This window comes from Streptomyces sp. NPDC093149, from assembly GCF_044754145.1.
GTDB lineage: Bacteria > Actinomycetota > Actinomycetes > Streptomycetales > Streptomycetaceae > Streptomyces.
The window spans coordinates 328,484-380,355 of sequence record NZ_JBIVON010000004.1 but is presented as its reverse complement, the minus strand read 5'-3'; the positions used below and the strand labels follow the sequence as shown (position 1 = coordinate 380,355).

At 71.5% G+C, this 51,872-nt stretch carries 43 protein-coding genes and 3 pseudogenes (1 of these 46 cut by a window edge); 30 read left to right on the top strand and 16 right to left on the bottom strand.

Annotated features, from left to right (window positions below; all coding sequences use genetic code 11):
- A pseudogene (locus ACIQCZ_RS15300) lies at positions 1 to 254 on the top strand (peptidase S1); the annotation flags it as partial.
- Positions 255 to 664: 410 nt separating this feature from the next.
- Here the strand turns inward: ACIQCZ_RS15300 and ACIQCZ_RS15295 are convergent.
- Positions 665 to 871 (bottom strand): DUF5988 family protein, encoded by a 207-nt coding sequence (locus ACIQCZ_RS15295; RefSeq protein WP_402282621.1) that lies wholly within the window; start codon positions 869 to 871, stop codon positions 665 to 667.
- Between the two features lie 243 nt (positions 872 to 1,114).
- Between ACIQCZ_RS15295 and ACIQCZ_RS15290 the strand changes: the two genes are divergently transcribed.
- The 3 genes from ACIQCZ_RS15290 to ACIQCZ_RS15280 all read left to right on the top strand — a co-directional run bounded on the left by ACIQCZ_RS15290 (position 1,115) and on the right by ACIQCZ_RS15280 (position 3,516).
- Positions 1,115 to 1,774 carry a zinc ribbon domain-containing protein gene (locus ACIQCZ_RS15290; protein ID WP_402282619.1) on the top strand — a complete coding sequence of 220 codons (660 nt, stop codon included), beginning with the start codon at positions 1,115 to 1,117 and terminating at the stop codon, positions 1,772 to 1,774.
- Positions 1,775 to 2,142: 368 nt separating this feature from the next.
- Positions 2,143 to 2,967 (top strand): LLM class F420-dependent oxidoreductase, encoded by an 825-nt coding sequence (locus tag ACIQCZ_RS15285; RefSeq protein WP_402282617.1) that lies wholly within the window; start codon positions 2,143 to 2,145, stop codon positions 2,965 to 2,967.
- Between the two features lie 120 nt (positions 2,968 to 3,087).
- Entirely contained in the window at positions 3,088 to 3,516 is a 429-nt protein-coding gene (locus ACIQCZ_RS15280; RefSeq protein ID WP_402282616.1) for a TIGR03668 family PPOX class F420-dependent oxidoreductase, read from the top strand.
- A gap of 293 nt (positions 3,517 to 3,809) precedes the next feature.
- Here the strand turns inward: ACIQCZ_RS15280 and ACIQCZ_RS15275 are convergent.
- Positions 3,810 to 4,061 (bottom strand): annotated as a pseudogene (locus tag ACIQCZ_RS15275) (helix-turn-helix domain-containing protein); the annotation flags it as partial.
- A gap of 182 nt (positions 4,062 to 4,243) precedes the next feature.
- Here ACIQCZ_RS15275 and ACIQCZ_RS15270 point away from each other — a divergent pair.
- The 7 genes from ACIQCZ_RS15270 to ACIQCZ_RS15240 all read left to right on the top strand — a co-directional run bounded on the left by ACIQCZ_RS15270 (position 4,244) and on the right by ACIQCZ_RS15240 (position 13,086).
- Positions 4,244 to 5,152: an ABC transporter ATP-binding protein gene (locus ACIQCZ_RS15270; protein ID WP_402282614.1), complete on the top strand. Its 909-nt coding sequence runs from the start codon at positions 4,244 to 4,246 to the stop codon at positions 5,150 to 5,152.
- On the top strand, positions 5,149 to 6,030 hold the full coding sequence (locus tag ACIQCZ_RS15265) for an ABC transporter permease (RefSeq protein ID WP_402282613.1): 882 nt from the start codon (positions 5,149 to 5,151) through the stop codon (positions 6,028 to 6,030). Before ACIQCZ_RS15270 ends, ACIQCZ_RS15265 begins: the two co-directional genes overlap by 4 nt.
- A gap of 5 nt (positions 6,031 to 6,035) precedes the next feature.
- Positions 6,036 to 6,476, top strand: a complete 441-nt coding sequence (locus tag ACIQCZ_RS15260) for a hypothetical protein (RefSeq protein WP_402282611.1) — start codon at positions 6,036 to 6,038, stop codon at positions 6,474 to 6,476.
- Positions 6,477 to 6,633: 157 nt separating this feature from the next.
- Positions 6,634 to 9,456 (top strand): bifunctional YncE family protein/alkaline phosphatase family protein, encoded by a 2,823-nt coding sequence (locus tag ACIQCZ_RS15255; protein ID WP_402282609.1) that lies wholly within the window; start codon positions 6,634 to 6,636, stop codon positions 9,454 to 9,456.
- Positions 9,457 to 9,763: 307 nt separating this feature from the next.
- Complete coding sequence (gene tdh / locus ACIQCZ_RS15250) at positions 9,764 to 10,792, top strand: L-threonine 3-dehydrogenase (RefSeq protein WP_402282607.1); 1,029 nt, start codon at positions 9,764 to 9,766, stop codon at positions 10,790 to 10,792.
- A gap of 38 nt (positions 10,793 to 10,830) precedes the next feature.
- Positions 10,831 to 12,024 (top strand): glycine C-acetyltransferase, encoded by a 1,194-nt coding sequence (locus ACIQCZ_RS15245; RefSeq protein ID WP_376212315.1) that lies wholly within the window; start codon positions 10,831 to 10,833, stop codon positions 12,022 to 12,024.
- A gap of 129 nt (positions 12,025 to 12,153) precedes the next feature.
- Positions 12,154 to 13,086: a LysR family transcriptional regulator gene (locus tag ACIQCZ_RS15240; RefSeq protein ID WP_376281134.1), complete on the top strand. Its 933-nt coding sequence runs from the start codon at positions 12,154 to 12,156 to the stop codon at positions 13,084 to 13,086.
- Positions 13,087 to 13,260: 174 nt separating this feature from the next.
- On the opposite strand, the gene ACIQCZ_RS15235 is transcribed toward ACIQCZ_RS15240, so the two are convergent.
- Entirely contained in the window at positions 13,261 to 15,939 is a 2,679-nt protein-coding gene (locus ACIQCZ_RS15235; RefSeq protein ID WP_402282606.1) for an FtsX-like permease family protein, read from the bottom strand.
- The gene (locus ACIQCZ_RS15230; RefSeq protein ID WP_402282604.1) at positions 15,936 to 16,658 is read right to left on the bottom strand and encodes an ABC transporter ATP-binding protein; all 723 of its coding nucleotides are present in this window, start codon (positions 16,656 to 16,658) and stop codon (positions 15,936 to 15,938) included. The genes ACIQCZ_RS15235 and ACIQCZ_RS15230 overlap by 4 nt, the downstream gene beginning before the upstream one ends.
- A gap of 164 nt (positions 16,659 to 16,822) precedes the next feature.
- Between ACIQCZ_RS15230 and ACIQCZ_RS15225 the strand changes: the two genes are divergently transcribed.
- Both ACIQCZ_RS15225 and ACIQCZ_RS15220 read left to right on the top strand, forming a co-directional pair.
- Positions 16,823 to 18,052: a sensor domain-containing protein gene (locus ACIQCZ_RS15225; RefSeq protein ID WP_402282602.1), complete on the top strand. Its 1,230-nt coding sequence runs from the start codon at positions 16,823 to 16,825 to the stop codon at positions 18,050 to 18,052.
- The gene (locus ACIQCZ_RS15220; RefSeq protein WP_402282601.1) at positions 18,040 to 18,696 is read left to right on the top strand and encodes a LuxR C-terminal-related transcriptional regulator; all 657 of its coding nucleotides are present in this window, start codon (positions 18,040 to 18,042) and stop codon (positions 18,694 to 18,696) included. The genes ACIQCZ_RS15225 and ACIQCZ_RS15220 overlap by 13 nt, the downstream gene beginning before the upstream one ends.
- A 33-nt stretch (positions 18,697 to 18,729) precedes the next feature.
- Here the strand turns inward: ACIQCZ_RS15220 and ACIQCZ_RS15215 are convergent, their stop codons facing one another.
- On the bottom strand, positions 18,730 to 19,116 hold the full coding sequence (locus tag ACIQCZ_RS15215; protein ID WP_402282599.1) for a VOC family protein: 387 nt from the start codon (positions 19,114 to 19,116) through the stop codon (positions 18,730 to 18,732).
- A 260-nt stretch (positions 19,117 to 19,376) separates the two neighbouring features.
- Here ACIQCZ_RS15215 and ACIQCZ_RS15210 point away from each other — a divergent pair, with 260 nt between their 5' ends.
- Entirely contained in the window at positions 19,377 to 20,012 is a 636-nt protein-coding gene (locus ACIQCZ_RS15210; RefSeq protein WP_402282598.1) for a nucleoside/nucleotide kinase family protein, read from the top strand.
- A 71-nt stretch (positions 20,013 to 20,083) separates the two neighbouring features.
- Entirely contained in the window at positions 20,084 to 21,211 is a 1,128-nt protein-coding gene (locus ACIQCZ_RS15205) for a M24 family metallopeptidase (protein ID WP_402282597.1), read from the top strand.
- 65 nt (positions 21,212 to 21,276) lie between these two features.
- Here ACIQCZ_RS15205 and treZ read toward each other — a convergent pair whose 3' ends face one another.
- Entirely contained in the window at positions 21,277 to 23,058 is a 1,782-nt protein-coding gene (treZ, locus tag ACIQCZ_RS15200; RefSeq protein ID WP_402282596.1) for a malto-oligosyltrehalose trehalohydrolase, read from the bottom strand.
- Positions 23,059 to 23,227: 169 nt separating this feature from the next.
- Here treZ and ACIQCZ_RS15195 point away from each other — a divergent pair, with 169 nt between their 5' ends.
- A complete protein-coding gene (locus ACIQCZ_RS15195) occupies positions 23,228 to 24,625 on the top strand; it encodes a GH1 family beta-glucosidase (RefSeq protein WP_402282594.1) in 1,398 nt (465 codons plus the stop codon).
- Here the strand turns inward: ACIQCZ_RS15195 and ACIQCZ_RS15190 are convergent.
- Complete coding sequence (locus tag ACIQCZ_RS15190) at positions 24,614 to 25,843, bottom strand: MFS transporter (protein WP_402282592.1); 1,230 nt, start codon at positions 25,841 to 25,843, stop codon at positions 24,614 to 24,616. The genes ACIQCZ_RS15195 and ACIQCZ_RS15190 overlap by 12 nt on opposite strands.
- A 95-nt stretch (positions 25,844 to 25,938) precedes the next feature.
- Here ACIQCZ_RS15190 and ACIQCZ_RS15185 point away from each other — a divergent pair, with 95 nt between their 5' ends.
- A complete protein-coding gene (locus ACIQCZ_RS15185; RefSeq protein WP_402282590.1) occupies positions 25,939 to 27,069 on the top strand; it encodes an alpha-L-fucosidase in 1,131 nt (376 codons plus the stop codon).
- Here the strand turns inward: ACIQCZ_RS15185 and ACIQCZ_RS15180 are convergent.
- Both ACIQCZ_RS15180 and ACIQCZ_RS15175 read right to left on the bottom strand, forming a co-directional pair.
- Positions 27,041 to 27,952, bottom strand: coding sequence for a GNAT family N-acetyltransferase (locus tag ACIQCZ_RS15180; RefSeq protein ID WP_402282589.1), 912 nt, complete (start codon positions 27,950 to 27,952; stop codon positions 27,041 to 27,043). The two genes, ACIQCZ_RS15185 and ACIQCZ_RS15180, sit on opposite strands and share 29 nt — an antisense overlap.
- A 181-nt stretch (positions 27,953 to 28,133) precedes the next feature.
- A complete protein-coding gene (locus tag ACIQCZ_RS15175) occupies positions 28,134 to 29,087 on the bottom strand; it encodes a GNAT family N-acetyltransferase (protein ID WP_402282588.1) in 954 nt (317 codons plus the stop codon).
- A 220-nt stretch (positions 29,088 to 29,307) separates the two neighbouring features.
- On the opposite strand from ACIQCZ_RS15175, the gene ACIQCZ_RS15170 reads away from it, so the two are divergent.
- Positions 29,308 to 29,874, top strand: a complete 567-nt coding sequence (locus ACIQCZ_RS15170) for an FHA domain-containing protein (RefSeq protein ID WP_402282586.1) — start codon at positions 29,308 to 29,310, stop codon at positions 29,872 to 29,874.
- Positions 29,875 to 29,956: 82 nt separating this feature from the next.
- On the opposite strand, the gene lpdA is transcribed toward ACIQCZ_RS15170, so the two are convergent.
- Positions 29,957 to 31,360: a dihydrolipoyl dehydrogenase gene (lpdA, locus tag ACIQCZ_RS15165; RefSeq protein ID WP_402282585.1), complete on the bottom strand. Its 1,404-nt coding sequence runs from the start codon at positions 31,358 to 31,360 to the stop codon at positions 29,957 to 29,959.
- Positions 31,361 to 31,507: 147 nt separating this feature from the next.
- Between lpdA and ACIQCZ_RS15160 the strand changes: the two genes are divergently transcribed.
- Together ACIQCZ_RS15160 and ACIQCZ_RS15155 are read left to right on the top strand one after the other, a co-directional pair.
- Positions 31,508 to 32,467, top strand: a complete 960-nt coding sequence (locus ACIQCZ_RS15160; protein ID WP_402282583.1) for a LysR substrate-binding domain-containing protein — start codon at positions 31,508 to 31,510, stop codon at positions 32,465 to 32,467.
- Between the two features lie 70 nt (positions 32,468 to 32,537).
- Positions 32,538 to 33,742: pseudogene (locus ACIQCZ_RS15155) on the top strand (cytochrome P450).
- Here the strand turns inward: ACIQCZ_RS15155 and treY are convergent.
- A complete protein-coding gene (gene treY / locus ACIQCZ_RS15150; protein ID WP_402282582.1) occupies positions 33,702 to 36,098 on the bottom strand; it encodes a malto-oligosyltrehalose synthase in 2,397 nt (798 codons plus the stop codon). The pseudogene ACIQCZ_RS15155 and the gene treY overlap by 41 nt on opposite strands.
- A gap of 133 nt (positions 36,099 to 36,231) precedes the next feature.
- The gene (gene glgX, locus ACIQCZ_RS15145) at positions 36,232 to 38,397 is read right to left on the bottom strand and encodes a glycogen debranching protein GlgX (protein ID WP_402282580.1); all 2,166 of its coding nucleotides are present in this window, start codon (positions 38,395 to 38,397) and stop codon (positions 36,232 to 36,234) included.
- Positions 38,398 to 38,915: 518 nt separating this feature from the next.
- Between glgX and ACIQCZ_RS15140 the strand changes: the two genes are divergently transcribed.
- Positions 38,916 to 40,148, top strand: coding sequence for an SAV2148 family HEPN domain-containing protein (locus ACIQCZ_RS15140; protein WP_351073844.1), 1,233 nt, complete (start codon positions 38,916 to 38,918; stop codon positions 40,146 to 40,148).
- Between the two features lie 78 nt (positions 40,149 to 40,226).
- On the top strand, positions 40,227 to 40,955 hold the full coding sequence (locus ACIQCZ_RS15135; RefSeq protein WP_402282579.1) for a 3'-5' exonuclease: 729 nt from the start codon (positions 40,227 to 40,229) through the stop codon (positions 40,953 to 40,955).
- Between the two features lie 88 nt (positions 40,956 to 41,043).
- Here the strand turns inward: ACIQCZ_RS15135 and ACIQCZ_RS15130 are convergent, their stop codons facing one another.
- On the bottom strand, positions 41,044 to 41,910 hold the full coding sequence (locus ACIQCZ_RS15130; RefSeq protein WP_402282577.1) for a phosphotransferase enzyme family protein: 867 nt from the start codon (positions 41,908 to 41,910) through the stop codon (positions 41,044 to 41,046).
- Between the two features lie 125 nt (positions 41,911 to 42,035).
- On the opposite strand from ACIQCZ_RS15130, the gene ACIQCZ_RS15125 reads away from it, so the two are divergent.
- From ACIQCZ_RS15125 to ACIQCZ_RS15100, 6 genes are all read left to right on the top strand, one after another.
- Positions 42,036 to 42,986 (top strand): carbohydrate ABC transporter permease, encoded by a 951-nt coding sequence (locus ACIQCZ_RS15125; RefSeq protein WP_402282576.1) that lies wholly within the window; start codon positions 42,036 to 42,038, stop codon positions 42,984 to 42,986.
- Positions 42,983 to 43,822: a carbohydrate ABC transporter permease gene (locus ACIQCZ_RS15120; RefSeq protein ID WP_402282575.1), complete on the top strand. Its 840-nt coding sequence runs from the start codon at positions 42,983 to 42,985 to the stop codon at positions 43,820 to 43,822. Before ACIQCZ_RS15125 ends, ACIQCZ_RS15120 begins: the two co-directional genes overlap by 4 nt.
- Positions 43,822 to 45,120 (top strand): ABC transporter substrate-binding protein, encoded by a 1,299-nt coding sequence (locus ACIQCZ_RS15115; protein ID WP_402282574.1) that lies wholly within the window; start codon positions 43,822 to 43,824, stop codon positions 45,118 to 45,120. The genes ACIQCZ_RS15120 and ACIQCZ_RS15115 overlap by 1 nt, the downstream gene beginning before the upstream one ends.
- Before the next feature lie 452 nt (positions 45,121 to 45,572).
- Positions 45,573 to 46,775: a S8 family serine peptidase gene (locus ACIQCZ_RS15110; protein ID WP_402282573.1), complete on the top strand. Its 1,203-nt coding sequence runs from the start codon at positions 45,573 to 45,575 to the stop codon at positions 46,773 to 46,775.
- 122 nt (positions 46,776 to 46,897) lie between these two features.
- On the top strand, positions 46,898 to 47,473 hold the full coding sequence (locus ACIQCZ_RS15105) for a DUF1697 domain-containing protein (RefSeq protein WP_402282572.1): 576 nt from the start codon (positions 46,898 to 46,900) through the stop codon (positions 47,471 to 47,473).
- The gene (locus ACIQCZ_RS15100) at positions 47,470 to 47,865 is read left to right on the top strand and encodes a DUF4440 domain-containing protein (RefSeq protein ID WP_402282571.1); all 396 of its coding nucleotides are present in this window, start codon (positions 47,470 to 47,472) and stop codon (positions 47,863 to 47,865) included. The genes ACIQCZ_RS15105 and ACIQCZ_RS15100 overlap by 4 nt, the downstream gene beginning before the upstream one ends.
- 6 nt (positions 47,866 to 47,871) lie before the next feature.
- Here the strand turns inward: ACIQCZ_RS15100 and ACIQCZ_RS15095 are convergent, their stop codons facing one another.
- A complete protein-coding gene (locus tag ACIQCZ_RS15095) occupies positions 47,872 to 48,726 on the bottom strand; it encodes an ABC transporter ATP-binding protein (RefSeq protein ID WP_402282570.1) in 855 nt (284 codons plus the stop codon).
- Between the two features lie 13 nt (positions 48,727 to 48,739).
- Positions 48,740 to 49,609 (bottom strand): aldo/keto reductase, encoded by an 870-nt coding sequence (locus ACIQCZ_RS15090; RefSeq protein ID WP_402282569.1) that lies wholly within the window; start codon positions 49,607 to 49,609, stop codon positions 48,740 to 48,742.
- Between the two features lie 431 nt (positions 49,610 to 50,040).
- Between ACIQCZ_RS15090 and ACIQCZ_RS15085 the strand changes: the two genes are divergently transcribed.
- The gene (locus tag ACIQCZ_RS15085) at positions 50,041 to 50,625 is read left to right on the top strand and encodes a TIGR03086 family metal-binding protein (RefSeq protein WP_402282568.1); all 585 of its coding nucleotides are present in this window, start codon (positions 50,041 to 50,043) and stop codon (positions 50,623 to 50,625) included.
- A 68-nt stretch (positions 50,626 to 50,693) separates the two neighbouring features.
- Entirely contained in the window at positions 50,694 to 51,326 is a 633-nt protein-coding gene (locus tag ACIQCZ_RS15080) for a DsbA family protein (protein ID WP_376283619.1), read from the top strand.
- Between the two features lie 44 nt (positions 51,327 to 51,370).
- Here ACIQCZ_RS15080 and ACIQCZ_RS15075 read toward each other — a convergent pair whose 3' ends face one another.
- Positions 51,371 to 51,872, bottom strand: partial view of a sirohydrochlorin chelatase gene (locus tag ACIQCZ_RS15075; RefSeq protein WP_402282567.1) — the 3' portion only. It continues 251 nt past the right edge of the window; only the last 502 of its 753 coding nucleotides appear in the window; its start codon lies off the right edge, out of view; it ends in the stop codon at positions 51,371 to 51,373.

The following is a 51,872-nucleotide window of genomic DNA, read 5'->3' as shown; positions in this document are numbered from 1 at the left end:
CGGACGACGTCATCCAGCTCGAACTGTCGGGCAACCGCATCGGTGTCGTGAAGGACAGCGGTGACGCGTACGTGAAGGAGGGCGGGCTGAGCGCGACCTGGGTCCACGAGTACGAGCACACCATCCAGATCGCCCTGTCCGGCAAGCGCATCGGTGTCCTCAAGGGGGACGGCGACGCACGGGTCAAGGAGGGCGGCCTGAGCGCGACGTGGGTCCTGGAGGCCAACAACGTCACCGAGCTCGCGCTGTCCTGATGCCTGATGCCTGAAGGCTGACACCCGCCGTGCCGCGCAACGGAGTTGATCCGATGCGCGGCGCGGTGCCGTGTGCGTCCGGGCGGCCGTGGACGGCGTACGCGACGAGGCCGGTCCCGGCGACGGGCCGAGGCCGGGCCGAGGCCCTGCCCGGCCCTGGAGTCCCGGACGTGGACGGCGGTGGGTCGGTTGGTCGCCTCTACGGGCTCATGCCGGAGTCGCTGCCGGAGCTGGACCGGTACCTGGGCGGCGCCGGGTCGCGTACCGCCGGGGAGGACCGTCCACGCGGCACCGGATCCGCTGCAGCGACCCGCCGACCCGCCGACCCGCCGACCCGCCGACCCGCCGACCTGCCGGCCCGCTGGCCCACCGGGCCGGAGCACTGCCGCTCCGGCGTGCGGAAACACGCTTCACCCCGGTACTTCGGTCCGCTCCCACCACTCGTAGACGGGCAACTGGCCCTCGGCGGTCTCCTGGTGGCGTGTCGTCGGCCGGAAGTGCTCGTATCCACCACGGAACGGGATCTTGAGGTCGGCTCCCGGCGTGGTGAGGGAAACGATCCGCTCAGGAAGATCGTCGGGGCCGCCTTCAATGACTGCTTTCATCGCGTTGCTCATGGCGAAAGTCTCCCCGGAGGGTGGTCCGGCTTCTTCGTGACGCGCCGGAAGGCCGTGCCGGCTGTTGGGGCACCCGTGGGAGGCGAAGGAGAGGCGCCTGTCGTGCACGAATGCGACGGCCGCGGAGCCCCGTGTCCGACCTGCGGAGGTATTACCAAACAGTGACCGGACCGCCCCTGCCGGTGGGCCGATCGTTGCCATCATACGAAGGGGAAAACTGATCGAATGACGCGAGGACCAGACGTGGGCGACGAAATCTACTTCAGCAACAACTACAGCGACCTGTCGCAGCAGCACGGTACCGGTGCCGGTTTCCAGTTCGAGTTCAGGTGCTCGCGATGTTCGGACACCTGGCGCTCGCCGTTCGAGCCGTTCAGATCGGGGCAGGCGGCCAGTTGGATAGGCAAGGGGGCCAACGCCGCCTGGAGCCTGCTGGGCGGCAGTGCCGGCACCATCGGCAACGCGGCCGACGGGCTGGCGGGTGCCACCTGGGGCGGTGCGAGGGACACCGCGTTCCGACGCGCGATCGACAACGCAGAGGGACACTTCAACCGCTGCCCCCGCTGCACCTCGTACGTCTGCGGGCGGTGCTGGAACATCGAGCAGGGTCTCTGCCTGCAGTGCGCCCCCGACACCGCCGCCGAGGCGGAGGCGGCCCGTCGGCGCGGAATGAACGACTTCGTGGCGGACCGGGCCTACGCCGCCGGGCAGACCGCCGGGCAGGGCTACGACGCGAGCGCGCCCCGGCAGCTGGTCTGCCCGCAGTGCCGTACGGAGACCCATGGCGGCGCGTTCTGCCCGGGGTGCGGTCATCGCCTCGCCCAGAGCCCGCAGTGCGCTTCCTGCAGTGCGACCGTTCCGCAGGGAGCCGCGTTCTGCCCGGGGTGCGGTTCGAGGCAGTAGGAGCTCCGCCACCGGGCGTCGCACCGGACATGTGCGGCGCCCGGTCCGGTCGGCACGCGTCCGTTGCGGCTCCGGTCAGGGTTCCGGCGGGCCGCGAGGAAACAACTCTGCGGCTCCCCGGCGTGGGTGAGGAGACAACTCGGCCGATCTCGGGAGTGCTCGGCCCCGGCGGCGGCGCATGCGGGCCGTGCGACGGCAGAAGCCGGGGCCGGGTCGTGCCCACTGCCGCGGACGCGGACCGGGATCCCGGAACCGTGCTCCGTGATGGTTCACCCGGGTGGTCATCGGGGCGGGCGCGCTCGGGGCGGGTAGGCAGAAGGTCTGTGCCATCCCTCCGTATCCCGTATCCGTCCCTATGAGGAGCCGCAGTGAAATTCGGGGTCTCGACCTTCCTTACCGACCAGGGCATCGGGCCGGCCGCGCTCGGGACCGCCCTTGAGGAACGTGCGTTCGACTCGTTGTTCATCGCCGAGCACAGCCATGTACCGGCGAGCCGTCAGACGCCCTACCCGGGCGGTGGCGAGCTTCCGGAGATGTACTACCGCACCCTTGATCCCTTCGTCGCTCTGACCGCGGCCGGTGTCGTGACCGAGCGACTGCTGCTGGGCACCGGCATCGCACTGATCCCGCAGCGCGACCCGATCATCACGGCGAAGGAGGTGGCCTCGCTCGACCTGGTCTCCGGCGGCCGCGTGATCCTCGGCGTCGGTGTCGGCTGGAACCGTGAGGAGATGCGGAACCACGGCACCGATCCCGCCACCCGCGGCCGGCTCACCGACGAGCGGCTGCGGGCCATGCGGGAGCTGTGGACGGCCGAGAAGGCCGAGTTCCACGGTGAGTTCGTGGATTTCGATCCGGTCTACGCCTGGCCGAAGCCCGTGCAGCGTCCCCATCCGCCGATCTACGTCGGTGGCGGCGAGGGCGCGTTCCCCCGGGTCGCGCGGCTCGGGGACGCGTGGCTGGCCAACAGCATGCCGCCGCAGGAGCTCGGTCCCCGGATCGAGCGGCTGCGCGCCCTGGCCGACCGGGAGGTGCCGGTGACGGTGTACGCGGCGCCTGACGATCCCGCGCAGATCGACGGCTACCTCGCGCTGGGGGTGGAGCGGCTGCTGTTCTACGTACCGACGCTGCCCGAACGGGAGACGCTGGAGTACCTGGACGGGCTGGTCGCCGTAGCCGCCAGGTACCGCTGAGGTGCCGGAAGCAGGCGCGTCCCGGAACCGCGCGACCGGTCCGGAGATTTGTGCCCGCGGCGTCGTCCGTGTTCGTCGCCCCCACCGCGGGCGTCGTGAGGCGTGTCGGCAGGGGCCGCGATGCCCGCTCTGACGAGTACCGAGGCACGGGAGCGGTTCGCCGCCGCGCGCGTCGCCCATCTGGCGACGGTCGACACGGCGGCCCGCCCGCACCTGGTGCCGGTGGTGTTCGCCGTGGACGGCGACACGGTGGTGCTGGCCGTGGACCACAAACCGAAACGGACGACACGGCTGAAACGCCTGGCCAACATGGACGCCAACCCCTCGGTCTGCCTGCTCGCCGACCACTACGAGGAGGACTGGGGCCGACTGTGGTGGGTTCGGGTCGACGGCTGGGCCCGTCTCCTTCCGTCACCGGACCGGTCTCCGGAGGCAGTTCGCCGCATCGGCCTGCTCACGGCGAAGTACCACCAGTACGCCGACCGGCCCCCCGGTGGACCGGTGGTCGAGGTCACGGCCCTGCGCTGGAGCGGCTGGCGTGCGTCGTGACGCCATGAGGCCGCGCGCCCTCACCTGCGGCCCGGCGGCCGTTCCGCGACCCGAGGAATCGGCGGCGACGGCCCGTCGACGACGCTTCGCCGAACCCGGTGGGCACGGCGAGGTATTCCGCCTCGCGGACCTGCCGGGGGCACGGAGGCGGGACGGCTCGGACGGCCTGTGCACGGAAGCGGCACGGCTCACACGGCCTGTGCACGGAGGCAGGACGGCTCGGACGGCCGGTGCACGGAAGCGGCACGGCTCACACGGCCTGTGCTCGGAAGCGGCACGGCTCGGACGACCTGTGTACGGAAGCGGCGGCGGTAGGCCGCCGGGGTGGTGGCGAGCTGCCTCCTGAACGCCCGGTGCAGGGTCTCCACCGAACCGAGCCCGGCAGCTGCCGCGACCTGGTCGAGCGCGCGGTCGGTGGTCTCCAGCAGGCGCCGGGCCACTTCGATGCGGGCCGCTTCGACATAGGTGCCGGGACTGGCGCCGGTCTTCTGTTTGAAGACCCGGGCAAAGTGCCGTTCGCTGAGGCACATCCGGGCGGCCCGGACGCCGGGCGCTCGGTCCGCCCGGAGCGAATCGCGGGGGTCCTTCGCGATGCCCGACCGTGCGGTGTTCGTCTGAACGTCGTCCAAGTGTCGCTCATCATCCGTATGTTGCCGCGTGTGGGCAGCGGCGACGGATGGGGTGAGGGCGGTTGGACGGCTCGGACGCGGGTGCGGGACCGGGGGCCGTGGTTGCGCGCGGGGTGGGGAAGCGGTTCGGGGGGACGGTCGCTCTGGAGCGGGTCGATCTGACCGTCCGGGCCGGGGAAGTCCACGGGCTGCTCGGGCCCAACGGGGCCGGGAAGACGACGTTCCTGCGGATGGTGCTCGGGCTCGTTCGGCCCGACGAGGGTGAACTCGGTGTGCTGGGGAGCGAAGTGCGGCGGGCCGGGCGCGGGGGTGTCGAAGGGCTGGCCGGGTTCGTCGAGAGTCCGCGGTTCTATCCGTATCTGTCCGCCGAGCGGAACCTGACGCTGCTGGCCGCCTACGACGGCATCGGGGCCGACGAGGCCGCCCTGGACGGGGCGTTGGAACGCGTCGACCTGGGTGGTGCCGCACGGCGGAAGGTCGGTGGATTCTCGTTCGGAATGCGACAGCGGCTAGGGATCGCGGCCGCGTTGTTGCGCCGGCCCCGGCTTCTGGTGCTCGACGAACCCGCCAACGGGCTGGACCCGGCCGGGGCGCGCGACATGCGGGCCCTGGTGCGGGAGCTCGGCCGGGACGGGCTCACTGTGCTGCTGAGCAGCCACAACATGGCCGAGGTCGAGCAACTCTGCGACACCGTCACGATCATGAACCGTGGGCGGATCGTGTACACCGGGGGACTCGACGAACTCCGCGACCGTGCCCCGGACCCCGCGCACCGGCTGCTGACCGGCGACGACCGGGCAGCCGTGAAGGTCGCGGCGGACGTGGAAGGGCTTTCGGCCGAGGACGAGGGGGCCGCCGGGCTCGCCGTGCGGGCGCGGCGCGAAGCGCTCGACCGGTTCGTGCTCGAACTGGGGCGCGTCGGCATTCCCGTACGGGAACTGCGGCTGGAGACCACCTCCTTGGAACAGCAGTTCCTCCGTCTGACCGAGGAGGCCTCGGACCGATGAGTGATGTGACATATGACAGCCCGGCCGAAGCGACGGGAGCCGCGCGGACCGCAGCCCGCCCGCGGGGCGGAGCCCGTACCGTCTACCTCTGGGAGCTGGAGAAGCTCACCGCGCAGTGGCGGATCAGAGCGGTGCTCGTGCTCTGCCTGGCCGCGCCGTTCCTCTTCGCGCTGGGGCTCAGGGCCCAGGACACCCTGCCGTCGGACACGCTGTTCGGGCGGTGGGCGCACGACTCGGGGTTCGCCGTGCCGCTCGTCGTCCTCGGGTTCGCCGGGCAGTGGGCGCTGCCGCTGCTGGTCTGCCTGGTGGCCGGGGACATCTTCTCGTCCGAGGACCATCACGGCACCTGGAAGACCATCCTCACCCGCTCCCGCACCCGTGGGCAGGTCTTCGCCGGGAAGACCCTCGCGGCGATCACGTACTCAGCCGCGGTCGTGCTGTTGCTGGGTGCGGGAAGCCTGGCCGCCGGAGTGCTGGTCATCGGTCACCAACCGCTCGTCGGGCTGTCCGGACAGGAGATCGGGGCGGGCCGGGCGGCCGGGATCGTCGTGGAGAGCTGGCTGTACATGCTGCTGCCGTGTCTCGCCTTCACCGCGCTCGGTGTGTTCTTCTCGCTGGCCACCCGGCACAGCGCGGCCGGCATCGGCGCACCCGCCGTGCTCGGGCTGCTGTTGCAGCTGGTGTCGCTGGTGGACGGGCTCGGGCCGGTCCGGCGTCTCCTGCCGACGACCGCGTTCGACGCCTGGCACGGACTCACCACCGACCCGGCCTTCCACCGGCCACTGGTGACCGGGGCGTACGTCAGCGCGGGCTGCGCCGTCGTCTTCCTGGCGGCCGGTCATCTCCTCATGCTGCGACGCGACTTCACGAAGGGATGAACGCGATGATGCGAAGGATCGCCCTCACCGGCGGAGCCGTGGCCGCGGCGATCGTGACGATCGGCGGCTGCGCCGGCACCGACGTCACCGAACAGCGCCTCGAAGGCGCGGTCGGACCGGAGTTCAGCAATCTGTACCTGCTCCAGCAGCGCGCCCGGAACGGCAACGACCGGGCCGAGCGCCCGGACCGCTGGGCGGACTGCAAGCGCGGCACGAAGTCCTCACCGGACCGGGGCGCCGCCGACGACTGGACATGTGTGGTGCGGTGGCCGTCCCCCGGCGGGGTCACCCGGCCACTGACCTACGAGGTGCATGTGCTGCCCACCGGGTGTTTCACGGCGCAGGGGCCCGCCACCCAGGTGGGGCAGCAACTGATGACGGACATCGACGGGGTCGACGTTACGAATCCGCTCTATGAGTTCGACGGTTGCTTCGACGTCTCGTAGTGGGCAATTGCCTGCATTCAATGGGGTGTTGAGGGGCACACTGTTTGCCGAGTGGACGCCGCGGCGACACATGGACACGGCACGTACCGTTCACGGCCGGCTCCTAGCGTCGCCGTGGCATCCGATCCGGGTGCCACGGTTCTCGACAGGAGACAGGATGCTCGGCAAACCCTTCAGGAGAATGAGCGGTACGGCGATCACGGCCGTCGCCCTCGTGGCCGCGCTCGGCACCACGGCAGCCGCCACCGCCGTCGGTATCAACGGCGGACTCGGCGGCTTCGGCGACAGCAAGGTCGACGGGAAGACGACTGCCCGCGGCATACTGCTGCCCGGCAACCAGCGCGTAGCCCCGCTCGGTGACCGGCACCTGGTGAACGACGCGCGGATGCTGTCCAGCACACTCAGCCCCGACGGACGCACCCTCGCCGCCCTCACCTATCTGCACGGCACCGGCTATCTGACCCTCATGGACGTCACCACCGGCGCTGTCCTCCAGCGCGTCGGCACCGGGGCGAGCGGAGACAAGAAGATCGGCGACGGCAAGGCCGGCACCGACGGACCGCTCTACTCGTCCGACGGCAAGACCCTCTGGTTCCCGCAGTCCCACACCCTGCTGCGGTTCACGGTCAACGGCGACGGCACCGTCGTTCCCGCGCCCGTCGCCGCGATCACCCTCAAGGGCCCGCACGGCGACGCCCTGCCCGGTGGCATGGCCCTGTCCGACGACGGCACGAAGCTCTACGCCGCACTCAACGGCAGCAACACCCTCGGCGTCATCGACACCGCGACGAACACCCTGGTCAAGGAGATCCCGGTCGGCAACGCGCCGCGCCAGGTGGTCCTGACCGGCGGCGAGGCCTACGTGTCGAACGAAGGCGGACGTCCGGCGGAGGACGGCGACCACACCAACCTCTCCAACGGCACCGCGGTCGTTGCCGACACCGAGAACGGCGCCGTCACCAACGGCACCGTGTCGGTCGTCGACCTGGCCGCGGAGAAGGAGACGAAGACCGTACGCGTCGGCCTGGAGCCCAGCGCCCTGCTGCTTCACGGGCGTTCGCTGCTCGTCGCCAACTCCAACGACGACAGCGTCTCCGTCGTCGACGTGACGTCGAAGAAGGTCACCCAGACCTTCAATGCCAACCCGCTGCCCGGCTCCTCGGTCGGCAGCGCCCCCAACGCCTTGGCCTTCACCGACGACCACACCCTGCTCGTCAGCCTCGGCCGGGACAACGCCCTGGCCCAGTACCGCTGGAACGGCGGCATCGCCCCCGTCCGCTACGAAGGGCTGATCCCCACCGACTGGTACCCGAGCGGTGTCCAGGTGAGCCGGGCCACCGGCGACGTGGTCGTCACCAACGCCAAGGGCATCGGTACCCGCGGCACCCCCAGCCAGAACAGTCAGGGCCCGAGCGCCGGGCCCAACAACGGCGGCACGGCGACCGGGCACAACACGTACAACGACACCGCCTCCGTCACCACGTTCCCGATGCCGTCCAAGCGGCAGCTCGCAGGGCTCACCCATCGGGTCTTCGTCAACAACGACTGGGCGAAGCTGCTGAAGCAGAAGCAGACCTACGGCTCGGCGCGCGACCGCGAGCAGGTCGTCCCGGCGAAGCTCGGCAGTCCCTCCAAGATCAAGCACATCTTCCTGATCATCAAGGAGAACCGCACCTACGACCAGGTGCTCGGCGACATCGGCAAGGGCGACAGCGACCCCTCCCTGGCCCAGTTCGGCCGGACCGTCACCCCCAACCAGCACGCGCTGGCCGACGAGTTCGGCGTCAACGACAACTTCTACGACGTCGGTACGCTCTCCGCCGACGGACACAACTGGCTGACCCAGGCCGACAACAACGACTACATCGAGCACGAATTCGGTACCTGGTACCGCAGTTACCCCTCGCTCGGCAACGACGCCCTCGCCTACCAGCGCAGCGGATTCCTCTGGAACACCGTGGAACGGGCCGGCAAGACCGTCGACAACTTCAGCGAGTACGCGGGCAACATCGCCCTCCCGGCGACCGGCGCGCCGACCTGGGCGCAGTGGTACCACGACTCCCAGGTGCTGGAGGGCAAGGCGACCGGGGAACTCAACACCCCCATCGGGGCGTACCCGTCGACCTCCGACGTCCCCTCCGTCAACAGGATCAACCACCCGGAGTACCCGACCTTCGACACCGACATCCCCGACCAGTACCGGGTCGACATCTGGCAGCGGTACTTCAAGGACTACGAGAAGAAGGGCAAGCTGCCGAACTTCACCATGATGGCGCTGCCGCAGGACCACACCAACGGCACCAGTGGCATCGACCCGTACCCGACCGCCATGGTCGCCGACAACGACCTCGCCGTCGGCAGGGTCGTCGACACGATCTCGCACAGCAGGTTCTGGAAGGACACGGCGATCTTCGTCGTCCAGGACGACTCGCAGGCCGGTGTCGACCACGTCGACGGACACCGCGCGCCGCTCTGGGTGATCAGCCCCTACGCCAGGCGCGGAGCGGTCACCTCCACGTACTACACCCAGATCAACGTGGTGAAGACCATCGAACAGATGCTCGGTGCCCAGCCGATGAACCAGATCGACCGGGCCGCCGAGCCCATGCGCGACCTGTTCACCGAGAAGCCCGACTTCACCCCGTACAACAGCCTGCCCAACCTGATCCCGCTGGACTACGGCCTCAAGAAGCCCGCCTCGGCGGCTGCCGCGAAGGCGGCGGACAACGGTGCACGGCGTCCGCAGGTGCCCGCACATCTGCGGGAGGTCGCCGCGCAGTGGGAGGCCTGGAGCACGATCCAGGCGAGGAGCACGGGAGGTTCCCACCCCGTCGAGGACCAGGTGAACCCGGCGCAGCTGAACCGGATCACCTGGTACGCCTCCACCGGATGGACCAAGCCGTACCCGGGCGACAGCCGCGTCCTGGCGCCCAATGAGGTGCCGGGGCGCGACAACCCGCCGCAGGAGCTCGGCGACTGATCACGAGGAGGTGCGGGGGCCGGTCGCCCGTTCGGGGCGGCCGGCCCCCGAGGCCGTGCCGTGCCGAGAGGAACCCGTATGGGGGAACCGGGCATGAAGCACAGCTGCGGGCGCGCTTAAGAAAACCTCGATGGACCTGTGGCGCGGGGTGCGGCAGATTTCTCGGTGACGGCAGAGGATGGTGCGCGGCAGCCGATCGACGCGCGCTGCCATGCCGTCCCTTTCATTCCTCCCCGGGCCGCAGGCTTCCCCAAGGCTGCCCCCGGCCCGGGGTACACCACGCCGTACAGCGCAGGGAGCCGCAGCCGTGAAGGCACTCGTGAAGCAGAAGGCCGAGCCGGGACTCTGGCTGATGGACGTGCCCGAGCCGGAGATCGGCCCCTCCGACGTACTGATCAAGGTGCTCCGCACCGGCATCTGCGGCACCGATCTGCACATCCGGAACTACGACGGCTGGGCCCGGCAGGCGGTACGCACCCCGCTCGTCCTCGGGCACGAGTTCGTCGGCGAGGTCGCGGAGATCGGCGCCGACGTCGTCGACATCAACGTCGGCGACCTGGTCAGCGGCGAGGGACACCTGGTCTGCGGGAAGTGCCGCAACTGCCTGGCCGGACGCCGTCACCTGTGCCGTTCCACGCTCGGGCTCGGCGTCGGCCGGGACGGGGCGTTCGCCGAGTACGTCGCGCTGCCCGCGTCCAACGTCTGGGTGCACCGGGTCCCCGTCGACCTCGACGTCGCCGCGATCTTCGACCCGTTCGGCAACGCCGTGCACACCGCGCTGTCCTTCCCGCTGGTCGGCGAGGACGTACTGATCACCGGCGCCGGACCGATCGGCATCATGGCCGCCGCCGTCGCCCGGCACGCGGGCGCCCGCAACGTCGTCATCACCGACGTCAGCGAGGCCCGGCTGGAACTGGCCCGGAAGGTCGGCGTCAGCCTCGCTCTCAACGTCAGCGAGGAGACCATCTACGAAGGGCAGAAGCGCCTCGGACTGCGCGAGGGCTTCGACATCGGCCTGGAGATGTCCGGGCGGCCCGAGGCGATGCGCCACATGATCGAGAACATGACGCACGGCGGCCGGATCGCCATGCTCGGGCTTCCGTCCGAGGAGTTCCCCGTCGACTGGTCCCGCATCGTCACCTCGATGATCACCATCAAGGGCATCTACGGACGCGAGATGTACGAGACCTGGTACGCCATGTCGGTACTGCTGGAGGGCGGCCTCGACCTCGCGCCCGTGATCACCGGCCGGTACGGCTACCGCGACTTCGAAGCGGCCTTCGACGACGCGGCGAGCGGCCGCGGCGGCAAGGTCATCCTCGACTGGACCTCCTGACCTCCGACCGCCTCCGTACTCAGCTGGGAGACACCCTCATGTTCGAATCCGTACGCGACGACATGCGCACCACCCTCGACGAGATCCAGGCCGCCGGACTCCACAAGCCCGAGCGCGTGATCGGCACCCCGCAGTCCGCGAGCGTCGCCGTCACAGCGGGCGGCCGTCCCGGTGAGGTGCTCAACTTCTGCGCCAACAACTACCTGGGCCTCGCCGACCACCCCGAGGTGATCTCCGCCGCCCACGAGGCACTGGACCGCTGGGGCTACGGCATGGCCTCGGTCCGCTTCATCTGCGGCACCCAGGAGGTCCACAAGGAGCTGGAGCAGCGGCTCTCCACGTTCCTCGGACAGGAGGACACGATCCTCTACTCCTCCTGCTTCGACGCCAACGGCGGTGTCTTCGAGACCCTCCTCGGCCCCGAGGACGCGGTCATCTCCGACGCCCTCAACCACGCCTCCATCATCGACGGCATCCGCCTCTCCAAGGCCAAGCGCTTCCGCTACGCCAACCGCGACATGGCCGACCTGGAGACGCAGCTCAAGGAGGCGTCCGGGGCCCGGCGCCGGCTCGTCGTCACCGACGGCGTCTTCTCCATGGACGGCTACGTCGCCCCGCTGCGCGAGATCTGCGACCTGGCCGAGCGCTACGACGCCATGGTCATGGTCGACGACTCGCACGCCGTCGGCTTCGTCGGCCCCGGCGGACGCGGAACGCCCGAGCTGCACGACGTGATGGACCGCGTCGACATCATCACCGGCACCCTCGGCAAGGCGCTCGGCGGTGCGTCCGGCGGCTACGTGGCGGCCCGCGCCGAGATCGTCGCGCTGCTGCGCCAGCGCTCCCGCCCGTACCTCTTCTCCAACTCGCTCGCCCCGGTCATCGCGGCGGCCTCGCTCAAGGTCCTCGACCTGCTGGAGGCCGCGGGCGACCTGCGCGAGCAGCTCAATGCCAACACCGCGCTCTTCCGTACCCGGATGACCGAGGAAGGCTTCGACATCCTGCCCGGCGACCACGCCATCGCCCCCGTCATGATCGGGGACGCGGCGAAGGCAGGCCGGATGGCGGAGCTGCTCCTGGAGCGCGGTGTGTACGTGATCGGGTTCTCGTACCCGGTGGTTCCGCAGGGCGCGGCCCGGATCCGCGTCCAGCTCTCCGCCGCTCACTCCACGGCGGATGTGAACCGGGCCGTGGACGCGTTCGTCGACGCGCGGGCCGCGTTGGGCGAGTAGGGACATCGCGGGCGGGGCGCCGTACGGGGCCCCGCCCGCGCTCCTGTCCTCAGGCCTTGTCCCCGGTCCTTGTCCGGGAGCCTCACCCGGACGGCCGGGTTCCCTCCGTGACCTGGGACAATGGGGCACATGATCGATGCACGACGGCTGCGCATTCTCCGTGCGGTGGCTGACCACCGCACGGTGACCGCCGCAGCCGCCGCGCTGTATCTCACCCCCTCTGCGGTCTCCCAGCAGCTTGCCGCGCTGGAGCAGGAGACCGGGCACCGACTCGTCGAACGCAACGCGCGCGGCGCCCGGCTCACCCCCGCCGGGGAGATCCTGCTGACCCACACCAACGCGGTCCTCGCCCAGCTGGAACGGGCCGAGGCGGAACTCGCCGCGTACGACGCGGGGGATGCCGGAACGGTCACGGTCGCCGCGTTCGCCACCGGCATCGGCCTGGTGCTCGCCCCCGCGATCGCCGAACTGACACTCACCGCGCCCGGCATCCGGGTCCGTGTCCAGGACGCCGAGGGCGATGCGAGCGTGCCGATGGTCCTGGACCGGCAGGTCGATGTCGCGGTCGCCGTCGAGTACCGGGGTGCGCCGGGGGAGGACGACCGGCGGCTGACCCGGGTGCCGCTGTACTCGGAGCCGTTCGACGCGGTGCTGCCGGTGGGGCACCGGCTGGCGGATCAGGAGCAGGTGGCGATCGCCGACCTGGAGAAGGATCCGTGGATCGGCCCGTACCCCGGCAACCCGTGCCATGACGTGGTGGTCCTGTCCTGCGAGTTCGCCGGGTTCCAGCCGAGACTGGAGCACTCCTCGGACGACTTCCGCGCCGTGGTCGCACTGGCCGGGGCGGGTGCCGGGGTGGCGCTGGTGCCGCGGTCGGCGTTGCAGGGGATGGAGCTGACGGGGGTGGTGGTGCGCCCGGTGGAGGGCAGTGCCCCCACTCGCCGGGTCTTCGCCGCGGTGCGGCACGGGGCGGAGGGCCATCCGCTGATCGCACCGGTGCTGGACGCGCTGGCCGCGGCGGCGGTTCGGGAGGGCGCCCTGCTCCTGCCCGTTTCGCCGTGACGCGCGACGGCTGCCCGCCGTGATCCGTGGTCGATTCGCGAGGGATCCCGGCAGGCCGGCGACGGGCGGCGAGTCCGTTCTGCCCACCGCCCCAGCTCGCCCACCGACGCCCGGTCCCGAACGTGAACCGTTCAGGACCGGGCATCCGGCCGTGTCCGGCGACGCGGTACCTGCTCAATCCCGGCGGCCCAGGACGAACCGGCCGCCGGACGAGCCCGGCCACATCGTCCCCGCACCCGCCGCCAGCGTCACGGCCAGCACCAGCACCCCGTACCGTTCCGGCGGCAGATACGGCGTCGTACCGGCCGTCGACACCGCGAACGCCACCAGAGGGATCGCCGCCACCAGCGTGCCGATCGCCAGGCCCGTCAGCACCACCAGCCCCGTCTCCAGGACCAGCATCCGCCTCACCTGGCGGCGGCCCGCGCCGACCATCCGCAGCAGATGGAACTCGGGCCGGCGGCCCACCGTGATCAGGGACAGCGTGCTGATCACCGCAAGCAGCGCGAAGCCGCCGATCACCCCCGCACCGATGATGATCATGGCGTTGTCGGCGTCCGACGCCGGCGGGGCGATCCGTACGTCGTCGGCCGTGGCGGGGCGGACCCGCACACCCGTGTACGCGGCGAGCGCATGCCGTACCGCCGAGGCCGACGCCGCCCCGCCCTTCGCCGAGCGGATCAGGATCCGCTGGTCGTTCGGTGCCGACACATGCCCGGCCAGGGCCTCGCGCGGCAGCATGAACTCACCCAGCCCCAGGGATCGTTCGTAGAGCGCCACCACGCGGAGCCGGACGTCCGTACCGTCACCGAGACGGAGTTTCACGGTGTCCCCGGTGCCGAGGCCGAGATCGGCGGCCCGGTCCTTGCCGACCGCGACCGTGCCCCGGCCGGTGAGGTCGGTCAGATCACCGGCGGTGACGTGCGGATCGAGCGTGCCGGACAACTGATCCGCCGTCACCCCCAGCACGGGGAACCGGTCCAGCTTCGGATCACCCATCTCGCGATGGGCGAGGACGACGTCGGAGCGCAGCACACCGGTCGCCGTCGCCACCCCGGGAGCCTCGCGCACCGCCTGCGCGGCGCCGACCGGCAGTCCGGCGGCCGGACCGGTCACCACGAGGTCCGCCCGGAGCGCGGCGACGGCCTGCCGGTCGGCGGCCCGCTCCAGCGTCGAACCGGCCGCCAGCTGCACGCAGACGAACGCCACGACCAGCACGATCGGGGTGATCGCCGCGCCGAGGCGCCGATGGTGCGCGGCGGCGGACCTGGCGGCGAGGAACCCGGAGATCCGGCCCGCACGCCGTATCGGTGCACCGAGCACCCGCATGGCGATCCGGGCGATCCACGGACCGAGCAGCGCCACCGCGATGATCAGCGAGGCCGCCGCACCCGAGGCGGCCACCGCGGCGGCCTGCCCGCCCTGCGCCGTCGCCGCACCCGCCGAACCGACGCCCGCGAGGGCCAGCACCGCTCCGCAGAGCGTACGCAGTCGGCCCGGTTCGCCCGGCTCGGGCGCGCGGGCCGCTCCCAGCGCCGCGGCGGGCCGCAGCCTGGTGATCGACCGGGCCGCGAGCATCGACACCGGACGGGCCGCCGACGCGACGAGCAGCGCGCCCGTGGCACCCGCGGCGAACGGCAGCCACACCGGCACGGGCAGCGGCAGCGGGTCCGTGGTCAGCAGGGACCGCATCAGCAGCCCCAGCGGTACGGACCCGATCGCGCCCAGCACCGCGGCGGCGCCGGCCACCCGGCTCACCTCGCGGCCGACGGCCGAGCGGAGCTGCCGGGGAGTCGCCCCGACCGCGCGCAGCAGGGCCAGTTCGCCCGAGCGCTGGTGGACCGCCTGGGAGAGGGTGGTGGCGATCACCAGGAGCGCGACCATGAGGACCGTTGCCGCGACGGAGGCGAGCAGCGGCAGGAGATCGCCCCGGGTGCCGAGCGCGTCGATGTGTTCGGCCTGCCCGCGTTCCGCGCCGGTGAGGACCAGGACCTCGTGGTCGCCGCGCACATGGTCGGGCAGCGCGGCGTCCAGTGACGCCCGCAGTGCGTCGGCCGGGACGCCCTTCTCGGCGACGACGCCGATGGCGTCGACCGTTCCCGGGTGCCCGGCCAGGGCGGTCAGCCGCCGCTCCGTGAAGAAGACAGCCGGGGCGGCGCCCCGACGGCCGGTGTCCGCGACGCCGCTGACGGTGTACGGACGGGGTGTCCCGCCGACCTGCAATGTCACATGGCTACCGGGGGTGCCTCCGACGGCGGCCGCCAGCGCGCGGTCGACGACCACCTCGGTGGACGTGCGCGGCGCGTGCCCGGCCGTCAGCCGGTACGGGGTGAGCACGGCGGAATCCCAGGAACGGCCGACGGCCGAAGTCGTACCGTCCCCCGGCTCCCCGCCGGTCCCGCCGCCCACGGCCACCGGGACGGAATCGTCCGCGACGGCCTTCGCGACCCCGTCGGCGGCAGCCGCCTTCGCCACCGCGGAGCGGTCGAGACGGACCCGTTCCGGCAGATACGTCCTCGCGGTCCGCGGCTCGCTGCCCCACGGCTTCACCGTGTACGTCACCTGCTGATCGGCCGCCACCACCGCGTCGGCTCCGGCATGGCGCTCCACCGGCGGCTGCGCCAGCAGCAACGAACCGAGGACGAAGGCGAACGCGCCGATCAGCGCGGCCGCGGCCGTCATCGCGGCGAACACCGCGGTCCAGGCCCGGCGATGGGCCTTCAGCGAACGCCGGGCGAGGAACGCCGACGCCCGCCGCACCCCGGACCGCACATCCCTCCGGGACCCGCGCGCATCCGTGCCCGTGTCCGGTGCCGTGCCTGTGTCCGGTGCCGTGCTCGTGTCCGTGCTCATCGCAGCCGACCGCCGTCCATCGTCAGCACGGTGTCCGCCCAGCTCGCCGCGACCGGATCATGGGTGACCATGACGACCGTGCGGCCGTCGATCCGTACCGCGTCCCGCAGCAGACCGAGCACCAGCGACGCCGACTCCGGGTCCAGGGACGCCGTCGGTTCGTCCGCGAAGATCACATCGGGCTCGGTCACCAGGGCCCGTGCCACCGCGACCCGCTGCTGCTGGCCGCCGGAGAGCGTCGCGGGGCCCTGTCCGCCGCGGCCCGCCAGTCCGACCCGGGCCAGCAGATCCCGGCCGCGGGTCAGTACCCGCTCGTCCGACGGGTCGGCGCCCGCCAGCACCAGCGGCAGCACGACGTTCTCCTCGATGCTCAGCGAAGGCACCAGATTCAGGGCATGCGACTGGAAGACGAAACCGATCCGGTCCCGGCGCAGCCGCGTCAGCGCGGCCTCGGACAGCGAGCCGAGGTCGGTGCCGCCGACCCGTACGGTCCCCTCGGTCGGGCGGTCCAGGCCCGCCGCGCACTGCAGGAACGTGCTCTTCCCCGATCCCGAGGGGCCCACCACCGCGGTGAAGCTCCCGGCCGGGACGGCGCAGCTCACCGCGTCGAGCGCGACCGCCTCCCGACCGCCACCGCGCCGCCCGTAACGTCGGCTCACCGACTCCAGACTCAGCGCGGTCGCCCGCACCCCCGTGATCGTCTCCACCGTGGAACCCACCGTTCTTTCTCCGCCCCATACCTTCTGACCTGCATGAACAATAGGATCGTGGCAGTTTCGGGGCGAGGGTGAGCACTCCCGGACCGGGGGTTCAGCCAGCTCCACCACAGCCCGGGAGAGGGCACCACTCCTCGGACCGGAGCGCCCCCGTAACGTGAAGGGTCATGAGCACCCCTCCCGCCCCGCTGACGGTCGCCATCCGGCGTTCGTGGGATGCGTCGCGCTACCTGTTCATCGGTGTCCCGGTCGCGCTGCTCGCGTATATGGGCACGTTCCTGGTGGTGGCGGCTCTGATGTTCGCCGTCGTGCTCATCGGACTGCCGGCCCTGCCGGAGGCCGCCAAGGTGCTGCGCCGGTTCGCGGAGTTCGAGCGCCGCAGGGCGGCGGCGCGGCTCGGTGTTCCCTTCACGCCGACGTCGTACCTCCCCCTGGACGGCGGTGAGCTCTCCGAACGGGTCCGTTGCGTCCTCACCGACCCGACGGTCCGGCGCGACGCGCTCTGGCTGCCGATCCAGGCGCTCATGGGCAACGTCCTCGGCTACCTCGCCATGGTGCTGTGGCCGGTCGGACTGCTCGTGGACGGGGCCGCGCTGCCCGTGGCACATCTGCTGGACCGGCGGTCCGCCGACGAGTACGGCACACCGCCGCCCGTGCGCCAGGGATGGGTGCTGCGCTGGCACGCCGTGCTCGCCGATCTGTCGGCGACCTGGACCCGGTCCCTGCTCGCCCGGTCGCCGTCCACCGCCCTCGCCGACCGGATCACCCAGCTGACCGAGAGCCGGGCCGGGGCGGTCGAGGCGCACGGCGCCGAACTGCGCCGCATCGAACGGGATCTGCACGACGGAGCCCAGGCCAGGATCGTCGCCCTGTCGATGCGCATCGGCCTCGCCAAACAGCTCCTCGACCGGGACCCGGCCGCCGCCCGCATCCGCCTCGACGAGGCACAGGACGGTGCGGACGAGGCCCTCGCGGAGTTGCGGCACGTGGTGCGCGGCATTCATCCGCCCGTACTGACGGACCGCGGACTGGCCGGGGCGGTAAGGGCATTGGCCGCCGATGCCGGCGTGCCCGTCACCGCGCAACTCGACGGTGTCGAGGACGGGCGACGGCTGCCGGCCGCGATCGAGGCCGCCGCCTACTTCGTGATCGCCGAGGCCCTCACCAATATCAGCAAGCACAGCGGCGCCACGGCCGCCAGTGTGCGGATCGACCGGACCCCCGCCGCCCTGCGGGTGGTCATCGGCGACGATGGTCACGGCGGCGCGGACGAACGCGCCGGCAGCGGGCTGGTCGGAATCAGGCGGCGGATCGCCGCCCTCGACGGCACCACCCGCATCAACAGCCCCACCGGGGGGCCGACGAACATCGAAGTGGAGCTGCCGTGCGGATCGTGATCGCCGAGGACAACGCGCTGTTGCGCGAGGGCCTGATCCTGCTGCTCACCAGCTCGGGCCACGAGGTGGTGGCCGACGCGGCGACCGGGCCCGAGGTGCTGCCCGCCCTGCTGGAACACCGCCCGGACGCCGCCGTGCTCGACGTACGGCTCCCGCCCACCTTCCGCGACGAGGGGCTGCGTGCCGCACTCGCCGCCCGCGCGGAGCTGCCCGACCTGCCGATCCTGGTCCTCTCGCAGTACGTCGAGGAGACGTACGCCGCCGAGCTGCTCGCCCAGGGCGCCCAGGGCATCGGGTATCTGCTGAAGGACCGGGTGGGCCGGGTCGACCAGTTCCTCCAGGCGCTCGACCGGGTGGCGGGCGGCGGCACTGCGCTCGACCCCGAGGTCGTGACCCAGCTGCTGACCCGCAAGTCGTCGGCCCAGCCACTGCGGAGCCTCACTCCGCGCGAGCGCGAAGTCCTGGAGCTGATGGCCCAGGGCAAGGCGAACGGCACCATCGCCACCGAACTCGTGGTGACGGAACGGGCCGTGAGCAAGCACATCGGTTCGATCTTCGCCAAGCTCGGCCTGGAACCGGACGACGGCACGGTGCACCGGCGGGTGCTCGCGGTACTGGCGTACCTGGAGGGCAGCACCCGCTGAGCGCGCCGGGACCGCTGCCCCGCCCGGGCCTCCTCACTCCGGCTGGAGCAGATCCCAGCGGTTGCCGTACAGGTCCTCGAAGACCGCCACCGATCCGTACGGCTCGTGCCGCGGCTCCTCCAGGAACCGCACCCCGGCGGCCAGCATCCGGGCGTGGTCGCCCGCGAAGTCCTCCGTGTGCAGGAAGAAGCCGACCCGGCCGCCCGTCTGCGCACCGATGCTCGCCCGCTGCGCCTCGTCCTTGGCGCGGGCCAGGAGCAGCCCCGTCCCCTGCGCGCCGCGTGGACGCACGACCACCCAGCGCGAGCCGTCGCCCCGGTCGGTGTCCTCCACCAGTTCCAGGCCGAGGGCGTCCGTGTAGAAGGAGATGGCTTCGTCGTAGTCGCGGACGACCAGGGTGACCAGGGCGATGTGCGGCATGGGACTCCTCGGAGGGGAGCGGGCAACGGTGTGGCGATCCGGTTCGTTCGTTATACGTAACACTATCCTTCTCCGTGAAAGCCGCGGCGACCGCACCACGACGACACCCGCCATGTCATGGGTCGGGCGGCACCACGACGACACCCGCCATGACATGGGTCGGGCGGCACCACGACGACACCCGCCATGACACGGGTCGGGCGCACCACGACGACACCCGCCATGACATGGGTCGGGCGCGGGGCAAGGACAATGCCCGCATGGACATCAGCGACCTCACCGGGCCGACGGCCCGCGCCCGGCGCCTCGCCGTCCCCGGCCACCGCCGCGTCCTCGGCATCGCGGGACCGCCCGGGGCCGGGAAGTCCACCCTGGCCGCGCGGCTCGTCGAGGCGCTCGGCCCTCTCGCCGTCCTCGTCCCCATGGACGGCTTCCACCTCGCCGGGGCCGAGCTGGAACGGCTGGGCCGGGCCGGGCGCAAGGGCGCCCCCGACACCTTCGACGCAGCCGGGTACGCCGCCCTGCTGCGACGCCTGCGCCGACCGGAACCGGACACCGTCGTGTACGCCCCCGCCTTCGACCGGGCCCTGGAGGAGCCGATCGCCGGGGCCGTACCCGTTCCCCCGGACATCCCGCTCGTCGTCACCGAGGGCAACTACCTCCTGCATGACGAGGGAGCCTGGGCATCCGTGCGCGGGCTGCTGGACGAGGCGTGGTTCCTGGAACTCGAACCGGCCCTGCGGGTACGCCGGCTCGTCGACCGGCATGTGCGGTTCGGGAAGCCGCGGCCCCGCGCGGAGCGCTGGGTGGCCGAGTCGGACGAGCCGAACGCGCGCCTGGTCGAGCGGGGGCGTTCGCGCGCCGACCTGGTGGTGCGGGCGCGGCCGGAAACCTGATTCCCGCTCGCGCCGGGAGGAACGCACGGGCAGGATGCTGTGTGCCGTGTCGCGCCCCCAGGAGGTTCCGCATGTCCAGCCCCGACCAGCCCGTACCGTTCACCGCCGACGACTACCGGGCCCGGATGGCGCGTGCCGCCGAGAGCGCTGCCGAGGCCGGGCTCGCGGGAGTGCTGGTCGCTCCCGGACCTGACCTCGTTCATCTCACCGGCTACCGGCCCGTGAACACCGAACGCCTCACCGTTCTCGTCCTCAGGGCCGGCCAGGACCCCGTCCTCGTCGTCCCGACCCTGGAGGCCCCGGACGCCGAGAAGGCCGTCGGCGCACCGGCCCTCACCTTCCGGGACTGGACCGACGGCAAGGACCCGTACGCCGTCACCGCCCCGCTGCTCGACGGCCGGGGCCGGTTCGCGGTCAGTGACAACGCCTGGGCGATGCATCTGCTCGGACTGCAGCGGACGCTCCCGGACACCTCGTACGTCTCCCTCACCGACGCCCTGCCGATGCTGCGCGCGGTGAAGGACGCCGCCGAGCTGGAGCGGCTCGCGGCTGCCGGGGCCGCCGCGGACGCCACGTACGGCGAGATCCTCAAGGTCCGCTTCGCCGGCCGCAAGGAGACCGACATCGCCGCCGAACTGGCCGCCCTGCTGAAGCGGTTCGGGCACTCCCAGGTCGACTTCACGGTCGTCGGCTCCGGTCCGAACGGCGCCAATCCGCACCACGAGGCGGGCGACCGCACCATCGAGCGGGGCGACATGGTGGTGCTCGACTTCGGCGGCCTCAAGCACGGCTACGGCTCCGACACCTCCCGTACGGTCCACGTCGGCGAACCGACCGCCGAGGAGCAGAGGGTCCACGACATCGTGCGGGAGGCCCAGGAGGCGGGCTGCGAAGCGGTCCGGCCCGGCATCGCCTGCCAGGAGATCGACCGGGCGGCCCGCGCCGTCATCACCGAATTCGGCTACGGCGAACGCTTCATCCACCGCACGGGCCACGGCATCGGCGTCACCACCCACGAGCCGCCGTACATGATCGAGGGCGAGGAACAGCCGCTGGTGCCCGGAATGTGCTTCTCCGTGGAGCCGGGCATCTATCTGCCGGGCCGGTTCGGTGTCCGGATCGAGGACATCGTGACCGTGACCGAGGACGGCGGCCGACGCCTCAACAACACCGCCCGCGAACTGGCGATCGTCGAGTAGCGGGACGGGGCGCCGAGCGGGGCGCCCCGCACGGGTCCGCCGGTCGGAGGCCACCCGACAGGCTCTCAGTCGTCGGCCAGCACCACGCACGACTCCGGCGGCAGATGCAGCAGCCCGTCGCCGCCGGGCGCCTGCAGCGGCTCCCAGGCGGCCACCACCCTGACTCCGGCACCCTGGCGCCGGCCACCGCCCAGCGCGATCGTGGCCGGCTTCTCGTCGAGGTTGACCGCGATCCGCAGATCGCCCCTGCGGTACGCCAGCCAGCGCGCCTGCTCGTCGTGGGCGGTGCGCACCGACGCCAGATCCGGGTCGGAGAGGTCGGGCAGTGTGCGGCGCAGGGCGATCAGCTCGCGGTACCAGGCGTACAACCGGGTGTGCGGCTCCCGCGCCGGTTCGCTCCAGTCCAGGCAGGAGCGGTTCCGGGTGGCCGGGTCCTGCGGGTCCGGGATGTCGTCCGCCGTCCAGCCGTGGGCGGCGAACTCACGCCGCCTGCCGCCCCGGACCGCCTCGGCGAGTGCCGGATCGGTGTGGTCGGTGAAGAACTGCCAGGGGGTACGGGCGCCCCACTCCTCGCCCATGAACAGCATCGGGGTGAACGGCCCGGTCAGTACGAGGGCCGCGGCGCAGGCCAGCAGACCGGGGGAGAGCGTGGCCGAGAGCCGGTCGCCCCGTGCCCGGTTGCCGATCTGGTCGTGGGTCTGGGCATAGCCGACGAAGCGGTGGGCCGGGGTGCGGGCGATGTCGACGGGACGGCCGTGGGTACGGCCGCGGAAACCGGAGTACGTGCCGTTGTGGAAGAACGCGCTCGTCACGGTCTTGGCGACGGCGGCCAGGGGGGCGGCGGCGAAGTCCGCGTAGTAGCCCTGCGACTCTCCCGTCAGCGCGGTGTGCAGGGCGTGATGGAAGTCGTCGTTCCACTGGGCGTGCAGTCCGATGCCGCCCGATTCGCGCGGTGTGGTCGTCCGCGGGTCGCAGAGGTCGGACTCGGCGATCAGCGACAGCGGACGGCCGAGTTCGGCCGCGAGCGCGTCGGTCGCCGTGGACAGTTCCTCCAGGAAGGTCAGTGCCCGGGTGTCGGCCAGGGCGTGGATCGCGTCCAGCCGCAGCCCGTCGAGCCGGTAGTCCCGCAGCCAGGCGAGCGCGCTGCCCAGCAGATACGCCCGCACCTCGTCCGAACCGGGGGCGTCGAGGTTGACCGCCGCGCCCCACGGGGTGTGATGGGTGTCGGTGAAGTACGGGCCGAAGGCCGGAAGGTGATTGCCGGACGGGCCGAGGTGATTGTGGACCACGTCCAGGAGGACCGCGAGCCCGAGACCGTGTGCCGTGTCGACGAAGCGCTTGAGTCCTTCCGGTCCGCCGTACGGCTCGTGCACGGCCCAGGGCGACACCCCCTCGTATCCCCAGCCGTGCGTGCCGGGGAAGGGGCAGACAGGCATCAGGGACACATGGGTGATGCCCAGTTCGGCGAGGTGGCCGAGGCGGGCCGCCGCGGCGTCGAAGGTGCCCTCGTCGGTGTACGTACCGATGTGCAGCTCGTACAGGACGGCGCCGGGCAGCCCGCGGCCCGCCCAGTCGTTGCGCCACTCGTACGCCGAGTGGTCGACGACGGCGCTCTCGCCGTCCGGCCCGTCCGGCTGGCGGCGCGACCGCGGATCGGGCAGCACGGGCCCGCCGTTCGCGCCGTCGGCGCCGGCGTTCAGGACGAAGCCGTAGCGGTCCCCGTCGGACGCCTCCGCCTCCACCCTCCACCAGCCGTCCCGCAGGGGATCGCGACCCATCGCCCGCGGCTCACCCCCCAGCCGCAGTCCGACCGAGTCCGCATCCGGTGCCCATACCTCGAACAGCATGCAACGCTCCTCGTCTCCTCGCCCCCGTGCCCCATGGTCGGCAGTAGCCGCGACGGCTGCCTCACGACACTGGATCGAGCCCGTTACTGGCGATTAAGGTCTGGTTCTGATCATTGCCCCACCAGGTTCTGCTCAATACGCACTCCCTCTTACGGCTGTGGAGGCCGCGATGAATGTGCCGTCGTCGAATGAGCCGTCGTGGGACGTGCCGTCGTTCCCGCCCGGATTCCTCTGGGGAGCATCCGCCTCCGCCTTCCAGACCGAAGGGGCGTCCGACACCGACGGCAAGGGGCCCTCCGGCTGGGACGCCTTTGCCGCACAGCCCGGACGGATCAAGGACGGTACCGACACCACCCGGGGGACCGGCTTCCACCAGCACTACCGCGAGGACGTCGCACTCCTGGCCGGGCTCGGCGCCGACGCCTTCCGGTTCTCCATCAGCTGGCCGCGGGTGGTGCCCGGCGGCAGCGGACCGGTCAACCCGCAGGGGCTCGACTTCTACGACCGGCTCGTCGACGAGCTCTGCGCCCACGGCATCACCCCGGCCCCCACCCTCTACCACTGGGACACCCCGCTGCCGCTGGACGAGGCGGGCGGCTGGCTCAACCGGGACACGGCCTACCGCTTCGCCGAGTACGCGGGCATCGTCGCCGAGCGCCTCGTCGACCGCGTCCCGATGTGGATCACCCTCAACGAACCGGCCGAAGTGACGATGCTCGGCTACGCCCTGGGCGAGCACGCACCGGGTCGCACCCTCCTCTTCGACGCCCTTCCCGCCGCCCATCACCAGCTCCTCGCCCACGGCCTGGCCGTCCGCGCCCTGCGCGGCGCGGGCGCGGACAACATCGGCATCGCCGTCTCGCACACCCCCGTCTGGACCGCCGGGGACGGCGACGAGGACCGCTTCGGCGCGGAGCTGTACGACACGATCACCAACTGGCTGTTCGCCGATCCGATCCTCACCGGGCGCTACCCCGACGAGAACTTCGCCGCGCTGATGCCGGGCCCGGTCGAGGACGACCTGTCGACCATCTCCATCCCGATCGACTGGTACGGGGTCAATTACTACAACCCCACCCTTGTGGGCGCCCCGAACCCGGAAGCCCTGGAATCCTTCTCCGGCTTCGAGATGCCCGCCGAACTCCCCTTCGGTATCCGCGAGATAGAAGGCTACGAGAAGACCGACTTCGGCTGGCCGGTCGTCCCCGACGGCCTGCGCGAGACCCTCGTCCAGCTCCGCGACCGCTTCGGCGACCGGCTTCCGCCGGTCTACATCACCGAGAACGGCTGCGCCGTCGACGAGCCCGCCCGGGACACCCGACGCATCGCCTACCTCGAAGGACATCTGAAGTCCCTGCGCACGGCCATCGACGCGGGTGTCGACGTCCGCGGCTACTTCACCTGGTCACTCACCGACAACGTCGAATGGATCGAGGGCGCCGCCAAGCGGTTCGGCCTGGTCCACATCGACTACGAGACGCTGCGCCGGACCCCCAAGGACTCGTACGCCTGGTACCGCGACCTGATCCGTGCGCAGAAGACCGGCAGCGGCGGATCAGCTCACTGACCTGATCCGCCACACCAGCACCCCGCCCACCACCGTCACCACGGTCGACGCCAGATACAGCCCGGCATAGCCACCCGCGTACGCCACGATCGGCGCGGCCAGTGCCGGGCCGAGGACCTGCGGGGCCGAGTTGGCGATGTTGATGACCCCCAGGTCCTTCGCCCGGTCGACGGCCGTCGGAAGGACCTGGGTGATCAGCGCCTGGTCGACCGCCACATAGATGCCGTAGCCGAGCCCGAGCACCACCGCGGCCACCATCGCGGCCGGCCAGGTGTGCCGGAACGTCAGCAGCAGCGACCCCGCCGCCATCACCATCGAACAGGCGCTGACCATCAACTTCCTCTTGCCCAGACGGTCGGAGACGACCCCGCCCGCCACCGCCGTCACGACCACACCACCGGTGTAGAGCAGCGTCAGATACAGAACGCCCATGTCCGGATCCGGGTAGCGCACCGCGTCCTTGAGGAAATACAGCAGATAGAGCGTGCCGATCGCATTCCCCAACTGCACCAGGAAACGGGTCAGCCACGCCCACCCGAAATCGGGATGCAGCCGCGGACTCACCCAGAAGTCACTCGGCCGGACCGCCGGCCCTCGCACCCCGCCGGGCTCGACCGGGTCGCGCGTCAGCAGGACGAACGGCAGTGCGCACAGCACCACGAGCCCCGCCAGCACCAGATAGCCCGGACCGGTTCCGGTCACCGCCACCGACACCAGCAGCACCCCGAAGACCAGCCCCAGTGTCTGCGGTATCCCGATGAACCCCGACACCGCCGCCCGCTGCCGCACCGGCACCTGGTCGGGGACCACCGCGTTGGTGCCGGCCAGCATCGCGTTCAGCCCCAGTTGCGCCAGACACCAGCCGAGCGCCACCCCGACCACCGTGGTCTGCGCCGCCGTCACCACCAGACCCACCGCGCCGACCAGCGCACCGCCCAGGATCCACGGGTGCCTGCGGCCGAACCGCCCGGCCGTACGGTCCGACAGCGCCCCGGCGACCGGGTTGGCGATCACCGCGACCAGCGCCCCGGCCCCGGTCGCCCAGCCCAGCGCGACCTCTTTGCCGGACGAGGTCAGGGCATCGATCTGCTGCGCGAGCAGCACCTGGATCGGAGTGAGAAAAGCCATGTACAGGCCCAGATTGGCCAGCACCAGACCGCCGATCCAGCCACCGCCGACGCGGCGTTGCGGTTCCGTACGGGGATCGTCCAGGATCATCGGCCGCTCGCCATCAGCTCGTCAGGGTCCGGCAAGGTGCCCCGGAGGTGCCCGGATCTTACGAACGACCCCCTGTGTGATCAATACTTCGCGCCATGGTTGCTTCATGGTGGTCCCGGGCCCGGCTGGGGATCTTTGTGCACTGGACGCCCGCCTCGGTTCCGGGCTGGGCCCCGCCCTACGTTCCGGCGGACGAACTGCCCCTGGCGGGCCGCCGCTCGCCGCTCGGCTGGACGTCGTACGCCGAGTGGTACGAGAACGCGCTCCGCTTCCCCGACAGTCCCGTCTCCGCGCATCACCGCGCGACCTACGGCACCCGCCCGTACACCGCCTTCGGGGGCGACTTCAACGACGCCCTGGACACCTGGGACCCCGCCGCCTGGGCCCGCAGCTTCCGCGCCGCGGGCGCCCGTTACGCCGTTCTCGTCACCAAGCACCACGACGGGTTCTGCCTGTGGCCCTCCGAGGTCGGCAACCCGCACCGCGCCGGCTGGCACACCACGCGCGACGTGGTCGGTGAATTCGCCGAAGCCGTACGGGCCGAGGGGCTCCGCTTCGGCGTCTACTACTCCGGCGGACTCGACTGGACCTTCGACGACCGGCCCATCGGCACCGGCGCGGACACCGTGTCCGCGGTCCCGCGCGGCAACTACCCCGGATACGCGAACGCCCAGATGCGCGAGCTGATCCGGCGCTACCGCCCCGACATCCTCTGGAACGACATCGCCTGGCCGGCCTCCCGCACCGAGGTGCAACGGCTGGTCGCGTACTACCGCTTCACCGTCCCGCACGGAGTCGTCAACGACCGGCTGTTCCCGTACGCGCCGATGTGGCGCGCACTGCAACTCCCGGGCGCCAAGGCCCTGTACGACCGCTGGGAACGCCGCACCATCGCCCAGGGGGAGGGCTTCGTCCCGCGCAAACCCCCCTACTACGACTTCCGCACCCCCGAATTCGCCCGCTACACCGGACCCGACCCGTACGAAATCACCCGCGGCATCGACCACAGCTTCGGCTACAACCGCAACTCCCCGCCCGAGGCGTATCTCGGGCGGGACGCGTTGGACGCGCTGGTGCGGGGGACGGCGGCCGCGGGCGGCAATCTGCTGCTCAATGTGGGGCCGCGCGGCGAGGACGCGACGATCCCCGCCGAGCAGCAGCTCCGCCTGGACTGGCTGGCGGAACTCACCCCGGAACTCACACCATATGGACACGTTCCTGGTTGATGCGATGGCCGGCCCGTGCGAACGCGGCCGCCATCGGCGCGTTGCCCCGGTCGGTGGCGCCCGCGATGAACTCGGCGCCCTCGGCCGCCAGGAAGTGCGTGCACTCGACGAGCAGGTCGTACCCGTAGCCGTGCCCGCGCTGCTCGGGTACGACCCCGATGAAGCCGATGCACGGGCCGGACGGGTTGTGGGCGGGCACATGGATGCCGGCCAGCTCGCCGTCGGGCGTGTACGCCAGCTGCCACCAGGAGCGCGGCGACGGGCACCAGTGGAAGAAGTCGAGTTCCTCCTGCGCCGCCTGCTCCAGACCGCCGGGGCCCTCGACGGCCCGCCGGGCATGCGCGTCCAGTGTGACGGAGTGGACCCGGCGCAGCACGTCGAGGATCACCGCGTCGTCCGGCTCCGGGCGGAAGACCAGCCGGCCGGGCCGCTCGGGCAGGCCGAACTCCGGCGTCCACTCGTAGCGGTACCGCTCGACCAGCGGCTTCATCCCGGCCGCGCGGGCGGCGGCGATCCGGGCCTCCGCGGCGGCCCGGACGTCGGGCCGCTCCCGCCAGTCGGCCGGCAGGATCAGCTCGTATTCGGCGTACAGCGGTGCGCGGCGCAGCAGTTCGGCGCCGGCCCCGTCCTCGCCGTCGGCGAAATCGAACCAGTTGAGCAGCCTCGGCTCGGTGTCCTCGGGCCCGGCCCACCAGGCGGCCCGAGCCACCACGACACCGTCGCGCAGGGCGATCCAGGTCCACTCGGGCCGGTATTCGCCGCCGTCGAGCGAGGTGACGTACCGATGCCCGAAGGCGGCACGGCCGACGAGATCACGGCAGCGCAGGGAGTGGAAAAGATGTGCGTCGCTCTCGGTGAGCGCGCGGACGACCAGATCGGTCATGGAAATGTCCTCCGGAAGAAGCGATGCGCTCCCGGTCAGACCGAAACCGGAACCGCCCGGCGAACGGGTCGGGAGCGCGGGAATGAAGTGGTACGGGTACGCACTGTTCTCGCCTCCTTCCTCGGTTCTCGGGCGGATCGCCGTCACCGTATCCGGTGGTCCGGCCGGCCGTCCACCCGATTCAGTCCCAGACCATGTCGAAGGAGCGCCCGAAGTTCACATACCCGAGACGTTCGAAGGACTTCGCCATCGGGACGTTGCCGAGGTCGGTGGCGGCCCGGATCCGTTCCACACCGTCCTGCGCGGCCAGCACCCGGGTGCCCTCGGCGAGGAGTTCGTCGATGTAGCCCCGGCCGCGCCGGGCCGGAGTCACGCCGATGTAGGCGATGACCGGGTTGTAGCTGTTGCGTGCGGGGATCACGAACCCGACCGGCTCACCACCGGGAAGTTCCGCGACGCGCCACCATTCCCGCGGTGTCGTGTACCCCGCCAGCTCCTCGTCGTAGTGCTTCTCGGCCGCCTCGCGGGCGCTCAGCCCGGAGGCCAGTTCCGCCCGGCCGTGGGCGTCGAGGGTGCCCTCCATCACCGAGGTCATCAGCGCGAGGAGATCGTCCCGTCCGCCGACCGGACGGAACCGCAGCCGCCCGCTGTCGGCGGGGACCGGCGTACCGGCGCGCCACTCCAGGCGCAGCCGCTCGACCAGCATCCGCGCGCCGGAGCGCTCCATCACCCGGATCCGGGCCTCCACGACGTCGCGGGCGGCCGGGTCCTCGCGCCAGTCGGGCGGCACGAACCGTCCGTACTCGGGCCGCGGGGCACCCTCGGGCACGACCGCCGCCGTCGCCTCCTCCAGCAGCCGCAGCCCGGCCTCGCCGCGTTCGGGTTCGGGCAGGGTGTCGTCGAGGTCGAAGAAGTCCAGCAGCAGGGGCGCCTCGCCGTCCCGGCTCCACCAGGCGATCCGCGCCACCACGCGTTCGCCGCGCAACGCCACCCACATCCACTCGGGACGCCGACGTCCGCTCTCCAGGTCCTCGGCGAGCTCGTCGTCGAGGACGTACGACAACCGGCAAAAGAGTTCCAGTTCCTGCGGGCCGCGGAGCGGACGGACGGTCAGTTCCCGTGGTGCGGGGGACATGCGCTCTCCTCGAAGTGCGTGACAGACGTTCCGCCTGTGCCGCGGCCGCCGGCGGGAGACAGTAGCAACGTCCCCTCCGCACCGCCCCGCAATTGCGGCCGGGAGCCCGCTCGCCATCGTGCACCAGGCCGTTACGGGCCAGGCGCTCCACGCAGGTCAGGAGCGCGGAAAGCGGGCTCGTTCTGGACACCCCGGGGCGGTCGCCCCGACAATTGGCCGGGTGACGTCCTCCTTCGAGTCCCACACGTATCCCGTGCGGCTGTCCGACGCCCAGCGCGACCGTGTTCTCGGCGTACTCAGAGACGGCGCGGCCCAGGGCATGCTGTCCCAGGACACCTTCATGCGACGCATGGAACTGGCGCTCGTCGCCCGGCATCCGGAGGAGCTGGAGGCGCTCACCGCCGACCTGGAGAGCAAGGGCCGCTGGTCGCGGCGGGCACTCAGGATCGTGAGCAAGGTGTCCGGCTTCCCCGGCCGGGTGCGCCGGGTCTGGCAGACCGAACGGCTCCCGAAGCTCCTGCTCCCGGCTCCCAGCCCGTACCCCCTTCGGATAGGCCGTGATCCGGGCAACGGACTGCGGCTCAACCACGAGACCGTCTCCCGGCTCCACGCCGAACTCACCGCGCAGGGCGGACACTGGATGCTGCGCGACCTCGGCTCGACCAACGGCACCTGTGTCAACGGACAGCGGGTCATCGGCACGGTCCCGGTCCGCGAGGGGGACCAGGTGAGTTTCGGCCGGATGAGCTTCCGGCTCTCCGCACCCGTCCTCGGACCCCCCGCCTGAGACCGACCGGCAAACGGGGGCCCGCGACGCCGCCTCCCTGTCACCGGACGGTCCGAACCCTCCGGGACCGGCGGCCGCCGGATCAGGACTGCTGGTGCAGACCGCGCCCGGCGAGAGTGAGGAACGCTTCACCGACCGCCTCGGAGAGCGTCGGGTGGGCGTGGACATGGCGGGCCACATCGGCCGGTTCGGCGTCCCACCCGATGATCAGCTGACTCTCGGCGATCATCTCGGAGACGTGCGGGCCGACGAGATGCACACCGAGCACCCGGCCGCCGCGCTCGGAGACGACCTTCACCATGCCGCCCTGTCCGTGCACCATGCCCTTGGCCACAGCCGTCAGCGGCAGGGTGTTGACCACGACATCGTGTCCGGCGTCACGGGCCTGCGCCTCGGTCGGGCCCACCGCGGCGGTCTGTGGGGACGAGTAGGTGACCCGCGGGACCGTCGCGTAGTCCACGGCCGGTGGGCGGAGACCGGCCAGGGTCTCGGCGACCGCCAGGCCCTCGGCGAAGGAGGCGTGGGCCAGACCCGGAGACGGCGGCGGCAGCAGATCGCCCACCACATGGATGCCCGGTACGGACGTTTCGAGACGGGCCCAGTCGGCGGGCGCCACATGGCCGCGGCCGTCGGCGACCAGACCGGCCGCCGCGAGACCGAGCCCGTCGGTCACCGGGGACCGCCCCACCGCGACGAGCAGCCGCTCGGCCCGCACCGCGCGGGTCTCCCCGCGCGCGGTGCGCACGGTCGCCCGTACCCCGTCGTCCAGTACGGCCACGTCCGACATCCGCGCCCCCGTCAGCACATCGATACCGCGCCTCTTCAGACCGCGGGTCAGATGACGCGACACATCGACGTCCTCCAGCGGCACGAGCCGGTCGGCGGCCTCGACCAGGGTCACGTGCGCGCCCATCGACCGGTGGAACGAGGCGTACTCGACCCCGATCGCCCCGCCGCCCAGCACCAGGACGGACCGGGGCAGTTCCGGTGCGAACAGCGCGTCGTCACTGGTGACCACGCGCCGGCCGTCGGCCGTCAGGCCCGGCAGCATGCGCGGCCGCGACCCGGTCGCGAGGACGATGCCGCGGCGTGCCACGACCTCCCCGCGCCCCGTCACGCGGGCGGTGCGAGGACCGGTCAACTCGGCGCTGCCGTGCACCACTTCGACCGCCGCGTGCGCGAGCCGGCCCGTCACGCCCCGGTGGTTGCGTGCCACGATGTCGTCCCGGGTGGCGATCAGCGACGGCCAGTCGACGGCCTCCAGGGTCGCCTTCACACCCCATCGCTCCCGTGCCTGTGCGATGCCGTCCACGAGTTCGGCGGCGTGCAGCATCGCCTTGCTGGGGATGCAGCCGCGGTGCAGACACGTGCCGCCGACCTTGTCGCGTTCCGCGAGCACCACGTCCAGACCGAGGGCCGCCGCCCGCAGCGCCGTGGAGTACCCGCCCGTGCCACCGCCGATTACCAGCACATCGGTCTCGTTCATGCGCGCGTTCCCGTTCCTTGCCGTCGTCCCCGTCATGGCCCCAGCCTCCGTCCCGCCCTTGCCATGAGTCCAAGGCAATGTTTCTGTGGATCCGATGCACGGCATTTATGGGTCGCCTTCACGGGCACGGTCCACGAGGAGGGCGCGATGAGTCTGCGACAGATGGAGTACTTCGTCACGGTCGTCGAGGAGTCGTCGTTCACCCGGGCCGCCGAACTCCTCCACGTCACCCAGCCCGCGCTGTCCCACCAGATCAAGGCCCTGGAGAAGACCGTCGGCGGCGCCCTGCTCGAACGGCTGCCGCGCGGCGTGCGCCCGACCCCGATGGGCCGCGCCTTCCTGCCGCACGCGGAGCGGTCCGTGCGCAGCGCCGCCCAGGCGAGGCGCGCCGCCCGTGCCGCGGCGGGCGCGGAGGGCGGCGAACTGCACATCGCGACGGTGCACGCGGTGGCCGTCGGCATCCTGCCGGAGGTCTTCGCCCAGTGGCGCCATGCGCATCCCGGGGTCGGGCTCGTCCTCCACGAGTACGCCACCACGGAGGCACTGGAGGAACAGATCGAACGCGGAGCCGCCGACCTGGCCGTCGGCCCGGCGCCGGCCGACTGGCCCGGACCCGTCGTCCCGGTCGGCGCGGAGGACATCGTCGTAGTGGTCCCGTTCGACGACCCGCTCGCCGGACGTGCCTCGGTCCGCCTCCGGGAACTGGCCGACCGGTCCTGGGTGCGCTGCGCGATGGAACCCGTCGTCCAGGGACAGGCGTTCCTCGACCGGGCCTGTGGGGAGGCCGGCTTCACCCCCCGTACGGCGGTCCGCACCGAACACACGTCGACGGCGGTTCGGATGGCCGCGGCCGGGGTCGGAGTCGCCACGGCCCCCGCACACATGGTCCGCGCAGCGGTCGGCGAGGACTGCGCGGTCCTCACCGTCGACCCGCCGTGGCGGCGCCCGCTGGCGGTCTTCTCCCGCGTCGAACTCATCGGGGCCGCCGCCGCGTTCACGGAACTGCTCGGCGCCTGCGAACCGTTCGGCCGCCGGCCGCCCACGGACCGGGGGCCGGCCGTCCGGGCACCGAGCCGTCACCCGGATGGCCGTACGTCGACTGCGTGACGTCCCCGTCGGTGATCCCCTGGTGAGGAACCGCGCCGCACACCGGCGCCCTGACGCCCCGGGGGTACGGATGCAGGCCGACGCGCCCGAAGGCATACCGGCGCCCGGCCGCCGGTCCGGCCGGACGCCGCGCGGATCCCGCCCCGGCACCGGGCCCAGCCTGCTCGCCCCGGGTGCCGCGCACGACCCGTACCGGCTCTACCGTGTCCTGCGCGAGGAATACCCGCTGAGCTACGACGCGCCCCTGGGCGCCTGGCTGGTCAGCCGCTACACGGATGTGACCACGGCCCTCGGGGACCCGCGGTTCACCGGATTCCCGCAAGACGGTGGGCCGCGCGGCGGCCCCGCGCCCCTCGGGCTCTGCCACGGCAGCCACCTGTGCACGCCGCACGGACAGCGCGGGACCGCGACCGGACCGGAGTCACGTGGCACGACGGATCCCGGACCGGTGCCACGTCATATGACGGACCCAGAGGTGGTGCAATGTGACAGCGCGGCTCCGGGACCGGTGCCACGTCACACGACGGACCCGCGACCGGTGCCACGTCACATGGTCGAATCCGGACCGATACCACGTCACATGGCCGAACCCGGACCGATACCACGTCACATGGCAGGCCGGATCGAGCGCACCGCCTATGTACTGGCGCGCCGCATCGCGGGCCGCCCGCAGGCCGACCTCGTCGAGGAGTTCTGCCGCCGGCTGCCCGCCGGTTCCACCCCTGAAGCGCCCTCCCGCACGTACATCACCCGGCGGCCCCGCACCGGCATCGGGAGTACCGTCACCCCTTGCATCCGCCACACCGGGCTCCGCGAGACGGCGCTCGCCTCCTTCCTGGCCAATCTCCTGGACGCCCCCGATCTCCTGGCCGCCCTGCGCGTCGAACCGGCCCTGGCCGACCGGGCCTGGACCGAGTCGCTGCGCCGCGACCCGCCCGTGCAGATCGTGCTGCGCCGCACCCTCACCGAGGTCGCCCTCAGCGGCGGCACGCTGCCCGCCGGGCCCCCGTCGCCTGTCTGATCGGCTCGGCGGGCCGCGATCCGGAACGGTTCTCCGCCCCCGACCTCTACGACCCCTTCCGTCACGACCAGGGCAGTTCGCTCATCGGACCCGCCGGCTGTCCGGCCGTAGCGCTCGGCCGGCTGGAGGCGCGGCAGGGCCTGCGCGCCCTGCTCGACGCGATGCCCCGGCTCCGCTGGGCGGAGGGCTTCCGCCCGGCCGGCACCGGACTGCTCACGCGCGGCCCGCGGGCCCTTCTCGTCCGGCCCGGCTGAGCAGCGCCACCGGACGTTCGGCGAAGAGCTCGGCCGCCGCGACCGTGGGCCCGGTGAACTTCCGGCCGGGTGCCAGCAGATCGGCCCACGGCCCGGCGTCCGGCAGCGTCAGTTCCGTCCCGCGCCAGCCGCCCGACTCCGCCAGCCGCAACGAGAGCCTGGTCACCGCGGTCACCACGTCGCCCGAGCGGCAGAAGGCCAGACAGTGCGCGGCCGCCGGCCCACGGGCACCCAGCGGGGCGTACGTACCCGACTCGCCGAACACCTCGGGCCGTTCGCGCCGCAGCCGCAACGCCGCCGCGGTGAGGTCGCCCTTCTCACCGAGGGACCACTCCTCGGACGGGTGGGTGAACGGCCGCCGGTTGTCCGGGTCGACCAGCGCCACGTACTCCCGCTCCGTGCCCTGATACAGGTCCGGCACCCCCGGCATCGTCAGCTGGACCAGCGCCGCGCCGAGCACATTGGCCCGGACGTGCGGATCGAGTGCGTCCGCGAACCGCTCCAGCGCCTCGCGCGCCGGACCGGTGTCCGCGGCCGGTCCCGCCGCGACGAAGTCCGTCACCGCCCGCTCGTACACCGGATCCGGCTCCGTCCAGTTGGTGAAGAGCCCCGCCTCGCGGACCGCCTTCAGCAGGCCGGGCTCCAGCCGGCCCGCGATCTCCCGGGCCGGCACCGTCACGCATCCGAAGGCGGTCTGCCAGGCCTGCCAGGCGAGCTGCGCGTCGGGCGCGGTCGCGGGAGTCAGCCGCCCGAGCTCCACCAGCAGCTCGGCCCACTGCTGCGGACACTGGGTCAGCACCGCGATCCGGGCCCGTACATCGGCGCTCCGCTTGGTGTCGTGGGTGGTCAGAGCCGTGCCCGTGGCCGAAAGGTCGCGCGCCCGCCGGGCACAGAACGCGTGGAACTCCTCCGGCGTCACCGCCGGCCGCCCGGGGTCGCCGCCCACCTCGTTCGCCGAGATCAGCGGTACGTACCGGTAGAACGCCATGTCCTCGACCGACTTGGCGCGCAACGCGGACGCGGTCTGGGCGAACCGGGCGCAGAACGCGGACCGGTCGGCCCCCTCGCCCAGCCGCCCCAGCGCCAGCTCCCGTACGACATCGACGGCCGACGCCTCCTCCGGGACGGGGAACACCGCCTTGGCGTCCCGCACGGCCGAATCCGGGAGCGCCGCCTCGGCCGACTCCGTGCGGGGCCCCCCGGCCGTGGCGTACGGGCGGTAGACGGGCACCCGTACGAGCAGTTCGCGCACGGCGGTGTGCAGCGTCCACGGGGCGTGGTCGCGCAGGAGGGGGTCCTCGGCGCAGACGCGTACGGCGAGCCGGGTCAGCAGCGCGGTCTCGGCGGCCAGCTCGTGCGTCACCACCCGGTACGCGGCCCGGCGGACCGTCGCCGCCCAGTCACCGCCGCGCCCCTCGGCGGGGCGCGCGTACGCGCGGTAGTGGCCGACCAGCTCCGCGGCGCCCATCGGGTCGACGAAGACACCGTCGACACGGTGCAGCGCGTCGTATCCGGTGGTCCCCGCGACCGCCCAGTCGGCGGGCAGCGGTTCGGAGCCGGTGAGGATCTTCTCCACCACCGTCCACCGTCCGCCGGTCGCCGCCGAGAGCCGCTCCAGATAGGCCGCGGGCTCGGCGAGTCCGTCCGGGTGGTCGATGCGCAGCCCGTCGACGACCCCGTCCCGCATCAGTTCGAGGATCTTGTCATGGGTGGCGGCGAAGACCTCCGGGTCCTCCACCCGCACGCCGATGAGGTCGGAGATGGTGAAGAACCGCCGGTAGTTCAGCTCGGTACGGGCCAGCCGCCACCAGCCGAGCCGGTAGTGCTGGGCATCGAGCAGCTCGGGCAGCGGCAGACGGGCGGTACCGGCCCGCAGCGGGAACTCCTGCTCGCCGTGGCGCAACACCTCGCCGTCGACCCGGAGCCTGTCGAGTTCGTCGCCGATCCGCCCCGCGAGCACCGGCAGGAGCACCTTGCCGTCCCCCGCCGCCCAGTCGATGTCGAACCAGCGGGCGTACGGGGACCCTGGGCCTTCGCGCAGCACCTCCCACAGGGCGTGGTTGTGGCGCGGGACGGCCGCCATGTGGTTCGGCACGATGTCCACCACGAGCCCGAGACCGTGCTCACGCGCCGTGCGGGCCAGCTCCCGCAGCCCTTCCTCACCGCCGAGTTCGGCGCGCACCCGGGTGTGGTCGACGACGTCGTATCCGTGTCTGGAGCCGGGCACGGCTTCGAGCACGGGGGAGAGATGCAGATGGGAGACGCCGAGCGCGGCGAGATACGGCACGGCGTGAGCGGCGGCCGAGAACGGGAAGTCCGGCTGGAGCTGGAGCCGGTAGGTGGCGGTGGGCGTCATGCGCCGTTACGTACCCAGCCCGCGGCCTTCTGTGTCACGCGACGCCGCAAAGGGCTCGACCGGCGGTGCGGACGATCGCCGGACGGGCCGCCGGTCCCGGACCCGCCACCCGCGCGGGCCGCCGGTCCCGGTCCTACGCGGGCCGCTGCAGCACCGCCATGCTCCGCCCGACCAGCCTCACCCGTTCGCCCGCCGACACCTTCGGCCCCGAGCGGGGAAGCACCCCGGCCGGACGTGCCGTGTCGACCACCACCGTCCACTGCCGGCCGTGATTCACCGGAACCGAGAAGTCCAGCGTGTCGGCGCTCGCGTTGAACATCAGCAGGAACGAGTCGTCGGAGATCCGCTCGCCGCGCGGCCCCGGCTCCGAGATCGCGTGACCGTTGAGAAAGACCGTCAGCGCCTTGGCGTGCGCGGCCTGCCAGTCCCGCTGAGTCATCTCGCCGCCCTCGGGCGTGAACCAGGCGATGTCCGAGAGCTCGTCGTGCGTGCCCTCGACCGGACGCCCGTGGAAGAACCGGCGGCGCCGGAAGACCGGATGGTCGCGGCGGAGCCAGACCATCGCCCGGGTGAACTCCAGCAGGCTGCTCCCGAGACCGTCCCCCTCGTCCGGGGCGTCCTCGTCCGCGTCGCTCCCCGGGGCTTCGGCCGGCTCGGGCCAGTGCACCCACGACAACTCGCTGTCCTGGCAGTACGCGTTGTTGTTGCCCCACTGCGTGCGCGCGAACTCGTCGCCGTGGCTCAGCATCGGCACGCCCTGCGACACCATCAGCGTGGCGATGAAGTTCCGCATCTGCCGCATCCGCAGATCCAGCACCTCCGGCTGGTCCGTCTCGCCCTCCGCACCGCAGTTCCAGGACCGGTTGTGGCTCTCGCCGTCCCGGTTGCCCTCGCCGTTCGCCTCGTTGTGCTTCTCGTTGTACGAGACCAGGTCGTGCAGCGTGAATCCGTCGTGGCAGGTGGTGAAGTTGATCGAGGCGAGCGGCCTGCGTCCGTCGTCCTGGTACAGGTCCGACGAGCCCGTCAGCCGTCCGGCGAACTCGGCGAGGGTCCTCGGCTCGCCCCGCCACAGGTCCCGCACGGTGTCCCGGTACTTGCCGTTCCACTCGGTCCACAGCGGCGGGAAGTTTCCCACCTGGTAGCCGCCCTCGCCCACGTCCCACGGCTCGGCGATCAGCTTCACCTGGCTGACCACCGGGTCCTGCTGCACCAGATCGAAGAACGAGGACAGCCGGTCCACCTCGTGGAACTGCCGGGCCAAGGTGGCCGCCAGGTCGAAGCGGAAGCCGTCCACGTGCATCTCCGTGACCCAGTACCGCAGGGAGTCCATGATCAGCTGGAGTACGTGCGGCGACCGCATCAGCAGGGAGTTCCCGGTCCCCGTAGTGTCCATGTAGTACCGCTGGTCGTCCGCGAGGCGGTAGTACGAGGCGTTGTCCAGGCCCCGGAAGGAGAGCGTCGGACCCAGGTGGTTGCCCTCCGCGGTGTGGTTGTAGACCACGTCGAGGATCACCTCGATGCCGGCCTGGTGCAGCGCCCTCACGGCCTGCTTGAACTCCAGCACCTGCTCGCCGCGGTCGCCCCAGGAGGCGTACGCGTTGTGCGGAGCGAAGAATCCGATGGTGTTGTAGCCCCAGTAATTGGCCAGCCCCGCGTCCGCCAGCCGGTGGTCCTGGACGAACTGGTGCACCGGCATCAGCTCGATCGCCGTGACCCCCAGTTCCGTCAGATGGGCGATCACCTCGGGATGGGCCAGCCCCGCGTAGGTGCCGCGCAGTTCCTTCGGCAGCCCCGGATGGAGCATCGTCAGACCCTTCACATGGGCCTCGTAGATCACCGTGCGGTGGTAGTCGGTACGGGGGCGCCGGTCGTCGCCCCAGTCGAAGTACGGGTTGACCACGACCGAGGTCATGGTGTGCGGCGCCGAGTCGAGATCGTTGCGCGCGTCGGGGCGGCCGAAGGGATAGCCGTACACCGCCTCGCCCCACCGGATCTGCCCGGCGACCGCCCTGGCGTAGGGGTCGAGCAGCAGCTTCGCCGAATTGCAGCGGGCACCGCGCTCCGGTTCGTACGGTCCATGGACCCTGAATCCGTACCGCTGACCGGGCATCACCCCGGGAAGGTAGGCATGGCGGACGAAGGCATCGGTCTCCCTGAGCTCCACCGCCGTCTCGGAACCGTCGTCGTGCAGCAGGCACAGCTCGATTCGGCCGGCGGCCTCCGAGAAGACCGCGAAGTTGGTCCCGGCGCCGTCGTACGTGGCGCCGAGCGGATACGCCTGTCCCGGCCAGACCTGCATAGGTTCGACTCTTCCTCTGATCCGGGTGCCTGGGGCTTGCGGGCTGCCAGTGCCCCTCCCGGCAAGCTTTGCCCCGTCGTGCCGTCCAGCACGCACGCTCGCGGCGTTGGCCAAAAGTTCTGGTAGCTCCGCTACAAGGACTTCCGGCCGCCTTGCGATCGCACGCACTGGACGACACTCCTCACGGGGCAAACATTGCCGGTCACGGCACTAGAGCCAGATCTTCCCCGAAAGAGGTGCGGCTACCTAGGACGTCGCGCGGTCCGGTCAACATCGGGCCTCTCCGTGTCGCCCCAAACCGGAATCCGGGGCCCCGATTCGGCCGCAGGCCCCGTACAGGGCCCCGGACGGGGTGCTCAATCACTATGAATCCGCTCACTACGGCAGATCTTGCCTCCAGGAACATGCGTAGGTCATAGGGGAGTTGAGGAAGCAGCCTGTGCATCCGGCTGCACCGGCTCCCGCTCGCGGAGTACCCTTCCTTGATCGTTGGTGGGGGAGTGGAAGGCGGTGCGCGGTTGAGCTCGGGAGGGTTCGAGCTGCCCCCAGGTGACGCAGGTCACGAGGGGGAATCCACCGATGCCCCGCCAGGGGCGGTCTCACTTGCGCAGCCCATGGAGATCGGCGCGGAACTGGACTGGGGAGCGGACGCCTGGAGCGAGGTGCGCACGCGCGCCCAGCGGGCCGGACGTGCCTACATCTGGCTCAATCTCGTGGAGCAGCGGCTGCGCGCCGTGGTCGCCGCGGTGCTCCGGCCCATCTACGAGCCGGTCCACGGCGAGGACTGGGTGGTGGCCGCCGCGGGCCCGGCCGGACAGGAGTGGGTGCAGCGCGCCGTGGCCGTGCGCGAGGTCTCGCGCCGCAAGGGCTATCTGCTGGACCCGGCCGACGACAACGTGCTCAGCTTCCTCACGCTGCCGCAGCTGCGCGAGCTGATGGTCCAGCACTGGCCGTGCTTCGAGCCGTACTTCGACGACCGGCGCGAGGTCGAGCTGGCGCTCGACGAACTGGAGGTCGCCCGCAATGTGGTCTCCCGCAACCGCGCCCTGAACGAGGCGGTTCTCGCCCAGGCCGAGCGCGCCTCCGCCCGGCTCCTGGAGATCCTCGGCAGTGGCGCCGCGGTCCCGTCGTCCGACCGGCTGCCGGTCGATGCCGTCGAGGAGCTGGTCGGCGACCGGTACGCGGACGTGGTCTCCGTCCACTCCGACCGGGTGCGCCTCCAGCGCCAGCTGCCCGCCGAGGACCTCTTCGGCGGTTCGCGCCGTCTCGACGCGATCGGCATAGGGCTCAATCTGCTCGTGCAGAACTTCTCCGGCCGCAGGCTGATCCGGCTCGCCGAGTCGGGCTGCCGGGTCCGGCTGCTCTTCATCAACCCGGCGAGCAGCGCGGTCAAGCGCCGGGAACGGGAACTGGGTCTCAAGAAGGGCGAGCTGAGCCGGTCGGTGGAGATGAACATCCTTCACATGCGCCGGGTCCGCTCCAAGCTCCGTGACCCGGGCGCCTTCGAGATCCATGTCTTCGACGAGACGCCGCGCTTCACGGCCTATCTGGTCGACGGCGACGGGACGGACGCGGTCGGGGTCGTCCAGCCGTATCTGCGGCGCGCACGCGGCATGGAGGCACCCGTGCTGGTGCTGCGGGGCGGCGGGCGTGCGGTGGTCCGGGCGGGCCAGGACAACGAGCACGGGCTGTTCGAGACGTACCGCGAGGAATTCGAGTCCGTGTGGACGGACTCCCGGCCCGTCTCCTGAGGGGCCCTCGCTCCGTTGTCAGTGGTGCGTGCGAGGGTGGTCATCACCTGGGGGAGAGCACCACGAAGGAGGTACGGGATGAGCTGGCACCGGGAGGCGCTGGTCGGCTTCGACCTGGAGACGACGGGTACGGAACCGCTGGAGGCCCGGATCGTGACAGCCGCGGTCGTCGGTGTCGCGGGCCGGGGCGGGGAGCCGGTGCGCCAGCGCACCTGGCTGGCGGATCCGGGCGTCCGGATTCCGGCACAGGCCTCGGCGATCCACGGCATCAGCAGCGAGCGGGCGGCGGCGGAGGGCCGGCCGGTGCGCGAGGTGGCCGACGAGATCGCCGAGACACTCACCGGCTACTGGCGCCAGGGGGTGCCGGTCGTCGCGTACAACGCGGCCTTCGACCTGACGCTGCTCACGGCGGAGCTCCGGCGGCACGGGCTGCCGTCGCTGAGCGACCGGCTCGACGGGGCAGGGATCGGACCCGTCATCGACCCGTACACCATCGACCGGACCGTCGACCGCTACCGCAAGGGCAAGCGCACCCTCGAAGCGGTCTGCGTCGAGTACGGCGTGGTGCACGGCGGCGCCCATGACGCGGGGGCGGACGCACTGGCCGCGGTCCGGGTGGCGTACGCGATAGCCGAGCGGCACGGCTCGGTGGCCGGACTGACCGCCGCCGAGCTGCATGAGCGCCAGGTGGAGTGGTACGCGCAATGGGCGGCCGACTTCCAGCAGTTCCTGCGCCGCAAGGGCACGGCGGACGCGGTGGTCGACGGTCACTGGCCCCTGCGGGAGCCGGCCCGAGTGGCGGGCTGAGAGTCCGAGCCGGTGCGGCCCGGGGCGTCTTCTGAGCCCGTCCGGTCGCCGGGGGCGCGACGGCCGCCGGACGGTTTTCCTCACGGCGTCAGAACGGATACCACCGCACCGCGGTGTCGCCGTCGCGCAGCGACGCCACCCGGCGGCGGAACTCCGCGAGGGCCTTCGGGTTGGTCGGTGCGTGCTGGGACACCCAGGCGCAGCTGGCCGTCTCCCGCGCACCGCGCAGCACCGCGCAGCCGTCCCATGCGCGGACGTCCCAGCCGTAGGCGGCGGTGAAGGCGTCGTACGCCTCGGCCGCCAGTCCGTACCGGTCCCGGGACAGCGCGAGCACCACCAGATCGTGCTCGCGCAAATCCGTGGAGAAGGTCTCCAGGTCGACCAGCACCGGCCCGTCCGGACCGATGTGGACGTTCCGGGGGAGCGCGTCGCCGTGGATCGGGCCGGGCGGAAGATGAGGGACCAGCGCGGCCGCGGCTGCGGCGAAGCCGTCGCGGCGTTCGCGCAGATAGTCGGCGTCGGCCGGGTCGATCGCATCGCCCGCGAGCCGCAGCCAGCGCTCGACCCCGCCCAGCAGCTCACGGCGCGGAAGGGTGAAACCGTCGGGGTCGGGCAGCGCGTGGACCAGGGTGAGCAGGTGCGCCAGATCCCGCGGCTCGGCCGGGCGTACTGCGTCGGGCAGCCGGTGCCAGAGGGTCACCGGGTGGCCCTCCACCAGCCGCGCCCCGGGCTCCGCGGCCCGTACGGCGGGAACCCCGGAGGCGGCCAGCCACTGCGCGACAGCCACCTCGCGCTCGGCCCGGTCCCGAAGTTCCGGGTTCCGCACGGCGTTCCGGCCGACCTTGACCACCAAGTCGTCCACGGCGAACACCGCGTTCTCACCCAGCGCGAGCAGCTCCGCACCGCCGGACAGCCCGGCAGCGGTCAGCACCTCGCGCGCACGCATCTCGTTCATGGCTCCGATTTTCGCATCCGTGCAGGCCCGCTTGACGAACCGATGGACCGTCAGCACGATGACGAGGGCCACCTGAGCGGCCAGAACGGTATGAAACCGATCGAATGACGCAAGGGGGCGAATTCATGACATTGGCGACTGCAACGGTACGAACCGGGAGGCACGGCCCGGTCGGTGGCCTGTACGGCGGGCGGATCCGGACGACGCGCCGGAGCGCGGGCACCTGGTTCCTGGTACTGCCCGCGCTGATCCCGATCCTGATCCTCAGCGTCGGCCCGCTCCTCTACGGCATCGCGCTGGCCTTCACCGACGCCCAGTCCGGCCGCACCCGCTCCACCCAGTGGGTGGGCGGGCTGAACTTCCAGGATCTGCTGCACGACGCCCTCTTCTGGGACTCGTTCCGCATCGGCCTGCTGTGGGCGGTCGGTGTCACCGTCCCGCAGTTCGTGCTGGCGCTCGGCCTCGCCCTGCTGCTCAACCAGAATCTGCGGCTGCGCTGGCTGGCGCGGGCGCTGGCGATCATTCCGTGGGCGATGCCCGAGGTGGTCGTCGGCATCATGTGGCGGCTCGTCTACCACCCGGACGCGGGCGTCCTCAACGAGACCGTGCGCGATCTCGGCTTCGGCGACGGCCGGGACTGGCTCACCGGACTGGCCACCGCGCTGCCCGCCGTGGTCGTGGTGGGCGTCTGGGCCGGCATGCCGCAGACCACCGTCGCCCTGCTCGCCGGACTGCAGAACACCCCGCACGAACTCCACGAGGCGGCCGCACTGGACGGAGCGGGCGCCTGGCGCCGCTTCTGCACCGTCACCTGGCCCGCGCTCAGACCGGTCGCGCTCTCCATCACCGCGCTCAACTTCATCTGGAACTTCAACGCCTTCGCCCTGGTCTACGTGCTGACCAACGGCGGACCCGGTGGCCGAACCCGGCTGCCGATGCTCTTCGCGTACGAAGAGGCCTTCCGTTACGGACAGTTCGGCTACGCCGCCGCGATGGGCTGTGTGATGGTCGCGGTGATCTCCGTGATCCTCGCGGTGCATCTCGTCGGCCGGCTCGGAGGAGGCGAGGACCGGTGAGCGTACGTGCCGGCGGATGTGCGCGAGCCGGGCAGTACGTCGCGCTGCTCGGCTATCTCGTCTTTCTGGCGCTCCCGTTCCTGTGGCTGATCTCCACCGCCTTCAAACCGGCGAGGGAACTGGGCTCCCTGCACCCGACCTGGATTCCCGAACACCCGACGCTGGACAACTTCCGCGAGGCGTTCGACGAACAGCCACTGCTCCAGGCCGCCGCCAACTCGCTGACCGCCGCGCTCTGCGCCGCCCTCATCGCGGTCGTCATCGCCACGCCCATGGCCTACGTGACGGCCCGCCATCGCTCCGGGCTCTCGACGGCCACCACCGGCTGGGTCGTGATCAGCCAGGCGTTCCCGTTCGTGCTGCTGATCATTCCGCTCTTCCTGATCCTGAAGCATCTCCATCTGATCAACTCCCTGTGGGGTCTGGTCATGGTGTACGTCGTCTGGGCGCTGCCCTTCGCGCTGTGGATGCTGACCGGCTACGTACGGGCCGTGCCCACCGAACTCGAGGAGGCCGCCTCGGTCGACGGCGCGGGCCGGCTGCGGACGCTGGTCTCGGTCACCGCACCGCTGCTGGCGCCCGGCATCGTCGCCACCGCGCTCTTCGCGTTCATCACGGCGTGGAACGAGTTCTTCTTCGCACTCGTCCTGCTCAAGACACCGGAGAAACAGACCTTGCCGGTCGTGCTGACCCACTTCATCGGCGCGGAGGGAGCGGCCGATCTCGGGCCGCTCGCCGCCGCCGCGTTCCTCGCGACCCTGCCCTCGCTGGTCGTCTTCGCGATCATCCAGCGGCGGATCACGGGCTCCCTGCTGGCCGGGGCGGTGAAGAGCTGATGGCCGCTCCGGTACGGAGGACGGCCGCCGCAGTGGTCACCGCGCTGGCCCTGCTGCTCACAGGCTGCTCGGGGACGGGCGACGGCGGGGACGGCAGCGGACGCACCGAGCTCACCTTCCAGTCGCTGGCCTGGCAGAAGGAGTCCGTCGACGCCAACAAGCAACTGGTGAGGGAGTGGAACGCAACCCACCCCGACATCCATGTCACCTACGTCCAGGGCAGCTGGGACACCGTCCACGACCAGCTGCTCACCTCCTTCGAGGGCGACGAGGCGCCGGACGTCATCCATGACGCGTCCGACGACCTCGCCGACTTCGCGTACGGCGGCTACCTCGCCGATCTGCGCACGCTCCTCCCGGACCGGCTGACCGCCGACATCCCGCAGCAGAGCTGGCGGACCACCACCTTCGGCGACGGCGTCTACGGAGTGCCGTTCCTCCAGGAGCCCCGCGTCCTGATCGCCAACACCCGGATCCTCCAGGAGTCGGGCGTCCGCGTCCCGACCCCCGACAGCCCCTGGAGCTGGGCCGAGTTCCGCCGGGTCGCCAAGGAACTGACGGGCAAGGGGCGGTACGGCGTGGCCTGGCCGCTCAAGGAGCCGGTCTCCGTCACCCTCAACCTCGGGCTCTCCGCCGACGGCCGGCTCTTCCACCGCGGAGCCGACGGCAAGGTCACCATCCGTTCGGAGAAGAGCGATCGGGTCGTGCCCGACACCATTCGCGACCAGGTCGAGACCGATCGCAGTGCCGCCCGCACCGCGCTCGGCATGGGTGGCTCCGACACGCTCCCCGGATTCTTCGGCGGCAAGTACGCGATGGTTCCGCTCGGCTTCTCGTACCGTCAACAGGTCGCCGAACAGGCCCCCGAGGGCTTCGAGTGGACGGTCCTGCCCGCCCCCGCGGGCAGCGGCGGGCTTGCCCAGGGGGTGAGCCCGCAGACCCTCTCCGTCTCGCAGGCCAGCCCGCACAAGAAGGAGGCCGCCCGGTTCATCGACTTCCTGCTCCGGCCCAGGAACATGGTGCGACTGGCCAAGGGGGACTGGATGCTCCCGACCGGGACCGAGGCTCTCGCGGACCCGGCCCTGCACACCGACAAGGACGGCTGGGCGACCGGTGTCGCGGTCGCGAAGGCGCTCCGCCCGGCCCCCGCCCAGTCGGTCCGCGGCTACCCGGAATGGAAGGACAAGGTCGCCACACCGGCCCTCCAGGAGTACTACAGCGGAGCGATCGGTGCCGAGGAGCTGAGGAAACGTCTGGTGGACGACGGGAACCGGGTGCTGGCCCGCTACCAGCGCTGACGCGTCGGGTGCGGCGGGCCTCTCCTTCGGGCGGGGCCGGGCGCGCGTGCCCCTCACCGATCCGTCCCGACCCGAACGAAAGGAACCGAGGCGTCCCGACGGCGAGGCGCGACCGGTCCTCCACACATCTGCCGACCGGCGGGTGGGGGCGGAATCAGGTCGACTCCTCGTCCGTCCGGGTGCCCGGACGGGGTCCGCCTTCCCTCTTGCGAAGAGCGCCGGTCGTCGTTGCGGGAGCGGCGCGCCCCGCCCGTGCGGCTCAGGTCGTGGAGGCGGTGCCCGACTTGAACACAGCTGGCCGGTTTCTTATTACGAAGCCTTGTTGTGTAAGTCACAGCCGGATGAAGGCCTTGATCTGAGCGCGTCAATGAGTGAGGGTTTCGAGCCAGCCCCCGGAGATCTTCCGGCCGGGGGCCAATCCCCCCACAAAGATGACGAGGAGACCCCTCTTCATGGCAATTCACAAGCGCGCACGCCGGATCAAGCTGACCGCCGCCATAACCGCGGTGGCCGCGGCGGCCGGAGTCACCCTGCTGGGCAGCCCCGTCGCCGGAGCCGCACCCGCTCCCGCGATGGGCACCGTCCACGGTGCGGACGCGGCGACCGCCGTCCCGGGCAGCTACATCGTGATGCTGGACCACAAGGCCGACAAGGCGAAGCTCGCCAAGCAGTACGGCGGCAAGCTCAAGCGGAACTACAGCTCCGCCATCAACGGCTTCTCCGCCGACGGTCTGTCGCTGACCGAGGCCAAGCGCCTGGCGGCCGACCCGGCCGTCTCCCAGGTGGTTCAGAACAAGAAGTTCCACATCGACGCCACCCAGGACAACCCGCCCTCCTGGGGGCTGGACCGGATCGACCAGACCGAGACGGCCGGCGACAACGCGTACACCTACCCGGACAGCGCCGGCGAGGGCGTCACCGCGTACGTCATCGACACCGGTGTCCGCACCACGCACAACGACTTCGAGGGCCGGGCCGTCTCGGGCTACGACGCGGTGGACGACGACGACAGCGCCGATGACGGCAACGGCCACGGCACCCATGTGGCAGGCACCATCGCCGGTGCGACGTACGGCGTGGCCAAGAAGGCGAAGATCGTCGCCGTGCGGGTCCTCGACGACTCCGGCTCGGGCACCACCGAGCAGGTCGTCGCGGGCATCGACTGGGTCACCGCCCACCACGAGGGCCCCTCCGTCGCCAACATGAGCCTCGGCGGCGGCGCGGACGAGGCGCTCGACTCGGCGGTCCAGAAGGCCATCGCCTCCGGAGTCACCTTCGCGGTGGCCGCCGGAAACGACTCCTCCGACGCGAGCGAGACCTCCCCGGCCCGCGTCCCGCAGGCCATCACCGTCGCCTCGTCCACGGTGGACGACGAACAGTCCTCGTTCTCCAACTACGGCTCGATCGTGGACATCTACGCACCCGGATCGGACATCACCTCGTCCTGGAACGACAGCGACGACGGATCCAACACCATCTCCGGTACGTCCATGGCGACCCCGCACGTCGTCGGTGCCGCCGCCGTCTACCTCTCCGGACACCCGGACGCCACCCCGGCGGAGGTCGCCACGGCGCTGACCGACGGAGCCACCCCCGACGCGATCTCCAACGCGACCGAGGGCACGCCGAACAAGCTGCTGAAGATCGTCGAGTAGCCGATCCCCGCAGTCGCGACCGGGCGGCGCGCGCCCGGCGCAACGGAGTCGGCGGCCGCCGCGCCCTCCCCCACGGGGCGCGGCGGCCGCACGGCGTGGACGGATCGTCCTATGGTGTGCCCATGACGATGTACGTGGCGCTGTTGCGCGGGATCAATGTGAGTGGCCACAAGAAGGTTCCGATGGCCGAACTGCGCACACTGCTCACCGAACTCGGCCACGGAGACGTCCGTACCCATCTGCAGAGCGGCAACGCCGTCTTCAGCAGCACGTCGGACGACGAGGACGCACTCGCCGCCGAGCTGGAACAGGCCATCGAGAAGCGATTCGGCTTCCCGGTCCCCTGCCTGGTCCGGGACGGCGGCTACCTCACGGCAGTTGCCGCGGCCTGCCCGTTCCCGGCCGACGAACTCGAAGGCAGGCAACTGCACATCACCTACTACGCGCAGCCGGTCGACGCCGAACGCTTCGCCGGGATCGACGCGGCGGCCTTCCTCCCCGAGGAGTTCCGGCTCGGCGACCGCGCGCTCTACCTCTACACCCCCGACGGGCTGGGCCGTTCCAAACTCGCCGAAGCCCTTTTCCGCCCCGCCCGCAACAAGGGCGTCATCGCCACCTCGCGCAACTGGAACACCGTGGTCAAGCTCGTGGAGATGACCGCGTCGGCCGGGACCGCACACGACGGAGCCCGCTCATGACCGAACCGTCCCCGGGCGTGGCCGCGGCCATGGAGGGCGAGCTCCGCCTCCTGGACCCGTTGGTCCGCGCCTCAGCCGAACTCCTCACCCAGGTGCTGCACCCCGAGTACCGCGAGATCGACTCCGCCGGCCGCGTCTGGGACCGCGACGCGCTGATCGCCTCGCTCACCGCCGAGGACGCTCCACGTCCCGGACCGCTCACCGCGTCCCGGATGCGCGGCCTCCAGCTGGACGCGGAACTGGTCCACCTCACCTACGACACCGAGACGAAAGGCCACCTCGCCCATCGCAGTTCGCTGTGGCGGCTGACCGACGCGGGCTGGGTGCTCTACTTCCACCAGGCCACGCCGTTCGACGCAGCCGCGAACACCGCTGACGAGACCGACGACTGAACCCGCTCAGCGACGGGTGACGCGCTGCGCCCGAGCCGCCCACCGGCCGTCCGTACGGGAGATCCGCACCGGATGTCCGAAGCAGTCGCTGACCTGACCGGTGGTCAGCACCTCGTCGGCCGGGCCCGACGCCACACACCGCCCGCCCCGCAGCAGCATCGCGTGCGTGGTGGAGGCCGGCAGCTCCTCCAGATGATGCGTGACCAGGACCGTCGCCAGCTCCGGATGCTCCTCGCGCAGTGTGTCCAGACTGTCGAGCAACTGCTCACGAGCGGCGAGATCAAGGCCCGTGGCCGGCTCGTCGAGCAGCAGCAGCCGAGGCTGTGGCATCAGTGCGCGGGCGATGAGCGTGCGTCCCCGCTCGCCCTGCGAGAGCGCGGGCCAGCGCGATCCGGTCTTGCCGCCCATGCCGAGCATCTTCAGCAGCCGCTCCGCCCGGGCCCGCTGCTCCGCGCTCGCGGACCAGCGCGGGACCGGCTCGACCGAGTTGGTCAGGCCGGTCAGCACCACCTCGTGCACCGACAGCGGGGAACGCAGCGGATGGCGCGGATTGACATGTCCGAGCAGCGACCGCAGCTCCCGCAGATCGACTCGCCCCAGCGTGCGCCCCAACACCTCGACCGAGCCCCTGGTGGGGTGGTTGACCGCGCCGAGCAGTCCCAGCAGCGTGCTCTTGCCCGCCCCGTTCGCACCCAGCAGGGCCCAGTGCTCGCCGCCCCGCACGACCAGGGAGACCGAGTCGAGCAGGACGGTGCCGTCCCGCACGAGCGAGACGCCGTCGGCCCGGATCACCGGGACGGCGGCGGGTGAACCGGGGACACCGGCGGGGCCGGGGACGGCGGCCGTGATGTGTGTGCTCATGCGGGGCCTTCCTTCATGCGGGTGCGAGCGCCTCCAGGCGGCTCATGTCCTCGGCCGACAGACCGACCTCACGGGCCCCCAGGTTCTCCGCCAGATGGGCGGGCGAACCGGTGCCCGGGGTCGGGCACAGCACGGGGGAGCGGTGCAGCAGCCAGGCGAGGGCGATCTGCCCGCGGGTGGCATCGTGCCGATCGGCGATGTCGGTAAGTGCCGTGGCCGCCTCGCCGGTCAGGGCGCCGTTGGCCAGTGGGAACCAGGGCAGAAAGGCGAGGCCATGGGTCTCGCACACCTTCAGTACCGCGTCCGACGAACGGTCGAGGAGGTTGAAGCGGTTCTGCACCGAGGCGATCCCGGTCAGGGAGAGAGCCTGCTCCAGCTGGTCGGCGGTGAGGGTGTCCAGACCGATGTACCGGATCTTACCCTCCCGCCTCAACGCGTCGAGGGCGCCCAACTGGTCGGCCATGGGTACGTCCGGGTCCAGCCGGTGCAGCTGGTAGAGATCGATCCGGTCCGTCCGCAGCCGCCGCAGACTGGCCTCGCACATCGCCCGCAGCTGCTCCGGACGGCCCGCGACGTGCCAGGCGCTGTCGCTCGTGCGTACCACCCCGCCCTTGGTCGCGATCACCAGTTCCCGGGGGTAGGGGTGGAGGGCTTCGGCGACCAGTTCCTCGGCCAGCGCGGGACCGTAGTTGTCGGCGGTGTCGATGAGCGTGACGCCCTGCTCGACGGCCGTCCGCAGCACGGCCACGGCGTCGCGCCGGTCACCGCGCGGCCCCCAGTATCCGGGGCCGGTCAGCTGGGCGGTGCCGTAGCCGAGACGACGTACGGGCAGCTCACCACCGAGCAGGAACACATCGTCGAGAGGCCGTGACATGGAAGACATGACAGGAACAGTAGTGCTGTGCGCGGTCGATGCCACGACTCCCCCCTGTGCCGAGGTGCTGTCGGCTCCACGGCATACCCGCACCGGTCGACGACACACTGCGGCGCATCGCGAACACCTTCGCGAGCGAGCGCCGGGAACCCGGTTCGATGTCCGTGGCCGAGCCAAGGGCTGCCCCGTGATCCCCGGCGGGCACGCGACGACAGCCACGGCACCTCGCCGCGTTGTCGGAACGTCCACATACATATCCGGTATGCGGACACCCCTCCGCCTTGCGATGCACCGCATCCGACGCCGCGCGCTGATCCACCGCGGATCACGGGACAGCCCTTTGGTCGCTCTCGTCGACGCCGCCTCCCGAAACCGCGGTCCGCGGTCGGCGTCGCCTTTCTTCAAGACCGTTGTCAGTGGCCGGTCCTAGCCTGGGACGCATGAAGAACGAGCACGCCCACATGACCGAATGCGCTGCCGAGGCGGCCCGGATCGCCCGCTCCATCAGCGCCGAACAGCTCGACCTGCCCACCACCCCCTGCGGCGAGTGGGACCTGCGCGGACTCATCAACCACTGGGTGCTCTACACCTCGTACGGTCTGGAGCACCGCGCCCTGCGCAAGGACCTCCCGGACGAACTCGTCAACCGTGACTTCACCGCCGACGCCGACTGGGCGCAGACCTACGCGGCCCAGCTGGACCGCGCCGTCGCCGCCTGGTCGGACCCGGCGGTCTGGGAGGGCGAGATCGACCTGGGGGGTTCGACGTCCCCGGCCTCCGAGATCGCCGCGATGCTCATCGAGGAGACGGCCCTGCACACCTGGGACGTGGCACGGGCCACCGGGCAGGAGTTCCGGCTGTCCGACGCGGCGGCGGCCCACCTCCTCGACATCGTCGACGCCTCCGCCGCGCTCTACCGGCAGTACGACGGCTTCGCCGACGAGGTGACGGTGCCCGGATCGGCTTCGGTGCTCGATCGGGCACTGGCCCACAGCGGACGCGACCCGCACTGGAGCCGGGCCTGAAAATGGCCCAGCCGATCGGTCGGTGAATGGCCCGGAGGGGTACGCCAATACCTGGCTAGGCTCGACGCATGACCACTCACCGCACACCGGACACGGGCAGGGCCGTCGTCGACTTCTACTTCGACCCGGCCTGCCCGTTCGCCTGGATCACCTCCCGCTGGATGCTGGAGGTGGAGCAGCAGCGGGACATCGAGCTCCGCTTCCACGTCATGAGCCTCCACCTGCACAACATCGGCAACGAACTCCCCGACTGGTACCGGGAACTGGTCGACAGGTCGATCGGCCCGGTACGGGTCGCCGTCGCGGCGGCGGCCGAGCACGGCGACGCGGTGCTCCGCGACCTCTACACCGCCATGGGCAGCCGCATCCACCAGCAGAAGAACGAGGACTTCGACGAGGTGATCGCGCAATCCCTCGCGCAGCTCGGTCTGCCGGCCGCGCTGGCAGCCGCGGCGCACTCGGAGACGTACGACGAGGCGCTGCGGCGCAGCCACGACGCCGGCAAGGATCCGGAGGCGGACGGTTACGTCGGTACGCCCACGATCCATGTCGACGGCTCGGTCTGGTTCGGGCCCGTCCTGAGGGCCGTGCCGCGCGGAGAGAAGGCCGCACGCCTCTTCGACAGCTTCCGGGAGCTTGCCGGGAATCCGGATCTCTTCGAGCTCAAGCGCACCCGCACCGGCAGTCTCGACGTGGGCTGAGGCGCGGCACCGGGGCGCGCCCCGTGTGATCCGGACGAAAGACCCTATGCGCTGAGCGAGGCGGGCGGGGCGAGCGGGATACGGGCCTCGTCGTACCGGGTCAGCAGCAGTCGAGCCAACTCCGGCGATGCGCCCAGTACATCGGCGAGCACGTCCGCGCCGGCGGCCCCCGTGGCGATACGGTCCGGGAGCCGGCCGGGTGCGATGACGTACGGGGCGACCGCCACCCGCCGCACACCCTCGGCCCGCAGGGCGCGTACCGCGTCCTCGGTCCGCGGAAGGGATGCGGAGGCGAACGCAGGCCGCACGGAACACCAACCGGTGTGCCGCAGCTCCCGCGCGATTTCAGCGATCACTGCGATCGCCTCCGGGTCCGTGGAGCCCGCCGAGGCCAGGACGAGCCCGGTCGAGCACCGTTCACCGGGACGGATCCCGGCTTCGAACAGCCGCCGTTCCAGCGCCGAGTTCAGCAACGGCGACGGGCCGAGCACCTCGGCCTGCACGATGCGCAGCCGGCGCAGACGGGTCCGGGCCTCGTGCAGCACC

Coding starts and splice junctions, on each gene's coding strand:
- ACIQCZ_RS15295 (WP_402282621.1), bottom strand. CDS start 871: ATGAGCAACGCGATGAAAGCAGTCATTGAAGGCGGCCCCGACGATCTT.
- ACIQCZ_RS15280 (WP_402282616.1), top strand. CDS start 3,088: ATGCCCGCTCTGACGAGTACCGAGGCACGGGAGCGGTTCGCCGCCGCG.
- ACIQCZ_RS15265 (WP_402282613.1), top strand. CDS start 5,149: ATGAGTGATGTGACATATGACAGCCCGGCCGAAGCGACGGGAGCCGCG.
- ACIQCZ_RS15260 (WP_402282611.1), top strand. CDS start 6,036: ATGATGCGAAGGATCGCCCTCACCGGCGGAGCCGTGGCCGCGGCGATC.
- ACIQCZ_RS15255 (WP_402282609.1), top strand. CDS start 6,634: ATGCTCGGCAAACCCTTCAGGAGAATGAGCGGTACGGCGATCACGGCC.
- ACIQCZ_RS15245 (WP_376212315.1), top strand. CDS start 10,831: ATGTTCGAATCCGTACGCGACGACATGCGCACCACCCTCGACGAGATC.
- ACIQCZ_RS15240 (WP_376281134.1), top strand. CDS start 12,154: ATGATCGATGCACGACGGCTGCGCATTCTCCGTGCGGTGGCTGACCAC.
- ACIQCZ_RS15235 (WP_402282606.1), bottom strand. CDS start 15,939: ATGAGCACGGACACGAGCACGGCACCGGACACAGGCACGGCACCGGAC.
- ACIQCZ_RS15225 (WP_402282602.1), top strand. CDS start 16,823: ATGAGCACCCCTCCCGCCCCGCTGACGGTCGCCATCCGGCGTTCGTGG.
- ACIQCZ_RS15215 (WP_402282599.1), bottom strand. CDS start 19,116: ATGCCGCACATCGCCCTGGTCACCCTGGTCGTCCGCGACTACGACGAA.
- ACIQCZ_RS15210 (WP_402282598.1), top strand. CDS start 19,377: ATGGACATCAGCGACCTCACCGGGCCGACGGCCCGCGCCCGGCGCCTC.
- ACIQCZ_RS15205 (WP_402282597.1), top strand. CDS start 20,084: ATGTCCAGCCCCGACCAGCCCGTACCGTTCACCGCCGACGACTACCGG.
- treZ (WP_402282596.1), bottom strand. CDS start 23,058: ATGCTGTTCGAGGTATGGGCACCGGATGCGGACTCGGTCGGACTGCGG.
- ACIQCZ_RS15195 (WP_402282594.1), top strand. CDS start 23,228: ATGAATGTGCCGTCGTCGAATGAGCCGTCGTGGGACGTGCCGTCGTTC.
- ACIQCZ_RS15190 (WP_402282592.1), bottom strand. CDS start 25,843: ATGATCCTGGACGATCCCCGTACGGAACCGCAACGCCGCGTCGGCGGT.
- ACIQCZ_RS15185 (WP_402282590.1), top strand. CDS start 25,939: ATGGTTGCTTCATGGTGGTCCCGGGCCCGGCTGGGGATCTTTGTGCAC.
- ACIQCZ_RS15180 (WP_402282589.1), bottom strand. CDS start 27,952: ATGACCGATCTGGTCGTCCGCGCGCTCACCGAGAGCGACGCACATCTT.
- ACIQCZ_RS15175 (WP_402282588.1), bottom strand. CDS start 29,087: ATGTCCCCCGCACCACGGGAACTGACCGTCCGTCCGCTCCGCGGCCCG.
- lpdA (WP_402282585.1), bottom strand. CDS start 31,360: ATGAACGAGACCGATGTGCTGGTAATCGGCGGTGGCACGGGCGGGTAC.
- ACIQCZ_RS15160 (WP_402282583.1), top strand. CDS start 31,508: ATGAGTCTGCGACAGATGGAGTACTTCGTCACGGTCGTCGAGGAGTCG.
- treY (WP_402282582.1), bottom strand. CDS start 36,098: ATGACGCCCACCGCCACCTACCGGCTCCAGCTCCAGCCGGACTTCCCG.
- glgX (WP_402282580.1), bottom strand. CDS start 38,397: ATGCAGGTCTGGCCGGGACAGGCGTATCCGCTCGGCGCCACGTACGAC.
- ACIQCZ_RS15135 (WP_402282579.1), top strand. CDS start 40,227: ATGAGCTGGCACCGGGAGGCGCTGGTCGGCTTCGACCTGGAGACGACG.
- ACIQCZ_RS15130 (WP_402282577.1), bottom strand. CDS start 41,910: ATGAACGAGATGCGTGCGCGCGAGGTGCTGACCGCTGCCGGGCTGTCC.
- ACIQCZ_RS15125 (WP_402282576.1), top strand. CDS start 42,036: ATGACATTGGCGACTGCAACGGTACGAACCGGGAGGCACGGCCCGGTC.
- ACIQCZ_RS15115 (WP_402282574.1), top strand. CDS start 43,822: ATGGCCGCTCCGGTACGGAGGACGGCCGCCGCAGTGGTCACCGCGCTG.
- ACIQCZ_RS15110 (WP_402282573.1), top strand. CDS start 45,573: ATGGCAATTCACAAGCGCGCACGCCGGATCAAGCTGACCGCCGCCATA.
- ACIQCZ_RS15105 (WP_402282572.1), top strand. CDS start 46,898: ATGACGATGTACGTGGCGCTGTTGCGCGGGATCAATGTGAGTGGCCAC.
- ACIQCZ_RS15100 (WP_402282571.1), top strand. CDS start 47,470: ATGACCGAACCGTCCCCGGGCGTGGCCGCGGCCATGGAGGGCGAGCTC.
- ACIQCZ_RS15095 (WP_402282570.1), bottom strand. CDS start 48,726: ATGAGCACACACATCACGGCCGCCGTCCCCGGCCCCGCCGGTGTCCCC.
- ACIQCZ_RS15090 (WP_402282569.1), bottom strand. CDS start 49,609: ATGTCTTCCATGTCACGGCCTCTCGACGATGTGTTCCTGCTCGGTGGT.
- ACIQCZ_RS15085 (WP_402282568.1), top strand. CDS start 50,041: ATGAAGAACGAGCACGCCCACATGACCGAATGCGCTGCCGAGGCGGCC.
- ACIQCZ_RS15080 (WP_376283619.1), top strand. CDS start 50,694: ATGACCACTCACCGCACACCGGACACGGGCAGGGCCGTCGTCGACTTC.